Genomic DNA, 54,694 nt, shown 5'->3' with positions numbered 1-54,694 from the left:
GGTCTGGTCCTCGACCAGCACCAGCACCAGCCGGGAGCCCAGCGGGGCGACCCGGGCCGAGACCGCGAGCGGTTCGGCGGCGCGCGCCGCGCCCGGGCGGGGCAGCTCCAGTTCGAGCTGGCGGATCTCGCCGTCCCGGCGGGTGGAGCGGGCCAGCGCGAGCAGCTGGTCGACGGCGACCGCGCCGCCGCGCACCAGGCCCATCGCGTAGGCCGCCGAGCTGGCCTTGACCACGTCGTCGCTCTCGCCGAGCACGATCGCGCAGGACCGCAGCACGGAGAGCACGGTGTCGACCCCCGGCGGCAGCGGGGGTTCCTGCGCGGGGCCCAGGCCCTGGGCGCGGCCCTGGGTGCGGTTGGTTCCGCCGTACCTGCCCCTGGCCTGCTCGCGCTCGCTCCAACGGAAGGCGATCGAGGCCGTGAGGCCGACGCCGAGCCCGGCTATGGCGCAGGCAGCGGCGGCGGCCACGTTCACGTCCATGAAGCCAGCCTAAGCGCACGGTGCGAGCACTCCCCATGGGCCCGATCAAGGGATCGGCCGCGCGTTGCCGAGAATTCACCTTCAAGTAGCTGCCGGTTCACCGAACGGGTCGTGCGTGGTCGCCCGGACGGCCGAAAGTGGGCGCCGGAGCCCGTGTGGGAGGGGCGGTCCGGCCGGACGGCCGTCCGCCGCCCCGGGTGTGCGCGTACGATGCGCGCCACCAGCAGCGGCCATCCCCACGTCGTTCGGAGCGTCGTACCGGATGGCCGGTCGGCACCGCCACCGACACAGCTACTGAGGAGAGAACATGCGCGACGCGTACCACGAGGAACTCGACTCGATCGGCGACAGCCTGGTCGAGATGGCCCGGCTGGTCGGTTCGGCCCTCGGGCGGGCCACCACCGCGCTCCTCGATGCGGACCTGGCGCTGGCGGAGAGCGTGATCGCCGCCGACGAGAAGATCAACGAGCTGCACCACGAGCTGGAGAACCGGGCGATCGACCTGCTCGCCCGTCAGCAGCCGGTCGCCACCGACCTGCGCATCGTCGTCACCTCGCTGCGGATGAGCGCCGACCTGGAGCGCTGCGGCGACCTCGCCCAGCACGTCGCCAAGGTCGCCCGGCTGCGCTACCCCGAGTCGGCCGTCCCCGGCGACCTGCACGCGACCGTCCTGGAGCTGGGGCAGCTCGCGCAGCGGCTGGTCGCCAAGGCCGGCCTGGTGATCGCCACCAAGGACGTCGACAAGGCGCTGGAGCTGGAGCAGGACGACGACGCGATCGACGCGCTGCACCGCGAGCTGTTCGCGCACCTCATCGACGAGCGCTGGCACCACGGTATCGAGACCGCGGTGGACGTCACCCTGGTCGGCCGCTACTACGAGCGGTTCGCCGACCACGCGGTCTCGGTGGCCAAGCGCGTGGTGTACCTGGTGACCGGCGAGCACGTGGACGAGTTCGTCGCGGCCGCCGAGGCGGCGGCCGAGGTCGAGTGACCTCCGGGCGCGGTCCCGGGGAACCCGGGGTGCGGTAAACCCCCGGGCCGGGGTGGTGGGGAAGCACGGACGGCCGGACTCCCCACCACTGCGCGCCCGTTGACGCTCCCTCCGGTCTGCGGTTTCACTCGAATCCGTAGGCACCGAGGTGTGCCCGTCAGAAGGAGGGGTCAGCGCGATGAAGGCAAACCCGACCGGCCCGGCATCGGCTCCCGAGACCATCGAACCACCCGCCCCGAAGCTGCTGCCCGTCCTCGCGGCCGGCTGCGGCTGCGGCCCGGGCTGCGGCTGCGGCTGCCAGTCCGGCGCACCCTGCCAGTGCGGCGGGGTCGACGGCGGCTGCTGCGGCCGCTGAGGCGGTCGCCCGTCCCTCCCCCGGTGCCGCCGCGGAGCTCCGGGGTGCACGGCTGCCGTGGGAGACGGCCGTGCACCCCGGCCTCCTTCACCGCCGGGGCGCCGGCGGGGTCCGCTGCGTCAGAAGGTGACGTCGGCGCAGGAGTAGAAGGCGTTGCCGGTGTCCGCGACGTCCCAGACCGCGACGACCACGTGGTGACCGGTCCGGCCGGACGGCAGCGTCGCGGTGTGGCTGAGCGTGCTGGGCACCTGGGTGCCGTTGTAGGGGACGTTCAGGAACGGGGTCAGCTCCAGATTGGCCCGGGTGACCGTCTGCGTGGCGCTGTAGCCGGGCTTGGTCAGGTAGTACCGGAAGCCGGACGTGGCGTGCCGGGCGGTGAACCGCCAGGTGAAGGTCAGCCGCTGGCCCGCCGAGACGGCGGTCGCCGGCCAGGCGCCGCCACGCGGGTCGTCCAGCTCGGCGAACCGGCTGTTGCCCCCGGCACAGATGGTGCCGTCGGCCGGCCCCGAGGCCGGGAAGCCCTTCGGGCCCTCGACGCTCTGCGGTTCCCAGCGGATGTCTCCGCAGCCGGTCACCGTGCCCGCGCCGCAGAGCGCGGCCCGGCTGGGCGGAGTGGTGATGTAGCCGTGTGACTGCGCCGGCAGGGCGACCGCGACCGGCACCGCGAGGGCGGCGATCACGGCTCCGACGACATGACGTGTGCGCATGGTGCTCCTCCGTGGGGGTGGATGGAGAGTGCGCCGGGCGCGGACACGCGCGCGTGGGGGATGGCATGCCTGCGCCGGGTCGGTGCTCACACGGTAGGAGCCGCCACCGGCACCGTCAATGGTCTGAACCACTTTTACGGCCCTGCGAACTCGCCCCACCTGCAAGCGAGTTGCACCCGACAGGCACCGGCCCGCGGACGGCCCGGGAATGGCGAGCCCGGGAATGACAACGGCCCCTCGCCGGCGCCGGGGGCGCGGGTGAGGGGCCGTAGCGGCAAGCGGCTTACTTCTTGCCCTGGTTCTTGACGGCCTCGATCGCGGCGGCGGCGGCTTCGGCGTCGAGGTAGCGGCCGCCCTTGGTGAGCGGCTTGAAGTCGGCGTCCAGCTCGTAGACCAGCGGGATGCCGGTCGGGATGTTGAGGCCGGCGATGTCGGCGTCGGAGATGCCGTCGAGGTGCTTGACCAGCGCGCGCAGGCTGTTGCCGTGCGCGGTCACCAGGACGGTCCGGCCCGCGGCGAGGTCCGGGACGATGGCGTCGTACCAGTACGGCAGCATCCGCTCGACGACGTCCTTGAGGCACTCGGTGCGCGGACGCAGCTCGCTCGGGATCTCCGCGTAGCGGGCGTCACCGGCCTGCGAGTACTCGGCGTCGTCGGCCAGCACCGGCGGCGGGGTGTCGTACGAGCGGCGCCAGAGCTGGAACTGCTCCTCGCCGAACTCGGCCAGGGTCTGGGCCTTGTCCTTGCCCTGGAGCGCGCCGTAGTGCCGCTCGTTCAGGCGCCAGCTGCGGCTGACCGGGATCCAGTGGCGGTCGGCCTTGTCCAGGGCGATCTGCGAGGTGCGGATGGCACGGCGCAGCAGCGAGGTGTGCAGCACGTCCGGGAGGAAGCCCTCGGCGGCGAGCAGCTCGCCACCGCGCGCGGCCTCCTTCTCGCCCTTCTCGTTGAGGTCGACGTCGACCCAACCGGTGAACAGGTTCTTCTGGTTCCACTGGCTCTCGCCGTGGCGGAGCAGGATGAGTCGGTACGTCGTGTCAGCCATGGCCCCCAGCTTAGTGGAGCCCGGAAAACCCCTGGCCGGGACCTCACCGCTGCGAGTAAGGTGTGCACCGCGCCAGAGACTCTTACCCTCCCGCTGAGCGGTCCTGCCCGTACGGCTCAGCGGACGTCAGCCTGCCCGGGAGCCCCCACATGCCCGACTCCGCCCTGTCCGCCCGCGCCTCCAGAGCCGTCGCCGAGGCGGTGACCGGGCTGCCGCGCCAGTTCTGGTGGCTCTGGACCAGCACGCTCATCAACAAGCTGGGCGGGTTCGTCGTCACCTTCCTGGCACTCTACTTGACCACCGAACGGGGCTACTCGGCCTCGTACGCGGGCCTGGTCGCCGCGCTGTTCGGCCTGGGCTCGGCGTTCGCCTCGGTCGTCGCCGGTGTGCTGGCGGACCGGATCGGCCGGCGGCCGACCCTGGTCGCCGCCCAGCTCGGGACCGCCCTGTTCACCGCGCTGCTCGGCTTCACCGACGGGCAGGTGGCCATCGCGGTGGTCGCCTTCCTGGTCGGCTTCTGCAACAACGCGACCCGGCCGGCCACCTCGGCGATCATCGCGGACATCGTGCCCGCCGAGGACCGGGTCCGCGCCTTCGCGCTCAACTACTGGGCGATCAACATCGGCTTCGGCCTCTCCGCGGCGGTCGCCGGCCTGATCGCCACCCACGGCTACCTCACGCTCTTCCTGCTGGACGCGCTCTCCACGGTGGTCTGCGCGGTGGTCATCTTCGTGCGGATCCCCGAGACCAGGCCCGAGGCGTCGAGGACGCCCGCGGCGGCCGCGGGCGGAGCGCCGGGGCGGCCGGCGATCGGACTCGCCGAGGTGTTCCAGGACGGCCGCTTCATGGCGGTGGTGGTGCTCAACCTGCTGCTCGCCCTGGTCGCCCAGCAGGGCTCCACCACGCTGGCCGTGGACATGGGCCGGGCCGGCATCACCTCCACCCAGTACGGCCTGGTGATCGGGCTCAACGGCCTGCTGATCGTGGTGCTGCAGATCCCGCTCACCCGCTGGATGGAGGGCCGGGACCGCACCGCCCTGCTGGTCGCCAGCGCGCTGTTCATCGGCTGGGGCTTCGGGCTGACCGCGCTGGCCGGCTCCTCCGCCTGGTTCTACGCCTTCACCGTCGCGGTCTGGACGCTCGGCGAGATCCTCAACGCGCCGACCATGATGGGCCTGGTCGCCGAACTGTCGCCGGCCGAGGCGCGCGGCCGCTACCAGGGCGTGTACTCGCTCTCCTGGTCGCTCGCCTCGTTCCTCGGCCCGGCGGCGGGCGGGGTGCTGCTGGAGCGGGCCGGCAGCGGGGTGATGTGGGGGGCGTGCGCGGTGCTCGGCACGGTGGCCGCCGGCGGGTACGTGCTGCTCGGGCGGCGGCCGGGGGCGGCGCTGGCGAAGTCCGCGGTGGTGGCGGAGGCGGCCCCGGTCCCGGTCGCGGGCACGGCAGAGGTCCCCGGCACGGCAGAGGTCCCCGGCACGGTTCCGGGCCCGGTTCCGGGCGCCGCGAAGGTCCCCGGCCCGGCGCCGGCCGGTGAGCCGGAGCGGGCCGCGGCGGGCGGCTGACGCCCCGGCCGGCCCCTACTCGGCGGGCGGCGCCTCGGCCGGGGCGGCGAGGTGGGCGAAGGCGGCCAGGTTGCGGGTGGACTCCCCGCGCTTGGTGCGCCACTCCCACTCCCGCCGGATCGCCGTGGCGAAGCCCAGCTCCAGCAGCGTGTTGAACGGCTCGTCGGCGTTCTCCAGCACCGTGCCCAGCAGCCGGTCCACGCTCTGCGGGGTCAGCGCCTCCAGGGGGAGCCGGCCCGCCAGGTAGACGTCCCCCAGCGGGTCGACCGCGTACGCCACGCCGTAGAGCCGGGTGTTGCGCTCCAGCAGCCACCGGTAGACGGCCTCGTGGTTCTCGTCCGGGCGGCGGACCACGAAGGCGTTCACCGAGAGGGTGTGGTCGCCGACCCGCAGGGCGCAGGTGGTGCTCAGCTTCCGGGTGCCGGGGAGCGTCGCCACCAGGGTGTACGGGTCGGTGGGGGCCGGCTCCCAGGCCACCCCCGCCTCGTCCAGGGCGGTGCGCAGGAGGGTCAGGGCCTCGTCCTTGGTGCGGATTGCCATGGGGGTGACGTTACTCGGCGGTACGTCCGCGCGCAGCAGCGCGCACCGGGCGCGGCCGCCGCGCGGTTCAGGCCCGCCGCTGGCGCGCCCCGGCGAGCCGGCCGATCGACCGGACCAGGCTGCCGGCGTACACCTCGGCGGTGGTCGCGGCGGCGGTGTCCCAGCCGAAGCCGGCCGCGTGCCGCGCCGCCGCCTCGCCGCGCCGGGCCACCAGCTCCGGGTCGGTGACGTACGGCTCCAGCGCGTGCGACCAGTCCACCGGGTCGTGGCCGCCCACCAGGGTGCCCGTCTCGCCGTCCCGGACGGCGACCGGCAGGCCGCCCACCGCCGCCGCCACCACCGGTGTGCCGCAGGCCTGGGCCTCCAGCGCGACCAGCCCGAACGACTCGCTGTACGAGGGCATCACCAGCGCCGTCGCGGCCCGGTACCACTCGGCGAGCAGCGCCTGGCCCACCGGCGGGTGGAACCGCACCACGTCGCCGATGCCCAGCTGGGCGGCCAGCTTGTGCAGGCTCTCCGGCCGCGCCAGCCCGGTGCCGGACGGACCGCCGACCACCGGCACCACCAGCCGTTCGCGCAGCTCCGGGCGCCGCTCCAGCAGGACGGCGACCGCGCGCAGCAGCACGTCCGGCGCCTTCAGCGGCTGGATGCGGCCGGCGAAGAGCAGCACCGCGGCGTCGGCGGGCAGCCCGAGCCCGGCCCGGGCGGCCCGGCGGGCCTCCACGGCGCCCGGGGCCGCCGGGCGGAACACGTCCAGGTTGACGCCCGGGTGGACGACGGCCAGCTGGTCCGGGCGCGCCGCGTAGAACCGGGCCAGCTCGGCGGCCTCCTCGGTGGTGTTGGCGATCAGCCGGTCGGCCGCCTCCACCACCTGGGTCTCGCCGATCACCCGGGCCGGCGGCTCGGGGGTGTCGCCCTCGGCCAGCGCCGCGTTCTTCACCTTGGCCATGGTGTGCATGGTGTGCACCAGCGGCACGCCCCAGCGCTGGGCGGCCAGCCAGCCGACCTGGCCGGAGAGCCAGTAGTGCGAGTGCACCAGGTCGTAGTGGCCGGGGCGGTGGCCGGCCTCGGTGCGCAGCACGCCGTGGGTGAAGGCGCACAGCTGGGCCGGCAGGTCCTCCTTCAGCAGGCCCTCGTACGGGCCCGCCGTGACGTGCCGGACCAGCACGCCGGGGGCCAGCTCCACGGTGGGCGCGTCGTCCGAGCAGATGGCCCGGGTGAACACCTCGACCTCGATGTTGAGCTCGGCCAGGCGCTTGGCCAGCTCCACGATGTAGACGTTCATGCCGCCCGCGTCGCCCGTCCCCGGCTGGTGCAGCGGGGAGGTGTGGACGCTGAGCATGGCTATCCGGCGCGGGCGGCGGCGGGCGCCGCCCTGGACGAGCGACTGGAGCCGGCCGCGCGCGGGCGTGGCCGGCTGGGCACGGCGTACCGAACGGACGGGGTGCTGGATCACCTGGCTGGAGCCTCCTCGTGTACTGCCCGCCTCGGCAGCCCTGTCTGCCTGCTGCCTGCTGTTCTGCCTGCTGTCCGGTGTGTGCGCTGCCGCACAGCCGCGGCGCCCGGTGCGGTACGCCGGCCTGCTGCCCCGTCCGGGCACACATCACCATCAGTCTGCCAACCACGCGGTCCTCGACCGGCATTCCCGGGTCGCGGCATGAGATCGGCCACGCCGGGGCGGGAGCGGACCGCGCCCGGGCCGCGCCGCCGGCCGCCGCCGGCGGGCCCGTACCCTGTGGGGCATGGCCGCCTCCTCCCCCGACACCGTGAGCGCGCCCGCCCGCGGACGGGCCGGGCGGCCGGTGGGCACCGTCACCCGCGGCACCACCAACACCAACCGGCTGCGCCGGATGGACCGCTGGATCGCCCACGCGCTCGGGCCCGCGCTGCGCTCCGCCGGGCACCCGCCGGTCGCCGTCGACCTCGGCTACGGCGCGGCGCCGTGGACGGCCGTCGAGCTGTCCGGGCGGCTGCGGGCGGTGCGGCCGGACGTCCGGGTGGTCGGGATCGAGATCGAACCGGCCCGGGTCGCCGCGGCGCTGCCGTACGCGGTGCCGCCGCTGCTGACCTTCCGGCGCGGCGGTTTCGAGGTGCCGCTGGACGGCGGTGCGCCCGCCCAGCTGATCCGGGCCGCCAACGTGCTGCGGCAGTACGACGAATCGGCGGTGGCCGGGGTCTGGGAGCGGCTGTGCGACCGGCTGGCGCCGGACGGGCTGCTGGTCGAGGGCACCTGCGACGAGATCGGCCGGCGGCACGTCTGGGTGGCGCTCGGCCCGGAGGGGCCGCGGACGGTGACCTTCGCGGCCCGGCTGGGCGGCCTCGACCGGCCGTCCGACCTGGCCGAACGGCTGCCGAAGGCGCTGATCCACCACAACGTGCCGGGGCGGCCGGTGCACGCCTTCCTGCGCGACTTCGACCGCGCCTGGGCGGCGGCCGCGCCGTACGGGGCGTTCGGCGCCCGGCAGCGCTGGGTGGCCGCCTGCACCGCGCTGGCCGGGGCGTGGCCGCTGGTGGACGCGCGCGGGCGGTGGCGGCAGGGCGAGGTCACCCTGCCGTGGACGGCCCTGGCTCCCTGAGCGGTCCGGCGCGACCGGTTCCGCCGCCCGGCCGGGCACGGTGACCGAGTCCACGGTTTCACTCGAACGAGTTATCGAATATCTCTGGCGTGTTGACGCCTCGTCACGCCACCATGGGACCCGGCCGGGCCCTCACTCCCGCCCCGTCAGCCCCAGCTCCCGTCCGACCTCCTCGAACACCCCGTGCATCTCCGGCCCGAACAACACGAACCGCACCTCCTCCGGCCCGCTCCCCGGCTCCGCCGTCACCGCCGCCACGGTGCCGAGCGCGATCCTGGCCGCGTCCGCCGGCGGCCACCCGTAGATCCCGGCCGACACGGCGGGGAAGGCCACCGTGCGCGCACCCAGCTCCGCCGCCACCCGGAGCGACGTGCGGTAGCAGGAGGCCAGCGACTCCGCCCGCTCCTCGTACTCGTCCGCCCGGTAGACCGGCCCCACGGTGTGCACCACCCAGCGGGCCGGCAGGTCGCCGGCCGTGGTCGCCACCGCCTGCCCGGTGGGCAGCCCCCGCCCGTACCGCGAGGCCCGCAGCCCGCGGCACTCGTCCAGGATCCGCGGCCCGCCCCGGCGGTGGATCGCACCGTCCACCCCACCGCCGCCCAGCAGGGAGGAATTCGCCGCGTTCACGATGACGTCCACCTGCTGTGCCGTGATGTCACCCTCGACCAGGGTGATCCGCGTCGACATCGCACAACCCCTTCCCTCGCCCGGCCCGGCACCCGCCGGAACCGGCCTCGACCCGTACCCACGCCATCCATCCAACACACCGCCACCGGCGTGGCGATAGCCACACCGGTGCCGGTCGGTCAGAGAAATCCCCGGAGATCACGTTATGGTCGCGAGAAGTTCCCCGGCGCAGGGTGCCACGCGGGCACTGCGGACGGACGCCGACCGTTACGCATGCGGGGAAAGGGAGGATCAGCCGATGCCCGCAACGGGAGACGGGCGGGCACCTGGTGCCGCGGACCCGCCGGACGCCCGGAACGGCGCCCGCCCCGGACCCGCCCTCGAACAGTCCGAGCACGAACGGCCCGCCCCCGACCGCTCCCCCGCGCCGCCCCGGCAGCCCGCCGGCCCGGCCACGGCGCCCGCGCCGATACCCCACCCCCGGTCGGACGCCGCACCCGCGCTCCCGGCCGCCCCCGCGCCCGCCGTCCGTGAGCCCGCCGCCGGCGCCCCGCTCAAGCTGCTGGTGATCGAGGACGACGCCACCGACGCCCAGCTGCTCAAGGCCGCGGTGGCCGACAGCGGCGCCCCGATCGAGATCCACTGGACCCGCGGCCTCGACCAGGCCTTCACCCTGCTCAACCCCGCTCCGCCCGGTTCCCGGCGCGGCCGCTCCCGCACCCCCGAACCCACCCGCGGCGACTTCAGCTGCGTGCTGCTCGACCTCGCCGCGTCCGCCGACCTGCCGCACCCCTCGGACTCCTCGGACGGCCTGGAGGGCCTGCACGAACTGCTCCGCCGGGCCCCGCACACCGCCGTCGTGGTGCTCACCGACGCCGCCGGAGCCGAACTCGGCGCGGCCGCCGTGGCCGCCGGCGCCCAGGACTTCCTGGTCAAGGACGAGACGGACGGCCCCCTGCTGGCCCGCGCCCTGCGCTACGCCGTCGAGCGCAAGCGCGCCGACGAGTCGCAGCGCCGGCTCGTCGAGGCCGAGCTGCGCGGCCAGGAGAACGCCCGGCTGCAGCGCCACCTGCTGCCCACCCCGCTGCTCGACGGCGCCAACCTCTCCTTCACCCGCCGCTACCGCCCCGGCCGACGACGCGCCCTGCTCGGCGGCGACTTCTACGACGCCGTGCGCACCGAGGACGGCACCGTCCACGTGGTGATCGGCGACGTCTGCGGCCACGGCCCCGACGAGGCCGCGCTCGGCGTGGCACTGCGGATAGCGTGGCGGACCCTGGTCTTCGCCGGCCTCACCGGCGAGACCCTGCTGACCACGCTGCAGCACGTGCTGGAACACGAACGGCGCAGCGACGAGATCTTCGCGACGCTCTGCATGCTGAGCATCGAGCCGGCCGACGCCGAGGCCCCGGAGGCCGCCGAACAGGCCCGGCTCCACCTCGCCGGCCACCCGCCACCGCTGCTGCTCGGCGAGGACCACAGCCCGATCGGCCTGCCCGCCGACCACGCCGGCCCCGCACTCGGCCTGCTCCCCTGCGACGACGGGCAGGCCGTCTGGCCGGCCCACCGGTTCGAGCTGCGCCCCGGCTGGCGGCTGCTGCTCTACACCGACGGGCTGATCGAGGGCCGGATCGGCGCCGGCTCCCGCCGGCTCGGCCAGGACGGCCTGGCCGACCTCATCGGCGACCACCAGTCCGCCGGGCTCACCCGGGGCCGGCTGGTCGACAGCGCGATCGCCGAGGTCGAGGAGCTGAACGGCGGCGCCCTGACGGACGACGTCGCGGTGCTGCTGCTGGAGCGCAACCCGGCGCAGTTGCTGCTGGGCTGAGACGCCCGCGCGGGCCCGGACGCGACCGGCTCCGCGCGCGAACGAGCCCCGGTGTCCGGGCGGGTGGGCCCGCCGGACGCCGGGGCTCGCCCGTCCCGCCGTCACCAGGGCCCGTACGGCCCCATGTTGCGCTGGTCGCCCCGGCCGCCGCCCCGGTTGGTGAGCGCCCGGATCGCCGGGCGGACGTCGACCACGTAGACGATCGCGGCGACCAGGCCCGCCAGGGTGAGGAAACTGGTCATGAAGTTCGCGCCGAACAGCAGGTCCAGCCCGAACGCGATGCCGAGGACCGCGAGCCAGAAGCCCTTGGTCTTCTTGTCGGCGGCCCGGTAGGCGTCCTCCGGACGGGTGGCGGCGTCGATCAGCGCGAACAGCTTGTAGCCCAGGATGGCGACGGCCAGCCACCAGAACGGATTCAGGTAGTCCAGGAACAGAATCTGGGCCACTCCGCCCATCACGGCCTCCTCGTCTCGCTGCGGCACCCCGTCCGTCCATCCTGGCACGGCGGGGCGTCCGCCCAGGGGTCAACGACCCGGCGGCGCAGAATGCGCCCGGGCTCCTCGGGCGCTACTGCGCGTTCTTGCGGGACCGGCCGCGCCCGGCGGCGGGCGCCTCCTCGTCGAGCAGTTCGCCCTCGACGAGCTCGCCCCCGTCCGCCTCCGCGTCGATCCGCTCGGCGATCGCCTCCTCCGGGCCGGCCCCGTCGCCGCGCCCGCGCTCGACCGCGACCTTGCCGCGCTCGGCCAGTCCGTCGTAGGTCTCCTTGGCCTTCACCGCAAGCTCGACGGCACGGCCGACCTGCTGGAGCGCGAAGGTCTGCGCCTTCTCCTGCAGGACCTTGAGGTCGGCCGGCAGCGCGCCGACCGTGTCGGTGACCTTGGTCTGCGCCTCGGCGAGCCGGGCCTGGGCCTCGGCCAGCCGGGCGGTCGCCTTCTCCTGGGCGCCCTTGCGGTCGGCCGCGAGTGCCTCGACCCGGCCCGGCACCTCCCGCAGCTTCCGGTAGGCGAGGTCCCCGGCGCCGGCGAGGGCGTACAGCGGGGTGGGGTCGGTCAGGGTCTTCTTGATGTCGTCCGTGATCGGCACGGCCGGTCCTCCCGTGGTGTCTAGGGTGCCTTGCCCTCGTGCTCGTCCGCGCTCCCGCCCCCGCCCTCGTGCGCGCCGGACGGTCTCCCGGCGGCGTTCTCCTTGAGGAAGGCGTCGTAGACCGCGAGCAGCGCCTGCTTCTGCTGCTCGTTGATCAGTGGGTCGGCCAGGATCGAGGCCCGCAGTTCCAGGCCCTCACCACGCCGCTCCTCCAGGATCCCGGCCTGGACGTAGAGCGTCTCCGCCGAGATCCGCAGCGCCTTGGCGATCTGCTGCAGGATCTCCGCGCTCGGCTTGCGCAACCCTCGCTCGATCTGGCTGAGGTAGGGGTTGGACACGCCGGCGGCCTCCGCCAACTGCCGCAGCGAGTACTGCGCGTTGCGCCGCTGTTCGCGGATGTACTCGCCCAGCGAGCCGACGTTCAGGGAGGCCATGCGACCACCCTGCCCCAGTCCGCTTGCTTCTGCAAGCGCGGCGCTAGCATCAGCAAACACCCCCGCCCGGCCCGGGCCGGCCCGACCCGGGCCGGGCTCGCCGGGTCAGGCTCGCCGGGTCAGGCCGGGAGGCGGACCGGCATCAGGACGGAGAACGTGCCGGGCCGGCCGGGGGTGCGGATGGCGAGGGGGGCGATCGGGCCGCCGAGTTCGAGGACGAGCCGGCCGTCGGGCGCGGCCGGGAGGGCCTCCAGCAGGAAGTCCCGGTTGACCGCCACCCGGAGGGCGTCCGGGCCCGGAACCCCGGCCCCGGCATCCGCGCCGCCGCCGGTGCCGGTGCCGCCGTCCGTGCCGCCGTTCGCGGCGGGGGCGGCGACGGTGAGGCGGCCGGCCTCGTCGACGGTCAGGACGGCGACCTCGCAGTCGGTGCCGTCCGGGCCGGACGGAAGGCTGCGGGTCGGGGCGGAGGCGACCGCCGCGCGCAGGTCGGCGGCGGCCAGCCCGACCCGGCGGACGGGATCCAGCCGGATCAGCGCGCGGTAGTCGGGGTAGTCGTGGTCGAGGGCGGCGCCCTCGATCCGGTGGCCGTCCACCTCGATCCGCACCGCCCCGCCGCCGAGCGCCAGCTCGACCGCGCCGGCGCCGGCGCCGAGCAGCGCGCGGAGGGCGTCGGCCAGGGCGGCCGGCACGATCGCGGCCACCGGGACGCCGTCCGCGGGGGCCTCGGCCGCCGGGGCGCCGGCGGGAATCCCGACGGGGACCTCGGCGAGGGCCATCCGGTAACGGTCGGTGGCGACCAGCCGCAACAGGCCGCCGTCCAGGTCGAACAGCACGCCGGAGAGGACCGGCAGTCCGGGGTCGCCGCCGACGGCGAAGCGGACCGCGTCCAGGGCTTCGGCCAGGGCGCGGGCGGGGACGGTGAAGCGGTGCTCGGCGGGGGTGGTGGTCATCGGGTTCTCCCTCTGGTCGATCAGCCGACGGATCAGGGAGAGCTCCCGGCGGGCGTCGGCGAGGCCGCCCTCCAGCCGGCGCAGGTGCGCGTCGAGCACCTGGTGGGCCGCGCCGCTGCCGGCGGCCGCGCCGAGCACGGCCCGGATGCCGGCGAGCGGCAGGCCGACCCGGCGCAGCCGGGCGAGCAGCCGGGCGTCGGCGAGCTGGCCGGGCGCGTACCAGCGGTAGCCGGTGCGCGGGTCGACCCGGGCGGGGGCGAGCACGTCGGCGCCGTCGTAGAAGCGCAGGGCGCTCACGCTCAGGCCGCTGTCGCGGGCCAGCTCTCCGATGCTGCGCAGGTCGCTCTCCATGACCAGGACTCTGGGGCCTCGACCGGGTCGAGGGTCAAGCCGGACGGCCGGACCGGTCGCGACCCTGCCGCCGGGGGCCCTCGAACTCGGTGGTTGAACTTTGAACGAAGTCGGGCTACAGTGGAGCCAACAAGTTGAAGCCTAAACAAATGGCTTCGAACCCGAGGAGGAGCCATGGGCCTTTTCAACCGCACCAAGAACGCCACCGTCACCGCGGCCCCCGCCGCCGTCACCGTCACCGAGGGCCCGGACCTCGCGCACCTCTCCGGTGACTGGACCATCGACGCCACCCACAGCGAGATCGGCTTCTCCGTCCGCCACGCGATGGTCACCAACGTCAAGGGCCGCTTCACCGAGTACGACGGCAAGCTGCACCTGGACGGCACCACGCCGGCCAACTCCAGCGCCGAGCTGACCATCAAGGTCGGCAGCATCGACACCAACCAGTCCCAGCGCGACGAGCACCTGCGCACCAGCGACTTCTTCGCCGCCGAGACCTTCCCCGAGATCAGCTTCCGCAGCACCTCCGCCGAGCGCGTGCGCGACGACTCCTACCGGATGACCGGCAACCTGACCATCAAGGACATCACCCGCCCGATCGTCCTGGACCTGGAGTACACGGGTGCCGCCGTCGACGCCTACGGCGTGGACCGGGTCGGCTTCGAGGGCAAGGCCGTCCTGGACCGCACCGACTGGGGCCTGACCTACAACGCGGCGCTGGAGACCGGCGGCGTGCTGATCGGCGAGAAGGTGAAGCTCACCTTCGACATCTCCGCCGTGAAGGCGGCCTGACCCGGCCGACCTCCGCACCGGGCCCTGCGGGCCCGCCCCGACCGCGGACGCGCAGCCCGCTCCCCCAGCACCTGCGCGTCCGCACCCGGCCCCACCCCTGCCGACCCCCGAGCGGCAGGGGTGGAGCCGTCTCCGGATCGAACAACCGTCCGGCGCCGGGTGATTCCTGCTCGGAACAGGTTCGTACACCGCCGTCGCCGGGGCGGCCGCGCCCGGACGGCGGAGCGCTCAGGACGCCAGCAGCGCGGCGTCCGGGGCCGGCAGCCAACTGCCCGCCGGCCGCCGCAACCAGTCCTCGCGCGCGCCGAGTTCGGCGGCCGCGGAGAGCAGCGCGGCCAGCCCGGGATGCCGCAGGTCCGGGCGGTGCACCAGGCTCACCAGGCTGAGCGGCACCGGATCGGCCAACGGCACGTTCACCGCGCCCGGCAGCACCGGTCCGCCGACCGTGGTCAGCATCGGGTCCCCGTGCCGGGCGAGGTAGCGGGCCGTCTCCTCCACCCCCACCGGCGGGACGCGCGGCACCGCCGGAGTCAGACCGTGCTCGCGCAGCAGCCGCAGCCCGAGGTCGGCCCACTCGGTGGTGGCCGGGTTGCCCGCGCAGACGTCCACCGGATGACCGGCCAGATCGGCCGGCCGCAGGAACGGCCGGGCGGCGAGCGGATGACCGGCCGCCATCATCACCGACATCCGCTCCAACCGGACCGGACGCTGGGCGAGTTGGGCCCGCACCCCGGCCGCCAGACCGGAGAAGCGGCCGAACGAGACGTCCAGCCGGTGGGCGAGCAGTTCATCGGCGGCGGCCGCCAGACCGCCGAGGAAGCGGGCCAGCAGTTCGCCCTCCGGCCAGGCGGCGCGGACCCGTTGGAGCAGCCGGTCCCCGGTGAGGTCCGGTCCGGTGACGTCACTGTTGAGGTCCAGCAGCAGCGGACGGTGCGCGGCGCCGGCCACAATCTCGTCGTGCAGCGCCAGCAGCCGGCGCGCCTTCGGCAGCAACCCGTGACCGGCCGAGGTGAGTTGGACGCTGCGGGTGGTGCGGGTGAACAGCGCGTCGCCGAGCAGCCGCTCCAGCGTCCGGACGTCCCGGCTGAGCGCCTGCTGGGCCACGTGCAGCCGCTCGGCGGCCCGCCCGAAGTGCAGCGTCTCGGCGGTCGCGACGAAACCGCGGAGCAGGCGGGGGTGCAGGTCACGGGGCATGGCGGCAGGCTAGCAACGCGGCCGGGCCGGGCGGTCCGGGTCTTCCCGGCCAGATCGACATCGTTCTGTTGTCAATGCGGCAGAACAGGTGTTGGACCGCGCACGGCCGGCGGCCCGAGGCTGGGGCCCTCCCCTCCCCCTCGTCCGCTGGAGTCCCGTGCTCACCCCGTACCGACGCCTGTTCACCCGGCCCGGCACCGCCGCCTTCACCCTGGCCGGGCTGCTCGGCCGGCTCTCGATGTCGATGACCGGCGTCTCGCTGGTGGTGCTGCTCGCCGAACGGCGCGGCTCCTACGCGCTGGCGGGCACCGTCGGCGCGGCGGGGCTGATCACCGGGGCGGTCGGCATGCCGGTGATCGGCCGGCTGGTCGACCGGTTCGGGCAGTCGAAGGTCACCGTCCCGGCGGCCCTCTCCAACGTGGTGCCGCTGTGCGCACTGCTGCTCTGCGTCCGCACCGGGGCGCCCGACTGGACGCTCTACGCCTGCTGGGCGGCTGGGGCGGCGGCGCCGAACCTCGGCGGCATGGCCCGGGCCCGCTGGGCGCACCTGCTGCGCGACGAGCCGGACGCGCTGCACCTCGCCACCTCCTTCGAACAGGTGCTGGACGAACTCTGCTTCATGGCCGGGCCGGTGCTCGGCATGGTGCTGTGCACCACGGTCGCGCCGGAGGCCGGGCTGCTCGCCGCCGGCGGGCTCGGCGCGTCCGGCGCGCTGCTCTTCGCGGCCCAGCGCCGCACCGAGCCGCCGCTCGCCGCCCGCCCGGCCGGCGGACGGCACGGCTCGCCGCTGCGGGTACCGGTCCTGCGGGTGCTGACCCTGACCTTCCTCAGCACCGGCATGGTCTTCGGTGCGCTGGACCTCACCACCGTCGCCTACGCGGACGCGCTGGGGCACCGGCCGGTCGCGGGCGGACTGCTGGCCCTGGTGGCGGCCGGGTCCTGCGCGGCCGGACTGGTCTTCGGCACGCTGCGGCCGAGCGGACCGGCGGGCACGCGCTTCCTGCGGGGCGTCGCGGCGATGGCGGGCTTGCTGCTCCTGCCGCTGGCCGCCGGGCTGGGCGGCGCGGGGCTCGCGCTGCTCGGGGTGGCGCTGTTCACGGCCGGGGCGGGGACCGCGCCGACCATGGTCACCGGCATGACGCTGCTGCAGGACCTGCTGCCGCGGCGGCAGTTGAACGAGGGCATGGCCGTCGCGGTGTCCGGCATCCTGGTCGGCATCTCGGGCGGCTCGGCGCTGGCCGGCGCCCTCGCCGAGCACGCGGGGCCCGGCACGGGCTACTGGATCCCGGCGGGGGCGGCGGCGCTCGCCCTGCTGATCGCCCTCGCGGGCCGCCGCCACCTGGCCGCCCCGGCCGCCGACGCCGTCCCGGCCGAGAACCCCGAACGCCTTGTCGGTGGGGCGCGCTAGCGTTCGGGGCATGGCGGAGGCGAGCACCATCACGTACGTCCGGGGCGATGCCACGGCGCCCCTGGGCAAGGGCGTGAAGGTGATCGCGCACGTCTGCAACGACCTCGGGGGGTGGGGGAAGGGGTTCGTCCTCGCGCTCTCGAACCGCTGGCGCGAGCCGGAGGCGGCGTACCGGCGGTGGCACCGGGAGCGGGCGTCGAACGACTTCAGGCTCGGCGCCGTACAGCTGGTGCGGGTCGGGGAGCACCTCTGGGTGGCCAATCTGGTCGGCCAGCGGGGCATCCGCACGGGCCGCTCCTCCGGACCGCCGGTGCGCTACGGGGCGATCGACACCGCGCTGGCGACGCTGGGCGGGCAGGCGCTCGGCCTGGGCGCGTCCGTGCACATGCCGCGGATCGGGTGCGGGCTGGCGGGCGGGCGCTGGGAGTCGGTGGAGCCGCTGGTGAGGGCCCGGCTGGCCGAGCGGGGGGTGCCGGTGACGGTCTACGACCAGTGACGGGCGAGGTCGGAGGCCGGCCAGGTGTACTCGTACTCCGGCAGCAGGTGGCCGCCGGGGAACTCGCCCTCGCGCACGTCGGTGCGGCAGGCGCCCTCGCGCTCGTAGAAGGCGACCGCCCGGGTGTTGGCCTGGAGCACCTCCAGGTAGAGGTCGGTCCCGGGGTGGCGGCGGGCCGTGTGGGTGCGGGCGGCGTCCAGGAGCTCGCGGCCGATGCCGCCGCCGGTCAGCCCGGGGCGGACGTGCAGGTTGTCGAGCAGGATCCGGCCGTCCCAGTGCGGCACGAGGTAGGCGAAGCCGACGACCTCACCGTCCCGTTCGGCGATCAGCAGCTCGGGGGTCGTCTCCGGGCCGCCGTAGTCGGCGGTCAGCCGCAGCTCCCAGATCTCGCGCCGCTCGGCGGCCAGCCCGTCGCCGAGGGCCTCGTCGGGGACGAGACCGGTGTACGCGGTGCGCCAGCTGTCGGCGTGCAGTTCGGCGACGGCGCCGGCGTCCCGGGCGGAGCCCTGCCGGATCACGGTGATCATGCGTCCAGCATCCCACCCAGCCTTGAACACGTTCAAGTCATGACCTACAGTCAGCTCATGACTTTGAACACGTTCGAAACCATCGGGGGGCCGGCGGCGGCACCGGGTGCGGAGGGGGCATCCGGTGCCGCAGGCGCCGACACCGGCTGGGACTGACCCCGTCGGGCTAGGCTCGGGGCCGTGGACGACCTGGCAGCGACGAACGGCACGAGCACGGCGAAGGGCAGCAGCGGCGCGGACGGAGGGGCCGGGGGCTCCGCCGAGGTGCGCGGCAGCCGCGCGCAGCCCAAGACCGACAAGAGCGAGCAGACCCGGGCCCTGATCCTGGAGACCGCGATGCGGCTCTTCCAGGAACGCGGCTACGAGAAGACCACCATGCGCGCCATCGCCACCGAGGCCGGCGTCTCGGTCGGGAACGCCTACTACTACTTCTCGGCCAAGGAATTCCTGATCCAGGGCTTCTACGACCGCATGACCTACGACCACGCGGCGGACGCCAGGCGCCGCATGGCGCACACCCGGGACTTCACCGAGCGCCTGGAGATCGCCCTGGCCTCCTGGCTCGACACGGCCGCGCCGTACCACGAGTTCTCGGCGCAGTTCTTCCGCACCGCCGCCGACCCGAACAGCTCGCTGAGCCCGTTCTCCAACGAGTCCCACCCGGCCCGGGCGACGGCGGTCGAGCTGTTCCGCGAGGTGCTGCAGGGCTCCGAACTGGCGCCGAAGCTGGACGCCGAGCTGGTCGAGCTGCTGCCCGACGTGCTCTGGCTGTACCTCATGATCGTGGTGCTCTACTGGGTCTTCGACCGCACCGAGGACACCGAGCGGACCCGGGAGTTCGTGCGGCGGTCCACGCCCATGGCGGCCCGGGTGATCAACCTCTCCCGCTACCGGGTGTTCCGGCCGATCGTCCGCGACGCCAAGGGCCTCATCCAGGACTTCATCCTGCCCACCATCGGGAAGAACGCCGTGAAGTAACGGACACCCCCGGCCACGGGGGCCGGGGGTGAGGGACGGTCAGAAGCCGTCGATGTTCCAGGACAGCAGCGGTGTGCGCAGCAGCAGGTCCGCGGCGGCGACCGCGCCCGGGCGCAGCTCGGTGACCAGGCCGGCCACCGCGAGCCGCGGCAGCGTCTCGCCGGCCAGGTAGAGCGCGCCGAGCGCCGAGGCGTCCAGCGCCAGATCGGCCTCGTCGGTGGTCCGCACGCAGCGGCCGGTGCCGTCGGCGGCGGTCTCCAGCGCCCAGCGGCCGGCGGCGTAGCCGTCCCGGTCCTCGACCTCCAGCACCACGCGGCCGGGCGCGCCGTAGGTCCGGGCGTTGAAGGCGGCCTCGACGTCCAGCACCCGCAGCCACATGAAGTCGGCGTTCTCGGCGTGCGGGGTGGCGGCGCGCGGCTCCTTCAGCAGCATCGGCAGCGGGTCGTCCGGGCCGACGTTCTCCACCGTGATCCTGCGCACCCAGTCGACCGAGAAGAGGTAGCGCCACAGCTCGGTGGCGGTCGCCCGGTCGAGCGCGAAGAAGTCGAGGACGGTGAGCGTGCAGTTCGGGTAGGAGCCGTCCCAGGTGTCGTCGACCTTGTAGACGGCCTGGCCGGTGGGGGTGCCCTCGGCGTCCCGGTGGATGACGGCGAAGGGCTCCTTCCAGTCGAAGCCGGGGACCTCGATCTCGCCGGTGTGGCGCGCCCAGGTCAGCTCGTCGCGGTCGATCGCGCCGGGCTGGGTGACCCGCCAGCGGTCGAACAGCTCGGGACCCACCTTGCGCAGCTCCGCCATGCTCACCAGGTCGATCCGCCCGCCGGGCACGGTGGGCAGGCCGTCCCGCAGACCGCCGGCGCGGAGCAGGTCGATGTTCCAGCCGTGACCGCGGGTGGCGGGCCCGAAGCCGTAACGGCCGTAGATGTTGTACTCGGCGGCGACCAGGATGGCGACGGCGGCGCCGCGCTCCCGGGCGGCCGCGAGGTCCCCGGTCATCATCCGGCGCAGCAGGCCGCGCCGCCGGTGGGTGGCGGTCACGGTGACCGCGGTGATCGCGTCGGCCTTGACCACCGCGCCGCCGGGGACGGTCAGTTCGGCGTCGAAGCTGCGGAAGGTGGCGACGATCCGGTCGTCGTCGAACGCCCCGATCATCCGGCCCGGCTCCCACTGGCGGCGGCGGAACTCCGTCGCCCGGCCGACGTGCGAGCGCAGGAAGCCGACGGCGAGCGCCCGGTCCCACTCCTCGACCTCGTCCTCGCCGACCGCCCGGATCTCGATCCCGTCGACGTCGTTGCCCTGGTCCTTCAATCGGCCGCTGCCCGGATCACGGGGGCCGCCGTTCGTCTCGTTGCCCATTCGCTCACCGTACGGCGGGATTTCGGCGAGGGCACCCGATTTATTCCGGGGGCGGCGGGCGGCCCCGCGGCCGCGTTGTCCGCCCTCGGTGAAGACGGTTCCGGACCGGCCCGGGCGGCACTAGCGTCCGGTCCATGACGACGGTCACCACACGCACGATCGCCTATCCGGCCGACGGACTGACGATGCTGGGGCACCTCGCACTGCCCGCCGGCACCGGCCGCCGGCCCGCTGTCCTGCTCGGTCCCGAGGGGCCGGGACTCGACGACGTCCAGCGCCGACGCGCCGACGCCCTCGCCGAACTGGGGTACGTGGTCTTCGCCTTCGACCTGCACGGCGGGCGCTGGATCGCCGATCCGCAGGAGATGCTGGCGCGGGTGATGCCCATGCTCGCCGACCCCGACCGGCTGCGGGCACTCGGCCGTGCGGCCCTCGACGTGCTGCGCGACGAACCGCGCACCGATCCCGGCCGGATCGCCGCCATCGGCTATGGCACCGGCGGCGCGATCGCGCTGGAACTCGGCCGCGCCGGCGAGGACCTGCGGGCGATCGGGACGGTCAACGGCCTGGTCACGGGCCGGCCGGGCGAGACGGCGCGCATCCGCTGCCCGGTGTGGGCCGGGGTCGGGTCGGAGGATCCGATCATGGCGCCCGCCCAACGCGACGCGTTCGCCGCCGAGATGCAGGCCGCGGGCGTCGACTGGCGCCTGGTGGTCTACGGCGGGGCCGAGCACGCCTTCCACCACCCGCCGGTCGACCACGCCGTGCGGCCCGGCGTCGCCCACCACCCCCGGCAGGCGGAACGGGCCTGGCGCGACGTCCTCGGCCTGCTCGCCGAGTGCCTGCCGGTGCCGTGACGCGGCGAGCGGGCACCCGGCCCGGATCAGGGCCGGGGCCGCACGGGTCGGGGCAGCACGGGCCGGGGCAGCACGGGCCGGGTCAGGGGCGGGCGTAGAAGTCCGGGGTGCCCATGATCCAGAGGCTGGCCTGCTTGACCGGCACACCGGCCCGGGGGGCCTCGATCATCTGGTCGTCGCCGATGTAGAGGCCGACGTGGTGGATGTCCGCAGCGCGGCCGGTGGTGCTCCAGAAGACCAGGTCACCGGGGCGGAGCTGGCGGTAGGTGACCGGGGTGGACTGGGCGTACTGGTCGGCGGCGAAGTGGTTGAGGCGCTTGCCGCCCTGACGCCACGCCATCATGGTGAGCCCGGAGCAGTCGTAGCCGCCCGGGCCCTCGCCGCCCCAGACGTAGGGCAGGCCGATCGTGGCGCGGGCGAAGGCGATGGCCGCCGCCGCGCCGTCGGCCGACCAGGGGCGCGGCGGCGGGGGTGCGGCGGTGGAGGCGGCGGGCGGGGTGTTCTTCGCGGCTTCGGCGGCCTCGGCGGCGGCCTTCTCGGCGGCCTCGGCAGCGGCCTTCTCGGTCGCGGCCTTCTCGGCGGCCCGGGCCTCGGCCTCGCGGGCGGCCCGTTCCGCCGCGGCCTGCTCGGCGGCCGCCCGCTCCGCCGCCTCGCGCTCGGCCGCCGCCTTCTCGGCCGCCGCGCGGGCGGCGGCCTCGGCCTCCCGGGCGGCGATCGCCTCCAGGGCCTCGCGCCGCTGCCGTTCCAGCTCGACGGTGGTGTGACGGGCGGCGGCGAGGTCCGCGAGCAGCTGCTCGCGCCGCAGCCCGGTGGCCGCCACCAGGTTCTGCTGCTCCGCCAGCCGGGCCTCGGCGCGGCCCCGGGCGGCGCCGACCGCGGCGGCGGCGCGTTCGGCGGCCCCGGTCGCGGCGCGCGCGGCGGCGGCGGCCCGGGCCGCCCCGGCGGCCGTGGAGACCGCCGCGTCGAGGATCTGCCGGGTGCGGTCGCTGGCGACCCCGACCACCGTGGCCCGGTCCCCGGCCTCGCGCGGGCCGCGCGCGCCGAGCAGGGCGTTGATCGCGGAGAGTTCGGCGGTGGTGCCCTGCCGGTACGTCTCGGCGGCCAGCTCGGCGGCCTCCTCGGCGGCCTCGGCCCGCTCGGCCTCGGCGGCGGCCGACCGGCCGGCGGCGGCGGACTCCTCCGCGCGGGCCCGGGAGAGGGCCAGTTGGGCGCCGTTGTAGGCCTCGACGGCCTGTTCGGCGGTCCGGGCGGCGCGGTCGGCCTCGGCCTTGGCGGCGGTGAGCCCGGCCTCGATGGCGGCGACCGTACCGGCCCGGAGGTCGGCCTCGGCCCGGGCCCGGTCGATCTCCTCGGCGGAGGGGAAGGCCTGCTCCCCCGGCGCCGCCGCGGCCGACGGCTCGGCGGGGGCGGACGGCGGGCCCGGCTCGCCCGGGGCGGCCGACGCGGCGGGGAGCAGTCCGAGCAGGGCGGTGAGGGACAACAGGAGGGTCGGCAGGAGCCTGCGCGCCACGATTCATCCCTTCGAACGGTCACGAGGGGGTGGAGCGGCCGCGCACGCGCGCACCGCCGCAGGACCGAGGGGTGGCGACGGGACCGGCGGGGTGCCCGGCGCCGCCGGCGACCCGGCGAACCATCCCATTCCGCGACAGGGCAGTCACTGTCCGCCATGGTCTCAAGCCGGGCCGCTTTCCCCCTTCAGGCCCGCGCCGCCGACCGGGTGACCGTCGGACGGTCCGGCCGGAGCCCGGCTCCGGACGCCCGGTTCAGCGGCTCATCCTGCGGGTGTGCGTCCGCAGCCGGCGTCGCCGGCCCGGGCGGGGCTCCTGTCCGGACGGGGCGATCGCGTACGTCCGGCTGCGGCCGGCCCGCACCGCCCGCCGCCGCTGCCCGGAGCGGTCGTGCCGCCCCGCCCGGTCACCCGGTGCGCCGTACGCCGGTGCGCCGGAGGTCCCGGCGCCGCGGTGACCGCCGGAGGGGTGCTCCGCGCCGCCCGCCGCCGAGCGGCGGTCGGCCAGCCGGGCGGAGCGCCGGGCCAGCGCCCGGGCGGTGTGCGCGTCCAGGTGGGCGGTGGCCCGGGCGGCCATCTGCTCGGCCACCCGGTGGGCGGCCGGGTGGTGGGCCGGCACCTTGTCCGGCGCCCCGGCGATCAGGTCGAAGAGCCAGGTCCGGGCCCGGTCCGCGCGCCGGTGCAGCAGGCGCTCGCGCCGCAGCGCCCGGGCCCGCAGGCGCGGGCTCGACGCGTAGCGCCAGCGCGCCCAGGGGCTGCTCGGGCGGGCCAGCCGGACCGCGCCGATCCAGGAGAGACCGGGCACCATGATGCCGAGCAGTCCGGTCCACACCTTGCCCTTGAGCAGGGTGACGACCATCGCCAGCGCGTTCACCGAGATCACCGTCACCAGCCCCCACCTGGTCTCCCCGGTGGGCTCGGCGCCGAGCGGGACGTAGCCGACGAGCAGCAGGCCGGTGAAGAGGATGCCGAAGATCACCGCGTCCACCGACTTGCGGCCCTGCTCGCTCCAGTAGACGTCGTCCAGGTGCAGGATCAGCGCGAACTCGTCCAGCACCAGGCCGCAGCCGATGCCGAAGAGCAGCCCGAAGAGGTCGATCCACGGATGCCCGCCGTAGGTCGCGAACACCCCGATGCCGCCGGCCAGCAGGAAGCCGAGGCCGAAGACCATGTGGTGGATGTGCAGCCCGCCGGGCGTCACGTTGCCCGGCCACCAGCGCACCTGGGCCCTGATCATCCGCACGCTGAACCGGATGAACACGAACGAGGTGATGAACCCGACCAGCAGCAGGAACAGCGGTTGCTTGTGCGCGGCGACGATGTGGTCGCGGTAGCCGTCCAGCAGTGTGGTCATGGGTCTTACCTTCGTTCCTGGTGCTGCGTGCGGCCTGCCGCGACATGGCCCGGGGGCCAACGGCCGGCGTCAGAAGCCGCGGGTGCGCTTGGCCGCCCGGCGCGGGATCACCGGGGCGAGCGACGGCCGCTCGACCCCGACCGGGAGCTTCATGAAGAGCCGGGCGATCTCCCCGCCCAGGTTCACGCCGATGGCCAGCGCCATGGCGATCGCGGCGGCCCTGGTGATCTGGACCAGACCCCCGCTGGGGTGGCCCTGGGCGAACGAGAGCATGCCGAGGTAGAGCGCCGAACCGGGCATCAGCGGGCCGATCGCGGCGGTGACGTACGGCAGCGCGGACCCGTTGCGGTAGCGCGCCATCAGCTGGCCGAAGAGGCCGACCAGGCCGGCCGCCACCCCGGTCGCCACGATCGGCGAGACCCCGGCGTTGTAGGCCAGCACACCGTAGCTGGCCCAGCCGATGCCGCTGTTCAGGGTGACCAGGGCGAGCGAGCGGCGGTCGGTCTGGAGCAGCATCGCGAAGGCGAGGGTCAGCACCATGGCGGCGACCATCTGCACCGGCGGGTAGCTGATCCCGACCAGCGACTCGTCCGGTTTGAGCTTCGCCTGGAAGCCGACGCCCAGGTAGAGGATCAGCATCACGCCGATGACGATGCCCGCCACCAGGTAGATCACCTCCAGCAGGCGGGCCGCGGCGGTGATGTAGAAGCCGGTCAGACCGTCCTGGACGGCGGCGACCAGGGCGCGCCCGGGCAGCAGCGCGAACAGTCCGCCGGTGATCACCACGGAACCGCGCAGGCCCAGGTCGTTGAAGGAGAGCACGATGCCGGAGGCGGCGGCCGGCATCGCGGCCAGCACGAACTGGTAGAACTCCGGAAGCCCGCGACGGGCGATCAGCGAGGCCAGCCGGTCGCCGAGCACGGCGGCGACGAAGGCGCTGAGGAAGACCAGCCAGGCCTTGTCGTCGATCCGCCCGCCGACCAGGAAGGTCGCCGCGCCGGCCAGCAGGCCGGTGTTCAGCGCGAGCAGCCAGGCCGCGTACGGGTGCCGGTTGCGGCGGATCACCGCGAGCCGGCGGTAGGCGTCGTTGACGCTGACCTGCTCGGCGGTGATGTCCGCGACCAGCTCGTACACCGCGTTCAGCCGGGTGTAGTCGGAGGTGCGGCGGCGCACCACGCGGTCGGCGGTGATCGGCGGCTCGACCAGCGAGGGCTGGTGCGAGATGCCGATCAGGGTGAAGGTGACCTGCGGTTCGCAGCGGTCCAGCCGGTAGGCGTGCGCGATGCCGAGCATCGCCGCCTCGACGTCCTCGGCGGCCTCGCCGCTGGCCAGCAGCAGTTCGCCGATGCGCAGGGTGAGGTCGAGGATGCGCGGGACGTTGCGGGCGGCCGCGGCGGAGGGGTGCATCTCGCGGGCGGTCCGCTCGAAGGCCGGGCGCTCGGACATCGGGGTGCGCAGCAGGGTGCGCATCCGGTCCGGCCAGGGCGCCTCGCCGGGGGCGCCCTGGCTGAGGGCGCCGAGCGGGATGCCGCTCGGCGGGGTGTAGCCGGCCGCCCGCCACTCCTCGGGGGTGAGGGTGTCCTCGGCCACGGAGCGGCGGCGGCGGGCCGGGGCGGGCGGTTCCTCGGCGGCGGCCCGCGGACCGGCGTCCCGGGGGCCCGCGTCCTGCGGGCCCGCGTCCTGCGGGCCCCTCGGCGACGGCTGCCCGGCGGCGGCCGTCGGCTCGGGTTCGGGCTCGGGTTCGGGTTCGGGGGCCAGCAGGCCCTTGGTCTCGGGGACGGGCAGGGCGAGCGGGATCTCCACGGTCTGCTCGGTGACCGGGGCGGGGTGCCCGAGCAGCCCCTCGGTGGGCGGCGCCTCGGAGGGGTGGACCGGCCGCGCGGCGGCGGCCGGGCGGGCCTGCCGCTGCGGGCGGCCGCCCCGGCCGCCCCTGGCCCTCTTGCCGCCGCCCGGCCGGCCCCGCTTCGGCACTTCCGCTCCTTGCCACCCCTGGCGGTGCCGGTCCCCCGGGCCGCCGATCGATCTCCGCCTACACCTTGCCTGATCGAACTGCGGGACGCACATGTACGCGGCGGCGGGCCGGGACGCTCCCGGACGCCTACCCGGCGCGGTGGCGGCCGCCGCGCCCGGCCGCGGGGGCCCCGGCAGGCCCGGTCCGGGCGGCGGCGGCCGGGGCGGCCCGGCCGGAGCGGCGGGCGCGGAGCAGTTCGACGGCCACCGGGATCACCGAGACCAGCACGATGCCGACCAGGATCGCCTCGATGTTGTCCCGGACGAACGGGATCTGCCCGAGGAAGTAGCCGAGCACCGTGACACCGGCGCCCCACAGCACGCCGCCGATCACATTGAAGAGGACGAAGACGCGGTAGTTCATCCCGCTCACACCCGCGACGATCGGGGTGAAGGTGCGGACGATCGGCACGAAGCGGGCCAGCACGATCGCCTTCGGGCCGTGCCGGTCGAAGAAGGCCGCCGCCTTCTCCACGTTCTCCTGCTTGAACAGCCGGGAGTCGGGGCGCCGGAACAGGCTCGGGCCGACCTTCCGCCCGAACAGGTAGCCGACCTGGTCGCCGGCCACCGCCGCGAGCACGATCAGCGCGCAGATCAGCCAGAGCGGCTGGTGCAGGTAGGTGCCGTCGGCCACCAGCAGACCGGTGGTGAAGAGCAGCGAGTCACCGGGGAGGAAGAAGCCGATCAGCAGTCCGGACTCGGCGAAGACGATGGCCAGGATGCCGAACGGCCCGAAGGTGGAGATCAGGTGGGTCGGATCGAGCCAGGACGGGCCGAAGGCGAGGCTGGTCACGGTGCGGACTCCTGAGGGCCTGAAGGAAGGTCGACTCTTGGCAATGAAACAGTAAAGCATTCACCAAGAGAGCATCGGATGCCCCTGGGCCCGGGAAGAAGTCGGACCATCATCCGGATCCCACCATCGGGGGAATCCGCACCCGTGCGGTGGAGTTCCTCCGCGGCCCCGGTGAATCCTGGGCGGGCGACGCCGGACGACGGGCTGCGGAGCGGCCGTTCCGGCAGCCGCCACCCCTTCGCCTTCCATCCTCGGGGAGACCACCGTGTCCCGTATCCGCACAGCCGCCGCCGTCACCGCCCTCGGGGCCCTCCTGTTCGCGGGCGCCGGCACCGCCCACGCCGAGGACGGCGCGGGCAGCCAGTCCGCCGCGAGCACGGTGAGCAACACCGGCTCCGGCAACGTCCTCGGCAATGTCGCCGGCAACGCGGTCGGCACCCAGCAGACCGCCACCGGCTCCGGCGCGGGCAACCAGTCCAACACCCTCGCCACGGCCGGCAACACCGGCAGCGTCAGCGTGCTGCAGGACAACGGCAGGCTCCCCGCCCCGGTCGCCCCGGTCGCCCCGCCGGCCGGCGGCTGATCCTCCTCCGCCGAGCGCGCCCGGCCGGGGCGGACCGGAGCCGGCCCGGGTCATCGGCCCGGATCAGCCGGTCACGCCGGGCGACGTCCACGGACGCGGCCAGGGCCGCCGCCGGCACCCGCTCCGGCCGCCCGCCCGGGTCGGCGGTGATCACGCCGCCGCCCTCGTGCCAGAGCCGCTCCCGGCCACGCACCAGGGTCGCCGCCGGCCACTGCGCCTTGCTGTCGAGGTGCCGGTAGACGCTGGCCCCGGAGATCCCCACGGCAGCGCCGAGGCGGTCGGTGCCGGCGTTGTCGAAGCCGTGCCGGTGGAACAGCCGCACGGCCGCGGCCAGCAGTTCCTCCCGGCACGGCGGCCGACCGGGCGGGGCGGCGGGGTCGGGCGCGGCGCCGGCGGGGCGGCCGATAGGCAGGAGAGCCCGGCCCCCGCCGAAAGCGCCGACCGGCAGAGCAACTCGGCGTCCCCGGCGGCGAGTCCGGGCCGCTCGGCGCCCAGCAGGGCCGCCATCCGGCCGACGTCGGCCCACAGTTGACGGCGCAGGGCCGCCCGACGGCCCGGCGGAGCGGACCGCGGAGCGCGCCGCGCCCGCCAGCGCGTCCTGCCCCACCCGGACGGTGCGGTCCAGCAGTTCGAGCTCGCCCCGGAAGTGCCGGTAGAGCGCGGGCGCGGTGATGCCGACACCGGCGGCGACCTCCGCCGTCGGGACCCGGTGGTGACCGTCGCGGTGGAAGCGGCCGGCGGCCACGGCCAGGATCTGCGCCCGCCGGACCCCTGCGGGCGGCCGTCGCACCGCCCTGACACCCGCCCCCGCTCGAAGCCGCTCCGGCGACGGCCCGCGGCAGGCCGGCAGCCGTTCATCCGGGCCCGGCCGGGCCTGCCACCAGGCCGTTCACAGCAAGCGGACACCGCTCCCGGAGCCCCGGTCCCACCCTGGACAGCCGAAGCTACCCGGGATTAACTTGTGGGGCGATCAGCGGGTCCACCGGGCCCCCGCGCCGGCTCCATCGAACGTGGCACCACCGAACGTCAGGCACCGTCGAAGGGAGGCGCCGCCGTGCGCCGCACCGTGTTCACCGAGGACCACGAGGCCTTCCGGGAGACCATCCGGGACTTCATCGCCAACGAGGTCGTCCCCGTCTACGAGAGCTGGGAGGCCGAGGGCCACCCGCCGCGGGACTTCTACCGTCAGCTCGGTGCGCTCGGCGTCTTCGGCATCGAGGTGCCCGAGGAGTACGGCGGCGCGGGCGAGACCGGCTTCAAGTACCAGGCCGTGGTCGCCGAGGAGACGGCGCGGGCCGGGGTCAGCTTCGGCTCCTCCGGGGTGCACACCGGCCTGGTGCTGCCCTACCTGCTGGAGTACGCGACCGAGGAGCAGAAGCGCCGCTGGCTGCCCGGCTTCGTCTCCGGCGACCTGATGACCGCGATCGCGATGACCGAGCCGGGCGCCGGCTCCGACCTCGCCGGCATCTCCACCACCGCGCGGCTCTCGGAGGACGGCACCCACTACGTCCTCAACGGCGCCAAGACGTTCATCACCGGCGGGGTCCTCGCCGATCTGGTCCTGGTGGTCTGCCGCACCTCGCCGCACGACCCGCAGGACCGCCGGGCCGGTCTCTCCATCCTCTGCGTGGACACCACCTCCCCCGGCTACAGCGTCGGCCGCAAGCTGCAGAAGATCGGCCTGCGCACCTCGGACACCGCCGAGCTGTCCTTCTCGGACGTCAAGGTGCCGGTGGAGAACCTGCTCGGCGAGGAGGGGAGGGCGTTCACCTACCTGACCCACAACCTGGTGCAGGAACGGCTGGCGATCGCGGTCAGCGCGTACGCGGCCTCCGCGGCGGCGGTGCGCTTCGCGGTGCAGTACGTCAAGGAACGCAAGGTGTTCGGCAAGACGGTCGCCGAGTTCCAGAACACCAAGTTCACGCTCGCCGACTGCGAGGCCCAGGTGATGGCGCAGCAGTCGATGGTCGACCGCGCGCTGGAGCTGTACCAGGACGGCGCGCTGACGGTGGCCGACGCGGCGGCGGCGAAGCTGTTCTGCACCGAGTCGGCGTCCGGCGTGATCGACAAATGCCTTCAGCTGCACGGCGGTTACGGCTACATCCTGGAGTACCCGATCGCCCGGCTCTACACCGACAACCGGGTGTTCCGGATCTACGGCGGCACCAGCGAGGTCATGCGCAGCATCGTCGCCAAATCGCTCGGGCTCTAGGCCCTCAGCCGCACGGCCCCTCGGCCGCGCGGCCGTTCACCCGTCCGGCGGAGTCGCTCGTCCGGCGGACCCGGCCGGGTGCACGGGACGGCCGCCGCGGTCAGTTGGGCGAGTGGTGCTCGGTGCGCCAGGCGTCCCAGCCGGCCGACGACGCCACCTTGGCCTCGTGCAGGGCCCGCTGGGCCAGGGCGGCGGGCGGGGTCTCCAGCCGCCGGACCCACTTGCGGCCGGCCGTGGCCAGCGCCGCGCACACCATCACCGCGCCCGCCGTCCCGAACAGCGCGCCGATGCCCGTCAGCACCGCGCCGCCGGCCAGCAGCGAGCGGTTGACCTGGAACCCGCTGAGAAAACGCTCGTTGGTCGCCATGCCTCCACGATGGAGGCAACCGGCCGCCGCCGCACGCCGAGCGCACCCGCGCGGTGCGGCCCGGCGCGCCTCGGCGTGCGGGCACGGGGCGCGTCCGGGACGCTGGGCCGCAGGAGCGCCCGCGCAGCAGGACGGCACCCGGACGGCAGGAGGACGCGCGATGGTCGATCTCGAACAGCTCGTCGCGGAACACGCGGCCCTGGCGGCCGAGAGCCCGCACGGGCGCAGCGCCCACCTGGTGCTGCACGACGGGGTGCTGCGGCAGACGGTGATCGCGCTGACGGCGGGCACCTCGCTCGACGAGCACAACGCCCCGGCCGCCGCCAGCGTCCAGGTGTTGCGCGGGCGCGTCTCGCTCACCATCGCCGGGCGGCGCGAGGAGCTCTCGGCCGGGCAGTTGCAGGCCGTCCCGCAGGAGCGGCACGGCCTGCTGGCCCACGTCGACTCGGTGGTGCTGCTGACGGCCGTCACCGCCTGAGCCGGGGCCGGCCGGGCCGGGCGAGGGCCGCCGCTCAGGCCGCCGGGCCGTGCCAGCCCGCCGGGCCGTGCCAGTCCGGCGCGGGCTCCGGCTCCGGCTGCGACCCATGATCCGATTCCGGCTCGGGCTTCGGCTTCGGCTTCAGCACCGAGCCGCCGACCAGCTCCAGTCCGCGCAACAGATCCCGCCCGCCCGGCGCCATCTCGGGCGCGGCCAACCACTGCCCGGCGAGGCCCACCAGCAGTGCCTGGTAGAAGGCGCCGCGGGCCAGCTCCTCCTCGGTGTCCGGCACCTCGGGGAGCCCCTGGAACACGGCCGCCAGCCCGAGCCGCCCGTCCTTCTGGACCCCGGCCAACGCCTCCCGCAGCTCCGGCGCCCGTTCCACCTGCACCATCGCCTCGAACTGCGAGGCCCACAGACCCCGGTGCTCGGCGATGGTCTCGCGCACGCCGTCCCAGACCGCGACGAACCGCTCCTCCGGGTCGTCGGACGCCTCGTTGGCCCGCGCCACCACGGCCGCCACCATCAGGCCCCATTCCCCCGTCGCCTCGATCAGCGCCGCGTTGAGCAAGGCCTCCTTGGAACCGAAGTGGTAGCCGATGGCCGCCAGGCTGACGCCCGAGGCGGTGGCGATGTCCCGGGCGGTGGTGCGCCCGTAGCCCTTCTCGATCAAACAGCGCTTGGCGCCGGCCATGAGGTCCTCGCGATTTCCCATGCCGGCATGCTACGCCGGATCGGGACAAACGTCTTGCACGCATGTCTCGCACGAGCGATTCAGACGTACGTACTAGACAAGCGTCTGACACGCCCGTACGGTCTTCCCCATGACCGCAACCACCGGCCGCGCAGGCCGCCGCGCATGGATCGGCCTCGCCGTCCTTCTGCTCCCGACCCTCGTCCTGGCCATGGACATGGGCGTGCTCTTCTTCGCCGTCCCCTACATCTCCACCACGCTGGCGCCCAGCGGCACCGAGCAGCTGTGGATCATGGACATGTACTCGTTCCTGCTGGCCGGGCTGCTGATCACCATGGGCGCGCTGGGCGACCGGATCGGCCGCCGCCGGCTGCTGATGATCGGCGCCGCCGGCTTCGCCGGGGCCTCGCTGCTCGCCGCCGCCGCGGACACCGCGGGCCAGCTGATCGCCGCCCGCGCCCTGCTCGGTGTCGCCGGGGCCACCGTGATGCCCTCGACCCTCGCGCTGATCCGCACCATGTTCCACGACCCCAAGCAGCGCCAGATCGCCCTCGGCGCCTGGGGCGGCATCCTGACCACCGGCGCCACCCTCGGGCCGGTCGCGGGCGGCCTGCTGCTCGACCACTTCTGGTGGGGCTCGGCCTTCCTGCTCGCCGTCCCGGTGATGGCCCTGGTCCTGCTCACCGCCCCGGTGCTGCTCCCCGAGTACCGCTCCCCGCAGCACGGCAGCTTCGACCTGCCCGGCGCCGTCCTCTCCCTGGCCGCCGTCCTGCCGCTGGTCTACGGCGTCAAGACGCTCGCGGTGGACGGCTGGGACCCGCTCGCCGCGCTCGCCGTCCCGGCCGGCCTGCTCCTCGGTGGCGCGTTCTACTGGCGGCAGCGCACCGCCGCCAACCCGCTGCTCGACCTCGCCCTGTTCCGGATCCGCGCCTTCAGCGGCGCGATCAGCGTCAACACGGTGGCGATGTTCGCGATGATGGGCTTCACCCTCTTCACCTCGCAGTACCTGCAGCTGGTCAAGGGCATGAGCCCGCTCACCGCCTCGCTCTGGTCGCTCGTCCCCAGCGTGGGCGTGGGCGCCGCGGTCGGCCTCGGCGCGGCGCTCGCCGGGAAGGTCCGCCCGGCGGTGATGATGGCCGGAGGCTTCCTGATCGGCGCGGCCGGCTTCGCAATGATGACCCGGGTCGGCGCGGACTCCCCGCTGGCGTTCATCCTCACCGCGGCGGGCGTGCTGGCCGCCGGCACCGTCGGCACCATGACCCTCACCGCCGAGATGGTCGTCTCCGCCGCCCCCGTCGAGCGGGCCGGCGCCGCCTCCGCCACCTCCGAGACCGCCGTCGAGCTCGGCAGCTCCCTCGGCATCGCGCTGCTCGGCGCGGCCGGCGCCGCCGTCTACCGCTCCCGCCTGGACGGCACCCTCCCGGCCGGCCTGGACGGCGAGGCCGCCCGCACCGCGCAGGACACCCTCGGCGGCGCGGTCACCGTCGCCGCCCGGCTGCCCCGCCGGCTCGGCACCGATCTGCTCGCCACCGCCCGCACCGCGTTCACCGACGGGCTGCACGTCGCCGCCGTCGTCGGCCTCGTCCTCGCGGCCTGCGCGGCCCTCCTCGCCTACCGCCTCATGCGCCACCTCCCCGCCGCCGTCCCCGCCCCCGAGCCGGCCGCCGCCTGACCCACCGCCGATCCCCCGCGAGCGCGTCATCGCAGCCCCCGCCCACCCCGGGCGGGGGCTGCCGCGTTCCCGCCCGGGTCCGCACCGACGACCTGCCGGCTGCGCCGAAGGGGGCCGCGTGCCAGGCTGCCTGGATGAGCAACGAGGTGAACCACGGGCGGGTGCGCGGGAGTTATGACGCGGTGGCGGAGGAGTACCGGGAGCGGGTCGGGGGCGAGCTGGGGTTCAAGGTGATGGACCGGGCCCTGTTGGGGGTGGTGGTCGAGGGGGCCGCCGGGGGCACGGTGGCGGATCTGGGGTGCGGGCCGGGGCATGTGGCGGGGTGGCTGGCCGGACAGGGGGTCCGCGCGGTCGGGGTGGACCTCTCGCCCGCGATGGTGGCGGTCGCCCGGCGGGACCACCCCGGGGCGGAGTTCCGGGTCGGGGACCTCCTGGGGCTGCCGGCCCGGGACGGCGAGTTCGCGGCCGCGGTGGCGCTCTACTCGGTGATCCACCTGGAGCCGGAGGAGCTGCGGCCGGCCTTCGAGGGGATCCGGCGGGTACTGCGGCCGGGCGGCGTGCTGCTGGTGGCGTTCCACCTCGGCACCGAGGTCCGGCGGCTGGACGAGTGGTGGGGCCACCGGGTGGACCTGGACTTCCACTTCCTGGAGGAGCGGACGGTGGCCGGACTGCTCGCCTCGGCCGGGTTCACCGTGACGGCCCGGCTGGAGCGGGGCCCGTACCCGCAGGAGGCGCAGACCCGCCGCGGCTACCTGTACGCGCACCGGGACTGACCGCCGGGAGCGACCGGGGGACCGCGGACGGGGGACGGAACCGGCCAAAAGGCGGGCACGGCCCCGGCCCGGGAAGCGTGCTCCCCGGTCGCGCGTTCCCCGGCCGGACCGGGCGGCACCGGTGTGCGGCGGCCGGCGGGGACCGGTCGCGCCCGGCCCGACCTCGGCGGATGACGGCGCCCCGGGCGGGCCGTGGGGCACCGCGCGCCGTCCGCCCCCGCAACATCTGGTTTTTGACCAGCGTTTCCCGGCCGGTGTATACGTTCGCCGCCACGGCCAGGCATACTGGCCAGGACGGGCGCTTTGCCCACCTGTGACGTATGACACTAGACGAGAAGGGACCGGTGGCCAGGGATGCTGCGTAACGGTCTGGAGCCCTGGCACGTGCTCGTGGTGCTGGCTGTCGTGATCCTGCTGTTCGGGTCGAAGAAGCTGCCGGAGATGGCCCGCGGCCTCGGCAAGTCGATGCGCATCCTCAAGGCGGAGACGAAGGCGATGCGCGAGGACGACACGCCCGCCGCCGACGCCGCCCAGGGCACCGCCCAGAACACCACCGCCCCGAGCACCGCTGCCCCGAGCACCGCCGCCCCGGCGCAGCCGGCTGCCGAGCAGCCCCGCCAGGCCGTGAACCCGACCACGGTGACCAAGGCCACCGAGCAGCCGCGGTCCACCACCACCGCCTGAGACCCGGCGGCCCGAATCCGGCCGGAGCCCCCGCCCCGTGGCGGGGGCTCCGTCGTGTCCGGCTGTTCGGCCGTCCCGCCACCGGATTCGACTGGCCGTCCGTGGTGATCCGTTGTCTCCTGGTGTGCACCACCGGAGGAACGGAGTCCAGGCATGGCGAGCGAGGAGGCGCCCGGCGCCCGGCCCGACGAACTCGCCGAGCTGCGCGCCCGTCCCGCCGCCGGCCCGGCCGGGGCGCGCCGACCGCGATGAGCACCCAGCAGCCCCCGCCCCGCCCCCCGTCCCGGGACACTCCCGATCCACGGGCCTGGGGCCTGCTGCTCGGCTCCTTCACCCTGCTGATGCTCGGCTACTTCACCCTTCCGCTGCGCGTCCTGGGCGAGGACCGCCCGGGCCTGAGCTGGGTGCTCTTCGGGGTGGTGCTGACCGGCCTGACCGGGCTGCTGGTGGCCCGGATCGTCGACACCTTCCGCGGCACGGGCCGTCACCCCGGAGTCTGGCTGGCCTTCCTGATCTGCCTCTCGCTGACCGTCTTCGCCGGCACCTACTACGTCCTGGCCGACCGCCCGGGCGAGTTCGTCGGGCTGGAGACCCGGCTCGACTCGCTGTACTTCACGGTCGTCACGATGGCGACCATCGGCTACGGGGACATCACCCCGGCCGGACAAGGGCCGCGGCTGGTGGTGCTGCTGCAGATCGCCTACAACTTCGTCTTCCTGGCGGCGGCGGCCGGCGCGCTGGGCCGGACCATCCGCAGCGGCATGGAGACCCGCGCCGCCCACCGGGAGGAGCACCCCCGCGAGCACCGCCGCGGCCACGGGCACCGCAGGGGCGGCGCTCCCTAGGAGCGGCCGGCGTCGATCACGCAGAAGCGGTTCCCGTCCGGGTCCTCGACGACCACGAAGTCCGGGTCCTCCGGGTAGAGGTCCCAGTCCACCCGGCGGGCGCCGAGGGCGACCAGCCGCTCCACCTCGGCCGCCTGGTCCGCCGCGTCCGCCGCGTAGAGGTCCAGGTGGACGCGCGGGTGGCGTTGCGGCGGGGTGGTGCTGCGGCCGAGCGCCACCTGGACGCCGGGCGCGCCGTCCGCCGGGACGAGCACCACCCAGCGGTCCTCGACCAGACCGTCGCGGGGGACGTAGCCGAGGGCCTCGCCCCAGAACGCCGCCGCGCGGCGGACGTCCGCCACCCCGAGCACCACCGAACCGATTCTCAGCACGCCGCCGATTCTGCCGGACGGGCGGGCGGGCCGCCCGTCCGACAGCCGGGTGAGCGGTCAGGCGGGGACCAGTCCGGGCTCCCCGGCCACCACGGCCCAGGAGGCGGAGGTCCGCACCGGCGACTCGCGGACGTCGACGCGGTCGACCGTGCGGGCGTCGGTCAGCCACCGCTCCCGGTCCACGTCCAGCCGCAGGTAGCCGCGGCGCAGGCCATCGAAGTAGCGCACGTGCGGGTTGAGCGAGGGGTTGAACGCCTTGAGCGCCGCGTCGAACGCGGCCGGGAACTCCGAACTGACGCTGGTGGCCGTGAACTCGACGGCGACCGGGGCGGCGGCGAGGTCGTCGCGGTCGATCCGAAGGTCGCTGAACCAGGAGGAGTGGATGTCCCCGGCGAGCACCACCGGGTTGGCCACCGCGGCGTCCCGCAGGAAGCGCAACAGCCGGGTGCGGGCGGGGTCGTAGCCGTCCCACTGGTCGAGGTTGGCGAGCGGCGGCAGCGGGTGGGCCGGGTCCAGGATGTTGGGGACGCGGATCTGACTCGCCATCACCTGCTGGGCGATGACGTTCCAGCGGGCCCGGGAGCCGCTCAGACCGCGGCGCAGCCACTCCTCCTGCTCGGCGCCGGTCAGGGTGCCGGAGGTGTTCCCGAGGCCGTCCCCGACGGGGCCGAAGTCCTGGCTGTGGCCGCCGGGCTGGTCGGTGCGGTACTGGCGGGTGTCGAGCACGTTGAGCCGCAGCAGGTCACCGAAGTCGAAGCGGCGGTACAGCCGGTAGTCGGGGGAGCCGTTGCGGTAGGGGTTCCGCAGCGGCATGTGCTCGTAGTACGCCTGGTAGGCGGCGGCGCGCTCGCGGGCCATGGCGGCGGGGTCCTGGTGGGCGGCGCCGGTGTCGTCGATCTCGTCGACCAGGCCGGCGTAGTTGTTCTCGACCTCGTGGTCGTCCCAGGTGACGATCCAGGGGAAGGCGGCGTGCGCGGCCTGCAGGGCCGGGTCGGTCTTGTACTGGGCGTGGCGGGCCCGGTAGTCGGCGAGGGTGACCAGTTGGTTGAGGCCCGGGGTCTGCGGGGTGGTGTGCAGCCGGTCCGGGAGGGCGCTGTTCGGGTCGGTCTCGTAGATGTAGTCGCCGAGGTGCACGACGGCGTCGAGGTCCTCGGCGGCCAGGGCGGTGTACGCGGGCCAGTAACCGTGCTGCCAGTCCTGGCAGTTGACCACGCCGAGGCGCAGCCGGCCGGGGCGGGCGCCGGCCGCGGGGGCGGTGCGGGTGCGGGCGGCCGGGCTGAGGTGGCGCCCGGCCCGGAAGCGGTACCAGTGGTCGCGGCCGGGCTGGAGTCCGCGCACGTCGACGTGGACACTGTGCGCGCGCCCGGCCTCGGCGGCGGCGACGCCGCGCCGGACGACCCGGCGGAAGTCCGGGTCCGTCGCGACCTCCCAGGAGACGGGCACGGTGCGGGTGCCCATCGAGGCGGCGTCGAACGGGTCGGCGACCAGCCTGGTCCACAGGACCACGGCGTCGGGCAGCGGGTCGCCGCTGGCCACGCCGAGGAGGAAGGGGTCGCGGCGGACCGGTTCCGCGTGCGCCGTACGGAGGTTGAGCGCCTGGGCGCCCGCCGCGACGGCCGCGCCGACCAGCAGGCCGCGGCGGCTGAGCGCGGCGGTCCGGGGGCGCGACGGGCCGGACGGCGGGGGTGTCGGGGACGCGGACGAGGCGGACGGCGAGGACGGCGAGGACGCGGCGGACGGCGGCACGGGAGACCTCCTGCGGCTGCTGAAGCTGGGGGACACCAAGGCCGACATTCCATCAGAGCGGCGTACGGTCCACCATGAACAGCAGGCGACACCCTTCCCCTCCCCCCCCCGTTCACCGCCCGGGAGTCACCGGCCGCGCCGGAGCAGCGACATCAGGAGCAGGAAGACGGCCGACAGCACGGCCGCCACCCGCAGCACGCCCGGCGCGGCCTCCCAGACCGCCTGGTTGGCCTGCTCGCCCGGGCCCATCGCGGTGCCCCAGCGGCCCTGGGCGCGGCCCCAGAACCAGAGCGAGCTGCCGCTGATCGTCATCAGCGGGATCCCGAACACGGCCACCTTGCGGGTGAGGTCGGACAGTTGGCGGGAGAGGTAGCCGAGCGCCCAGCCGATCAGCATGGCGATGAGCTGTCCGGTGACGGCGCCGCCGATCAGTACGGCGGCGGAGAGCAGCAGCAGCGCCGAGGGACGGCGGCCGGACGCCGCGGTCCTGGCGGGTCCGCCCGCGGCGTCGGGCGCGCCGTCGGCGGGGGCGGGCCCGGCGCCCGGCGCCCCGCCCTTGTCCCTGCCCTTGCCCTTGCGCGCCCTGGTCCTCTTCGCCCGGCGCTTCCCCTCGGGGGCGGCGGGCGGTCCGGCCGGATCGGGCGCCGCCGGGTCGCCCGGCGCGGCGCCCTCGCCCGCGCCGGGGCCGGTCTCGTCCTCGGGGGCGGTCCGCTGCCCGGGGATCGGCCGGTTGGACGCGACCGGGCCGTCCCCGAAGTCGATGCTCACGTAGTCCCAGTCACCCGTGTGCACGGCGCGGTACGCCGGCGGCAGCGCCTCGGGGTCGGCGGGGGCGCCCTCGACCGGCTTCACGATCCACGGCGAGCCGTCGTCCCGCCCGGAGGCGGCGGACGGCGCAGCCTTCGAGGACGGCGCAGCCTTCGAGGACGGCGCGGCCTTCGGGGACGGCGCCGCCTTCGGGGGCCGCGCGGGCGGCGGCAGGAACGCGGCAGTCGCGCCGTCCGCCCCGCCACCCGGCGCGGACGGCGGCGCGGACGGCGGTCCGGCAGGGCGCGGCGGCACCGGGGGGCGCGGCGGTGCGGCGGGCGCCGGCTCCTGCGCGTACACGCTGTCGCCCTCGCCACCCCCGCCCCGTCCCCCGGTCCCCTGAACACCCGGCGGCTCGCTCCAGGGCCCCTGCTTGCGCCACCACTCGCCGTCCGCCATCCCGCACACCCCGCCTTGCCCGTACCGAACCGGACCCGCCGCGCGCCCGGACGCGGCGTCGTCCCCGCCGACCGTGACGCTACCCACCCGCCGCCCCGCCACGCGAGCCGCAACGCCCCGGACGGCCACCGCCGCACCGGCCGTCGCGTCGACGCCGGGACCCTCCCGGCCCGCCGCCGCCCGACTAACCTAGGTCGAATGACCACACCGCAGGGCCCCCAACGCCAGGCCAAGTCCGCCGCCGGCCCCCGCACCCTCGCCGAGGAACTGCGCGCCCGGCCCGACGACGACCTCGCCGCCCTGCTCCGGTCCCGCCCCGACCTGCTCAACCCCGTGCCCGGCGACCTCACCCAGCTCACCGCCCGGCTCTCCTCCCGCGCCTCCGCCCTGCGCGCGCTGGAGCGGCTGGACCGCTTCACCCTGCAGACCGCCGAGGCGCTCGCCGCCCTGCCCGACGGCGCCACGCCCGCCGCCGTGCGCACCCTGCTGGCCGGGCCGGCCAAGGTCAAGCCGCACCCCGGCGCCACCCCGCTGAGCGCCGCCGACCGGTCCGCCGTCGCGGCCGCGCTCCCCCGCGCCCTGGCCACCCTGCGTGACCGCGCGCTGCTCTGGGGCCCGGACAACGGCCTGCGCCTGGTCATCGCGGTCCGCGAGGCGCTCGCCCCGACCGCCGCCAACCCCGGCCGCACCGGCCTCGGGCCGACCTTCGCCGAGGCCACCAGCGGAATGTCCCCGGCCCGCCTGCAGCAGCTGCTCGCCTCCGCCGGACAGCCCGCGACGCCCGACCCGGTCACCGCGGTCGCCGCGTTCACCGCGCTGCTCTCCGACCGCGCCCGCTGCGCGGACCTGCTCGCCACCGCCCCCGAACCCGCCCTGCGGCTGCTCGACCGGCTGGTCTGGGGGCCGCCCACCGGCACCGTCCCGGACGCCACCCGCCCGGTCACCGCCGAGGACGCGCAGAGCCCGGTCGAGTGGCTGCTGGCCCGCGGCCTGCTGCTGCCCAGCAGCCCGGGCAGCGTGGTGCTGCCCCGCGAACTCGCCCTCCACCTGCGCGGCGGACGCGCGCACCGCACCGTGGAACCGCTGCCGCCGGAGCCGGTGCCCGCCGCCGCGCCGCGCGACGCCCGGGTGGTGGACGCCGCCGCCGCCGGTCAGGCGCACACCGCCGTGCGGACCGTCGAGGAGCTGCTCGACCTCTGGGGCCTCACCCCGCCGCCCACCCTGCGCGCCGGCGGCCTCGGTGTGCGCGACCTCAAGCGCACCGCCCAGGCCCTGGAGAGCACCGAGCCGGTCGCCGCCTTCTGGCTCGAACTCGCCTACACCGCGGGCCTGCTGGCCCCGGACGGCGAGGTCGACGAGCACTGGGCGCCGACCCCCGGCTACGACGAGTGGCTGCGGCTGGACACCGCCGAGCGGTGGACCGTGCTCGCCCGCGCCTGGCTCGCCGCCACCCGCGTCCCGGCCCTCGCCGGCGCCCCCGACGGCAAGGGCAAGCCGCGGGCCGTGCTCGGCCCGGAGCTGGACCGCACCCTCGCCCCGTCCGTCCGCCGCGCCACCCTCGCCCTGCTCGCCGAACTCCCGCCCGGCACCGCGGCCACCGCCGGGGAACTGCTGCCCACGCTGCGCTGGCAGCGTCCGCTGCGCGGCGGACCGGCCGCCCCCGACGGCGGCGACCTGCGCGACCAGCTGGTGGCCTGGACCCTCGCCGAGGCCGAACTCCTCGGCGTCACGGGCCGCGGCGCGCTCGCCGCCCCCGCCCGGGCCCTGCTCACCGCCGAGCACGACCCGGCCGCCGTGCTCGCCCCGCTGCTGCCGCAGCCGCTCGACCACGTCATCCTGCAGCCGGACCTCACCGCGATCGCCCCCGGCCCGCTGCTCACCCCGCTCGCCCAGGCGCTCGCGCTCTGCGCCGACATCGAGTCCAAGGGCGGCGCGACCGTCTACCGGTTCACCCCCGGCTCGGTACGCCGCGCCCTCGACGCCGGCCGCACCGCCGCCGACCTGCGGGCCTTCCTGACGCAGCACTCCCGCACGCCCGTCCCGCAGCCGCTCGGCTACCTGATCGACGACGTCGCCCGGCGGCACGGCCTGCTGCGGGTCGGCGCCGCCTCGTCCTACCTGCGCTGCGACGACCCGTCCCTGCTGAACGAGATCCTGGCCGACCGCCGTTCCGCCGACCTGCGGCTGCGGCTGCTCGCCCCCACCGTGCTGGCCGCCCAGGCCGCGCCCGACGTCCTGCTCGCGGGCCTGCGCGCCATGGGGTACGCGCCGGCCGCCGAGTCCGCCGAGGGCGACGTGCTGATCACCCGCCCGGACAGCCACCGCACCCCGCCGCGCGCGGCCCCGGTGCCCGTCCCGGACGGCCCGCCCGCACCGGACGACACCCTGCTCGCCGCCGCGGTCAAGGCGATCCGGGCCGGCGACCGGGCCGCCACCGCCGTCCGCCGCGAGCCCACCGTCCCGGCCGGGCGTCAACTCCCGCGCACGGCCGCCGCCGAGACCCTGGCCGCGCTGCAGACGGCGGTCCTGCTCGGCGAGCGGATGTGGATCGGCTACCTCAACGCGGAGGGCCTGGCCAGCCAGCGGATCATCGACCCGGTCAAGGTCGAGGGCGGCTACGTCACCGCCTTCGACCACCACGACGGCGAACTGCGCACCTTCGCGCTGCACCGGATCACCGGCGTCGCCGAACTGGACGAGTAGCCCGCGCCGGACAGCGGGCGACGGGCAGCGGGCTCAGTGCCCCTGCTGCGCGGCCGCCTGCTCCGCCTGCTTCTCCTTGAGCGCCTTGTCCGCCATGGCGGCGAGGTCGCCCTGCCCCATCGGCATCACGGAGGTCGCCCCGGTCAGGTCGGCGAGCAGGAACGCGGGCGAGGCCAGCAGGCCGCCCGGCCCCTCCCCGACGCCGGCGATCGCGTACGCGGAGCCGGCCGAGGAGGCGGTGGCGGCGACGGCCGTGCCGGCGAGGGCGAGAGCGGTGAGGACGCGCTTCGACTTGTTCATGCCCTGCCCAACGAGCCACCCCGCCGCCGGTCACCCCCCGCCACCCCTTCCGCACCGCCCGCACCGGCCGTCGAAAGGAGTCGTCACCGGCCTTCCCGCCCCCCTTCCACCCTGCGGCGGTCCCGCCCACCCGCCCGGATGCGCGACACTGGAGGGTCGGCGTCCCGACGGACCCGACAGACCTGTCAGCCAGTGGAGGGCACCCCCGCGTGAACGACGGACCGCTCATCGTCCAGAGCGACAAGACTCTTCTCCTGGAGATCGACCACCCCGGGGCCTCCGACTGCCGCCGGGCCATCGCGCCGTTCGCGGAGCTGGAGCGGGCGCCCGAGCACGTGCACACGTACCGGGTGACGCCGCTCGGGCTGTGGAACGCGCGGGCCGCGGGCCACGACGCCGAGCAGGTCGTGGACGCCCTGGTGACGTACTCGCGCTACCCGGTGCCGCACGCGCTGCTGGTCGACGTGGCCGACACGATGGCCCGGTACGGGCGGCTGCGGCTGGTCAAGCACCCGACCCACGGGCTGGTGCTCACCACCACCGACCGCCCGGTGCTGGAGGAGATGCTGCGGTCCAAGAAGGTCGCCCCGCTGGTCGGCGCCCGGATCGACCCGGACACCGTGGTGGTGCACCCCTCCGAGCGCGGCCAGATCAAGCAGGTGCTGCTGAAACTCGGCTGGCCCGCCGAGGACTTCGCCGGCTACGTGGACGGCGAGGCGCACCCGATCGACCTGGAGGAGGACGGCTGGAGCCTGCGCCCCTACCAGGCGCAGGCCGTGGAGGGCTTCTGGCACGGCGGCTCGGGCGTCGTCGTGCTGCCCTGCGGCGCCGGCAAGACGCTGGTGGGCGCGGCGGCGATGGCGCACGCCAAGTCGACCACGCTGATCCTGGTCACCAACACCGTCTCGGCCCGCCAGTGGAAGCACGAGCTGGTCCGGCGGACCTCGCTCACCGAGGACGAGATCGGCGAGTACAGCGGCACCCGGAAGGAGATCCGCCCGGTCACCATCGCCACTTACCAGGTGATGACCACCAAGCGGAAGGGCGTCTACGCCCACCTGGAGCTGTTCGACGCCCGCAACTGGGGCCTGGTCGTCTACGACGAGGTGCACCTGCTGCCGGCCCCGGTGTTCAAGTTCACCGCGGACCTCCAGGCCCGCCGCCGGCTCGGCCTGACCGCCACCCTGGTGCGCGAGGACGGCCGCGAGGGCGACGTGTTCAGCCTGATCGGCCCCAAGCGCTTCGACGCCCCGTGGAAGGAGATCGAGGCGCAGGGCTACATCGCGCCCGCCGACTGCTGCGAGGTGCGGGTCACCCTCACCGACTCCGAGCGGCTCGCCTACGCGACCGCGGAGCCCGAGGAGCGCTACCGCTTCTGCGCGACCACGGCCACCAAGCGCCGGGTGGTGGAGGCCCTGGTCAAGAAGCACGAGAAGGACCAGACGCTGATCATCGGCCAGTACATCGACCAGCTGGACGAGCTCGGCGAGGCCCTGGACGCCCCGGTGATCAAGGGCGAGACCAGCAACGCCCAGCGCGAGAAGCTGTTCGACGCCTTCCGCAACAAGGAGATCGGCGTCCTGGTGGTCTCCAAGGTCGCCAACTTCTCCATCGACCTGCCGGAGGCGACCGTCGCCATCCAGGTCTCCGGAACCTTCGGCTCCCGGCAGGAGGAGGCCCAGCGCCTGGGCCGGGTGCTGCGCCCCAAGGCGGACGGGCACGCCGCCCACTTCTACTCGGTGGTCGCCCGTGACACCGTCGACCAGGACTTCGCCGCCCACCGCCAGCGCTTCCTCGCCGAGCAGGGCTACGCCTACCGGATCATCGACGCGGACGACGTCCTGTAGCCGCGCGGGCGGAAGTGGACCGGAGGGGCGGACGGGGGTGGATCGGAGAGGCGGACGCGGCTAGGATCGTCCGTCTGCCCCCTCCCGAACCGTGGTACCTGCTGAAGTCGCGCAGGCAGCCGGGGGAGGTACCGGCCGTTCGGCAACCGGCCGGTATCCACCGTGAGCTCCTACGATCCGCTGCGCCCGCGTCCGGGGCAGCCGGGAAGGTTCGCTGTGCCCGCCACCTCCACCACCGACCCCCTGCAGCGCGAACGCGACCACCTGGCCGCGTCCAGGGAGGCGCTGCGCGCGATGCGCGAGGACGTCGAGTCCCTGGACATCCGCGACGTCACCGGCACCTGGGTCACCGCCCTCGTGCTGCAGAACCAGATCGAGGCCAGGATCGCCGCCCTGGCCGACCTCTCGCACACCCCGCTGTTCTTCGGCCGGCTCGACTACCTGCACACGATCAGCGAGGACCTGAGCGAGGGATCGGGCGGGGAGAGCTTCTACATCGGGCGCCGCCACGTGCACGACGCGAACGGCGACCCGATGGTGATCGACTGGCGCGCGCCGGTCTCCCAGCCGTTCTACCGGGCCAGCCGCACCGAGCCGCTGGACGTCGAGCGCCGCCGCCGCTTCGGCTACACCGGCGGCGAGCTCACCGCGTACGAGGACGAGCACCTCTGCGACCCCGCCGAGGGCGAGACCACCTCCGCCCTGCTCGCGGCGGAGATCGAGAAGCCGCGCGTCGGCCCGATGCGCGACATCGTGGCGACCATCCAGCCGGAGCAGGACGAGATCGTCCGTGCCGACATCTCCGGCACCCTCTGCGTGCAGGGCGCCCCCGGCACCGGGAAGACCGCCGTCGGCCTGCACCGCGTGGCGTACCTGCTCTACGCGCACCGCGAGCGGCTGGCCCGCACCGGGACGCTCGTGATCGGCCCGAACAACGCCTTCCTCTCCTACATCGAGCAGGTGCTGCCCGCGCTGGGCGAGCTGGACGTCGCGCAGGCCACCGTGCAGCAGCTGGTCGGGCACGTCGAGGTGCGCGGCGAGGACACCCCCGAGGCGGCCCGGCTGAAGGGCGACGCCCGGATGGCCGAGGTGCTGCGCCGGGCGGTGCGCTCCGGCATCGCGCTGCCCGCCGAACCGTGCGTGGTGGTCCGCGGCTCCCGCCGCTGGCGCGTCGCGGTGCACGAACTGGTCGCGATCATCGAGGAGCTGAAGGGCCGTGACATCCGCTACGGGGCGGCCGCGGAGGCGCTGCCGCAGCGGATCGCGCACGCCGTGCTGCTGAAGATGGAGCAGAGCGGCGAGGCCCCGGACGACCGGGTGCAGGACGCGGTGGCCCGCAACCCCGCGGTGAAGGCGGTGGTCAGGGCGTGCTGGCCGGCGGTCGACCCGGCCAAGCTGGTGCTGCGGCTGCTCTCCGAGCCGGAGTTCCTGGCCGCCTGCGCGCAGGGCGTGCTGAGCGCCGAGGAGCAGGCGGCCGTGCTGTGGCCCAAGCGGGGCCGCTCGGTGAAGACCGCCCGCTGGACGGCCGCCGACGCCGTGCTCGTCGACGAGGCGACGGACCTGGTGCGGCGCACCCCCTCGCTGGGACACGTGGTGCTGGACGAGGCGCAGGACCTCTCGCCGATGCAGTACCGCGCGGTCGGCCGCCGCTGCACCACCGGCTCGGCGACCGTGCTGGGCGACCTCGCCCAGGGCACCACCCCCTGGGCGACGGCGAGTTGGCCGGAGGCGCTGCACCACCTGGGCAAGCCGGCCGCCCACATCGAGGAGCTGACCAAGGGCTTCCGGGTGCCGGAGGAGGTCATCGCGTACGCCTCCCGGCTGCTGCCGTCGATCGCCCCGGGCCTGAGCCCGGCCAGTTCGGTGCGTGAGGCACCGGGGTCGCTGACGGTCCGCCGGGTCACCGAGGAGGAGCGGACCGGGGCCGTGGTCGAGGCGTGCCGGCGGGCGCTGGAGCGGGAGGGGTCGACCGGTCTGATCGCGGCCGACGCGCGCGTCCCGCTGCTCGCGCAGGCGCTGACCGAGGCCGGGCTCGCGCACCTCGCGCCCGGGACCGAGACCAGTGCCGAGGCCCGTCTGACGCTCGTCCCGGCGTCACTGGCCAAGGGTCTGGAGTACGACTACGTGGTGCTGGACGAGCCGGCCGCGGTGGTCGCGGGCGAGCCGGACGAGCGGACCGGGCTGCGGCGGCTGTACGTGGCGCTGACGCGTGCGGTCTCCGGCCTGGAGGTGCTGCACGCCGAGCCGCTGCCGGAGCAGCTGCGCTGACCGCGCGGGGCCGGAGCGTCACCACGACGGTCCGGCCCCGGTGCCCCGACGGCGGGCAGCCGGCTCAGCCGTCGATCATCGCCCGCCACTCGGCGACCTTGGCGGCGTCGACCGGCGACCGCCAGCCGTCCGCCCGGACGGCCCCGCCGACGTGGAAGGCGTCGAACCCGGCCGCCCGCAGCCCCGGCAGGTGCTCGGCCCGCAGGCCGCCGCCGATCAGGATCCGCTGGGTGTAGCCGGGCTCGCCGGCCCAGGCGAGCTCGGCCAGCAGGACGTCCCGGCCGGCGTCCACGCCGCCGGCCGCGCCGGAGGTGAGGAAGGTGTCCAGCCCGGGCAGCGCGCCGACGGCCGCGCGGACGGCGGCCCGGTCGGCGCTGTGGTCGATCGCCCGGTGGAAGGTCCAGCGGCAGCCGGCCACCGCCTCGGCGACGGCCTCGGTGGCGGCGAGGTCGACACCGCCCCCGGCGTCGAGGAAGCCGAAGACGAACTCGTCGGCGCCCTCGGCCCGGAGCGCGGCGGCGCGGGCGCGCAGCTCGTCCAGGTCGCCGGGGGCGAAGCCGTCCCGGATGCGGAGCATGACGCGCAGCGGCAGCTCGACGGCGGCGCGGATCCTGGCGAAGTCCCCGACCGACGGGGTGAGCCCGTCGGCGGCCATGTCGGTGACCAGTTCGAGCCGGTCGGCGCCGCCCGACTCGGCGGCCTGGGCGTCCTGGGGCGTCAGCGCGATGACTTCGAAAATTGGTCTAGACATATGAGACAGCCTGCCACATCGGCCCTTCCCCGGCGAGCCCCGTGCGGCCACTTGGCCGGACAACACCCGCCCCCCGGAAAGCACGGAGCGGCCGGACGCCAGGGGCCCCCGCCCCCGTCGTCCGGCCGCTCCGCGGGGCGGCGAGGCCCCGGTCGTCCCCGCTCAGGCGAGGCTCCGGACACCTCCCGCACCCGCGCCCGTCCGCTGCCCGGCCCCGGCCCGGCGCAGCATCCATCCGGTCGCCACCAGCCCGACCACCACCGCGACCGTCAGCGGGGCCATCCGCCACATGCCGCCGACCGACTGCCAGGTCCGGAAGGCGTTGAAGCCGAAGGTCATCGGCAGCGCCGCGAGGCCGATCGCCGCCGGCGCCAGCCGCCCGCGCGCCGCGAAGAGCAGCGCGGCCGCCGGAACCACCAGCAGCGCCACCGCCGCGTCCCGGTCCAGCAGGCCGAAGGAGCTGTAGAAGCCCTCCGCGGCCAGGATCAGCCCGCCGCCGGCCGCGGCGGCCAGCACCGCGATCCGGCCGCGCGCGCCCGGCCGCTCCCCCACCAGCTCCTGCGGGGCGCAGGCGAACACCAGGCCGGCCAGCAGCAGCGGGGTCGACTCCCCGGAGCCCAGGAGGAACCCCCAGAGGGAGGGCCCGTCCTGCACGGCCGCGAGCAGCACGCCCAGCGCGCCGACACCGGCCACGCCGAACGCCGCGTACCGGGCCTCCCGCCGGCGGCCGGCCAGGACGGCCGCGACCAGCAGCAGCGGCAGCAGCGCCTGCCCGAAGAACCACACGAAGGCCGGCACCCGGCCGATCCGGTCCGGCAGCGCCCACATCGGGACCCAGGCCGGGTTCACCACCTGGTCGACCGTGTAGGCCGCGCACAGACCGGCGACCGCACCCGCGACCAGCGGCGCGGCCAGCGCGAACAGCTGCCCGACGACGGAGGAGGCGGTCAGACCGGTGCGCATCCGCAGGCCGTACGCGCCCAGGTCGAACACCTCGCGGGCGGTGGCCAGCCGGCCGGACCCGGCGGTGCTGTCGGCGAAGACCGCGGACAGCTCGTCACCGCGCTCGCGGCGGTAGCGGGCCGGGTAGAGCCGCAGCGCGGCGCGGAACGCCACCGGATCCGGCAGCACGCCCGGGAAGCCGTGCGTCGTGGTCATGCGAACACCCCCATGGAGTCGGTGAATCCGAGGCCCGCGGCGCCGCCGACGGCCTTCCCGACGGCCGGGCGGGCGGCGGGCCGAACGGCGGCGAGCCGGCGTTCCGCCTCCTGCGCGACGGAACGCAGCCGCTCCGCCTCGACGGCCAGCGCGCCCCGCCCGTCCTCGGTGAGGGCGTAGGTGCGCCTGGCCCGGCCGTCCACCACCTCTTCGGCGGCGACCTCGATCAGGCCCTGCTGGAGCAGCCGGTCGAGCGCGCCGTACAGGGTGCCGGTGCGCATCTTGACGCGGCCGCCGGAGATCGCGCCGATCTCCTGGATGAGCGCGTAGCCGTGCCGGGGGGCATCGGCGAGTGCGGTCAGCAGGAGCAGTGTCGGCTCTTGCATCGCCCGTTCAGTCATGTAGCTACATATACCTTTCATCGACATATCACGTCCAGTGGAATCCTGCTCCGCCCCCGCCCCGGCCCAGCACAATGGCGCCATGGCCGCTGCCGACGCCCCCGCAGACCTGCTCGCCGCCTGGACCGCCCTGCTCCACCGCTGCGGCGCGCACACCGACCCCGGACCGGCCGGCCGGGAGCTGCTGCGCCGCTGGTCCGAACCGCAGCGCCGGTACCACACCACCGACCACCTGCGGGCGGTGCTGGGCCACGTCGACGCCTTCGCCGGGCACGCCGGCGACCCGGACGCCGTCCGGCTGGCCGCCTGGTTCCACGACGCCGTCTACCGCCCGGACCGCTCCGAGAACGAGGAGCGCAGCGCCGCCCTCGCCGTCCTGGCGCTCACCGGGCTGGGGCTGCCGGCGGCCCGGGTGGAGGAGGTCGCCCGGCTGGTCCGGCTCACCGTCACCCACCACCCCGCGCCGGGCGACCGCGACGGCGAGGTGCTGTGCGACGCCGACCTCGCCGTGCTCGGCGGCCCGCCGCAGGACTACGCGGCGTACGCGGCGGCCGTCCGGGAGGAGTACGCCTTCGTGCCCGCGCCGGACTTCCGCGCCGGGCGGGCGGCCGTGCTCCGGCAGCTGCTCGCGCTCCCCGCGCTCTACCGCACGCCCACCGCGCACGCCCGCTTCGATGCCGCCGCCCGGGCCAACCTCGCCGCCGAACTCACCCGTCTGGAGACCACCGGCTGAGCGCACCCACCCGGCCGGCGGCCTCCGGGCCGCCCGGCGTCACCCCGCCCGGCGTCACCCCGTCCGGCGCGCCAGCGGCAACCGCGAGCGGGTGAACGCGGCCGCGCCCAGCCCCGCCACCACCGGCAGCACCACCGTGATCATCACCAGCAGCCCCCACGGCGCGGTGAACGGGGCCGCCGGCTCGCCGATCCGCCCGCCGGCGTGCGAGCGCAGCAGCGCCGCCGCGGGCACGAACCCGCTGGCCGTGCCGATCACCGCCCCGAGCCCCGTGATCAACGTGCTCTGCAGACCGGCCTGCACCCGGTGGATCCGCGGCGGCGCGCCGACCGCGGCGAGCGTGGCCCGGTCGGCCAGGGAGTCGGCGGCGGCGAGACCGGTGGCCACGGCCGCCGCGCCCAGCACCACCACCACGGCGAACCCGGCGAGCGCGAGGCTGATCACGTCGTCCTTCGGCTGGAAGCCGCGCTCGACGTGCAGCATCGCCCGCGGGACGACCTGGGCCACGTCGGCCTCCACCCGCTGCTGCACCTTGGCGGTGGGCGGGTGCGCGGGCCGCCACACCGAGCCGATCGACTCGGTGGCGAGACCGGCCCCGCGCACCGCCTCGGGGCTCATCAGCAGCCCCCCGTACCGGGCGGCGTCCGGGTTGTCGACCAGGAGCGCGTCAACCGCGATCTCCTTGGTGCCCGGCTGCGGCGCCTCCCCGGGCCGGACCGGGCCGCCGCCGGCCGCGCCCATCATGGTGAGCACCGCCCGGCCGTCGTGCAGCCGGGCGCGGTCGAAGACGATCGCCTTTCCGGCGGCCAGGGCCTCCTCGACGGCCCGGTCGTTCACCCCGAACAGGTTGTGCAGCACCGTCGCGTCGCCGGCCAGCGCGCGGCTCCCGGGGCCGCCGTCGTCGAACCGGCCGCCCGCGCCCTTGGCCCGCACCGCGCTGGAGCAGCCCTCGCAGAAGACGTACAGCATGCTGTGGACGTCGGCGCGCACGCCCGCGTCCGGCAGGTCCCGCTCGACGGCGGCGCGCAGCCGCGGCAGCTGCGGGTCGTCCGGCTTCATCGGCGCCTCGACCACGACGGCCCCCATCGGGGCGGCTGGCCGGTAGGCGGCCCGGTCCTGGGCCTCGGTGCCGGTGGTGTAGACGCCGACGGCGACGGCTCCGGCGACGGCGGCCATCACCGCCGCCACGGCGGGCGCGGTGCGGCCGCGGTGGCGGGCCGAGTCGCGCAGGGCCAACCGGGGGCCGAGCGGCAGCCGGGCGGCGAGCCGGCCGGACAGCGCGATCAGCAGCGGGGTGAGGAGCAGGAAGCCGATCTCGGCAGTGACCGCCCCGGCGAGCACGGTGAGCGCCTTGCGGGTGAGCCCCTGGAACACCGGCAGGCCGGTGGCGTCCTGGCCGCCGGCGCCGTAGAGCGCCAGGCCCGCACCCGCGACGACCAGGACCACACCCAGCAGCGGGAGCCTGCGGCTCGGCGCGCCGATGCTGTCCCGGCCGGTGAGGCCGGCCACCACGTCACGGCGCGCGGCCTGGACGGCGGGCACCACGGCGGCCAGCAGCGCGGTGACCACGCCCACGGCCGCGATGGCCAGCAGGTCGAGCGGTGCGATCGCGAAGTGTCCGAAGCGGCTGCCGCCGGCCTCCTCCGCCCGGCTCCGCAGCACGGCGACCAGGCCGACGCCCGCCACCAGGCCGGCGGCCGCCCCGACGGTTCCGAGCACCAGCCCGGAGCCGAGCACGACCGCGCGGACATGGCTCCGCTCGCCGCCGGCGGCGCCGATCAGGGCGAGCTGCCGGCGCGCGCGCCGGGCGCCCACCGCGAAGGCCGGGCCGGCCAGCAGGGCGACCTCCAGCAGCGCCATCCCGGCCACCGTGGCCAGCACCACGACCCGCTTGTCCGCGTCCGGGAGCCTGAACAGACCGGGGTCGTAGGTGACGGCCGACGCGGGCGGCGGGTCGAGCGCCACGGCGCGCGAGGTCACCGTGAAGCCGTACCGGTTGAGCTTCCGGACGGCGGGCCAGTCCAGGGCGGCGCCGCCGGGCATCCGCACCAGCCAGCGCTCCGGCCGGGCCTCGTCCGCCCCGGCCGCGGTCAGCCCGGACGGGCCGCCCGCGGCGGAGGGGCCCGCCGCGGCCAGCGGGGCGGTCAGCTCGCCGGGCCGGGCCACCAGCTCGACCTTGCCGAGGTCCCCGGGGTACTCGACCACAGCCGTCAGCCGGAACGGCGTCGTGTCGAGGCCCCTGACCGTGGTGGAGTCACCGATCCGCAGTCCGGCCTCGGCGAGGAAGGCGCGGGTGACGGCCGCCTCGTACGGCGCGCTCGGCGCCCTCCCCTCGACCAGGTCGAGCCGGCCCCGCCAGATCCGGTCGGTCAGGTCCGCCTCGGAGGTCGAGGTGGTGAACAGGCCCTCCCGGGTGGAGGTGCTGACCGCCGGCCCGGGGGTGGCCGGCAGCAGCAGCGCGCCCGCGGGCAGCAGCCCGGCGACCAGGCCGCCGGGGGACGCCGCCGCGGCGGCGGCGGCCACCGAGGCGGGATCGGTCCGGTCCTCCTGCAGCACCTGCACGCCGTCCTCGGCGAACGGTCCCTGGTCGACCGAGCGGCCCGGCCGGTGGGCGGTGATCAGGGCGTCCGCCCCGCCCATCAGCCGTTCGACCCGCTCGCCGGGGGTGAGCTGTCCACTGCGGTGGACGACGTCGGCGCCGGCGACACCGAGCACCGGGAGCGCGACCATGGCGGCCACCAGGGCGCTGCGGCCCTTGGCACGCAGGGCGTCGCGGCGGGCGATCCGCAGGGCGACGCGCAGGGCGGAGAGCTTCATCACCGGCCGCCGTTCCCGCCGGCGAGCAGCAGCTGCGCGGCCTGCCGTCCGCTGGTCTCCTGGACCACCAGACCGTCCCGCAGCACGACCACCCGGTCGGCCCAGACGGCGTGCCGGGCGTCGTGGGTGACCATCATGGCGGCGGCTCCCGCGTCGCAGCGCGCCCGCAGCACGCCGAGCACGGCCTCGCCGGTGGCCGAGTCGAGAGCCCCGGTGGGCTCGTCGGCCAGCACCAGCCGCCGCTCGCCGACCAGGGCGCGGGCGATCGCGACCCGCTGCTGCTGGCCGCCGGACAGCTGCTCGGGGAAGCGGTCGGCCAGCTCGCCGATGCCCAGCTCGTCCAGCGCGGCCCGGGCCTCGCGGCGGGCGGTCCGCCCGGAGACGCCGTCCAGCTCCCGGGGCAGCGCGATGTTCTCGGCGGCGGTCAGCGCCGGGACGAGGTTGTAGTCCTGGAAGACGTAGCCGACCGAGCGGCGCCGCACGGCGGCCAGGCCGGTGCGGCTCAGCGCGCCGAGTTCGACGCCCTCGACCAGCACCTGGCCGCGGCTGGGCCGGTCCAGGCCGCCGGCCAGCGTGAGCAGGGTGGACTTCCCGGAGCCGGAGGGCCCCATGACGGCGACGAACTCGCCGGGGCGGACGGCCAGGTCGACGCCGCGCAGCGCCTGCACCTCGGCCGCGCCCCCGCCGTGCACCCGGGTGACCGCCCGCAGTTCCAGGACGGGCCGGGTCGGATCTGACTGGGACATGGGTCTCCCCCTCGCTTGGCCGTGAAGGCTCAGACGGACTGTATAAGTCGGTAGACTACATATGCCGTCCATCGGTTCCACAACCCACGAAAAAACCGCCGCCGTGCCCGGGGGCACGACGGCGGCGAAGCCGGCGTCCAGCAGAAAGAGGGCCTAGGTGAGTTCCCCCACCGCCGCGACCACGGCGCCGCGCTTGCCGCAGACCCAGTGCGGATCCGGTCCCAGCTCCGGCTCCACGCCCAGCGCGTGCGGGTCCCCGTCCGCCGCGCAGTCCGCGCACAGCGGCCAGCGCCCGTGGCTCTCCAGCAGCGCGTCCTGGACGTCCTGGGCCACCAGGCCCAGCACGAACGCGGCGCCGTCCGGCCACTGCTCCAGCCACCAGCGCCGGTGCGTCACGGCCTTCTCCACCAGCGACACCACGGCGGCGTCGGCGGTGTCCCGCGCGGTCAGGTCGGCCAGGATCAGCGCCCGCGCGGAGTGCAGCGCCGTCTCGATGTCGTCTGTCGTAGCCATCCGTCCAGTGTCCCAAGAAGCTCCGGGAACGCCGCACGGGCGGCTCCCCGGAGGGAACCGCCCGTGCGAGCGAGAACAGCCGATCCGACCAGCGGATCAGAAGTCCATGTCACCGCCCGGCATGCCGCCGCCGGCGGCCGCGGCGGCCTTCTCCGGCTTGTCGGCGATGACGGCCTCGGTGGTGAGGAACAGCGCCGCGATGGAGGCGGCGTTCTGCAGCGCGGAGCGGGTGACCTTGGCCGGGTCGATGATGCCCTCGGCGACCAGGTCGACGTACTCGTTGGTGGCGGCGTTCAGGCCGTGACCGGCGGGGAGGTTGCGCACCTTCTCCACCACGACGCCGCCCTCAAGGCCGGCGTTGGTCGCGATCTGCTTGATCGGGGCCTCCAGCGCGACCTTGACGATGTTGGCACCGGTGGCCTCGTCGCCGTCCAGCTCCAGCTTCTCGAAGGCGACACCGGCCTGCAGCAGGGCGACGCCACCACCGGCGACGATGCCCTCCTCGACGGCGGCCTTCGCGTTGCGGACGGCGTCCTCGATGCGGTGCTTGCGCTCCTTGAGCTCCACCTCGGTGGCCGCGCCGGCCTTGATGACGGCCACGCCGCCGGCCAGCTTGGCGAGGCGCTCCTGGAGCTTCTCGCGGTCGTAGTCCGAGTCGCTGTTCTCGATCTCGGCGCGGATCTGGTTCACGCGGCCCGCGACCTGCTCGCTGTCGCCGCCGCCGTCGACGATGGTGGTCTCGTCCTTGGTGATGACCACCTTGCGGGCGGTGCCCAGCAGGTCGATGCCGGCGTTCTCCAGCTTCAGGCCGACCTCCTCGGAGATCACGGTGCCACCGGTGAGGATGGCGATGTCCTGGAGCATGGCCTTGCGGCGGTCGCCGAAGCCCGGGGCCTTGACGGCGACGGACTTGAAGGTGCCGCGGATCTTGTTCACGACCAGGGTCGACAGGGCCTCGCCCTCGACGTCCTCGGCGATGATGACGAGCGGCTTGCCGCTCTGCATGACCTTCTCCAGCAGCGGCAGGAGGTCCTTGACCGAGCCGATCTTGGAGTTGGCGATCAGGATGTACGGGTCCTCGAACGAGGTCTCCATACGCTCCAGGTCGGTGGCGAAGTAGGCCGAGATGTAGCCCTTGTCGAAGCGCATGCCCTCGGTGAGCTCCAGCTCCAGACCGAAGGTGTTGCTCTCCTCGACGGTGATGACGCCTTCCTTGCCGACCTTGTCCATCGCCTCGGCGATGAGCTCGCCGATCTGGGTGTCGGCGGCGGAGATGGAGGCGGTGGAGGCGATCTGCTCCTTGGTCTCCACGTCCTTGGCCTGGGCCAGGAGCTGGTCGGAGACGGCGGCGACGGCCTTCTCGATGCCGCGCTTCAGGGCCATCGGGTTGGCGCCGGCGGCGACGTTGCGCAGACCCTCGCGGACGAGCGCCTGGGCCAGCACGGTGGCGGTGGTGGTGCCGTCACCCGCGACGTCGTCGGTCTTCTTGGCGACCTCCTTGACGAGCTCCGCGCCGATCTTCTCGTACGGGTCCTCGAGCTCGATCTCCTTGGCGATGGAGACACCGTCGTTGGTGATGGTGGGGGCGCCCCACTTCTTCTCCAGCACGACGTTGCGACCCTTGGGGCCGAGCGTGACCTTCACTGCGTCGGCGAGCTGGTTCATGCCACGCTCAAGGCCGCGGCGAGCTTCCTCATCAAAGGCGATGATCTTGGCCATCTGAAGTGGTCCTCCGGGACACGGTCGACTGCTCGGACCAAGGGGTGCCCGCGACGGACGGCCCTGGTGTGCGGGGGTCCATTCCCCTACCGCTCCCGGGGGCCTCACCGACCCGGTCCGCTTGTCACTCTCAAGCTCAGAGTGCTAACGCCAATGATTAGCACTCTGGGTGGGCGAGTGCAAGCCCAAGGGGCAACCCCGCGAGCCGCGGCAGCAAGAACGGCGGGCCCGCGCGGCCGGGGGCGCGCGGGCCCCCCCGGGAGCCAGCGGCGCCCCACCCCCTGGGGCGCGCCCGACACCCGGGGGGCCGCAATG

52 protein-coding genes (1 of these 52 cut by a window edge) are annotated in these 54,694 nt (G+C 75.2%); 21 read left to right on the top strand and 31 right to left on the bottom strand.

The annotated features are described in order from the left end of the window. Positions 1-480: the 5' portion of a sensor histidine kinase gene (locus tag ACF1AK_RS14395; protein WP_391499119.1), read on the bottom strand. Its footprint begins 804 nt before the window's first position; only the first 480 of its 1,284 coding nucleotides appear in the window; it begins with the start codon at positions 478-480; its stop codon lies beyond the left edge, outside the window. A gap of 307 nt (positions 481-787) precedes the next feature. Between ACF1AK_RS14395 and phoU the strand changes: the two genes are divergently transcribed. Together phoU and ACF1AK_RS14385 are read left to right on the top strand one after the other, a co-directional pair. Next, complete coding sequence (gene phoU, locus ACF1AK_RS14390; RefSeq protein WP_391499118.1) at positions 788-1,471, top strand: phosphate signaling complex protein PhoU; 684 nt, start codon at positions 788-790, stop codon at positions 1,469-1,471. Between the two features lie 178 nt (positions 1,472-1,649). Beyond that, positions 1,650-1,826, top strand: coding sequence for a hypothetical protein (locus ACF1AK_RS14385; protein ID WP_391499117.1), 177 nt, complete (start codon positions 1,650-1,652; stop codon positions 1,824-1,826). A gap of 119 nt (positions 1,827-1,945) precedes the next feature. On the opposite strand, the gene ACF1AK_RS14380 is transcribed toward ACF1AK_RS14385, so the two are convergent. Both ACF1AK_RS14380 and ACF1AK_RS14375 read right to left on the bottom strand, forming a co-directional pair. Continuing rightward, positions 1,946-2,533, bottom strand: a complete 588-nt coding sequence (locus ACF1AK_RS14380) for a lytic polysaccharide monooxygenase (RefSeq protein WP_391499116.1) — start codon at positions 2,531-2,533, stop codon at positions 1,946-1,948. A 283-nt stretch (positions 2,534-2,816) separates the two neighbouring features. Then, positions 2,817-3,575 carry a phosphoglyceromutase gene (locus ACF1AK_RS14375; RefSeq protein WP_391499115.1) on the bottom strand — a complete coding sequence of 253 codons (759 nt, stop codon included), beginning with the start codon at positions 3,573-3,575 and terminating at the stop codon, positions 2,817-2,819. Positions 3,576-3,724: 149 nt separating this feature from the next. Here ACF1AK_RS14375 and ACF1AK_RS14370 point away from each other — a divergent pair, with 149 nt between their 5' ends. Then, complete coding sequence (locus ACF1AK_RS14370; RefSeq protein ID WP_391499114.1) at positions 3,725-5,134, top strand: MFS transporter; 1,410 nt, start codon at positions 3,725-3,727, stop codon at positions 5,132-5,134. Positions 5,135-5,149: 15 nt separating this feature from the next. Here ACF1AK_RS14370 and ACF1AK_RS14365 read toward each other — a convergent pair whose 3' ends face one another. After that, entirely contained in the window at positions 5,150-5,674 is a 525-nt protein-coding gene (locus ACF1AK_RS14365; protein WP_391499113.1) for a YbjN domain-containing protein, read from the bottom strand. A gap of 67 nt (positions 5,675-5,741) precedes the next feature. Then, complete coding sequence (mshA, locus tag ACF1AK_RS14360) at positions 5,742-7,127, bottom strand: D-inositol-3-phosphate glycosyltransferase (RefSeq protein WP_391499452.1); 1,386 nt, start codon at positions 7,125-7,127, stop codon at positions 5,742-5,744. Between the two features lie 289 nt (positions 7,128-7,416). On the opposite strand from mshA, the gene ACF1AK_RS14355 reads away from it, so the two are divergent. Beyond that, the gene (locus ACF1AK_RS14355; RefSeq protein WP_391499112.1) at positions 7,417-8,250 is read left to right on the top strand and encodes a class I SAM-dependent methyltransferase; all 834 of its coding nucleotides are present in this window, start codon (positions 7,417-7,419) and stop codon (positions 8,248-8,250) included. 132 nt (positions 8,251-8,382) lie between these two features. Here ACF1AK_RS14355 and ACF1AK_RS14350 read toward each other — a convergent pair whose 3' ends face one another. Further along, positions 8,383-8,937, bottom strand: coding sequence for an O-acetyl-ADP-ribose deacetylase (locus ACF1AK_RS14350; RefSeq protein WP_391499111.1), 555 nt, complete (start codon positions 8,935-8,937; stop codon positions 8,383-8,385). A 238-nt stretch (positions 8,938-9,175) separates the two neighbouring features. On the opposite strand from ACF1AK_RS14350, the gene ACF1AK_RS14345 reads away from it, so the two are divergent. Next, positions 9,176-10,705, top strand: coding sequence for a SpoIIE family protein phosphatase (locus tag ACF1AK_RS14345; protein WP_391499110.1), 1,530 nt, complete (start codon positions 9,176-9,178; stop codon positions 10,703-10,705). Positions 10,706-10,806: 101 nt separating this feature from the next. Here the strand turns inward: ACF1AK_RS14345 and ACF1AK_RS14340 are convergent, their stop codons facing one another. The 4 genes from ACF1AK_RS14340 to ACF1AK_RS14325 form a co-directional block, all read right to left on the bottom strand. Beyond that, on the bottom strand, positions 10,807-11,160 hold the full coding sequence (locus ACF1AK_RS14340) for a DUF2516 family protein (RefSeq protein WP_380229649.1): 354 nt from the start codon (positions 11,158-11,160) through the stop codon (positions 10,807-10,809). Positions 11,161-11,272: 112 nt separating this feature from the next. Beyond that, positions 11,273-11,788: a hypothetical protein gene (locus tag ACF1AK_RS14335; RefSeq protein WP_391499109.1), complete on the bottom strand. Its 516-nt coding sequence runs from the start codon at positions 11,786-11,788 to the stop codon at positions 11,273-11,275. A 20-nt stretch (positions 11,789-11,808) separates the two neighbouring features. After that, entirely contained in the window at positions 11,809-12,222 is a 414-nt protein-coding gene (locus ACF1AK_RS14330) for a helix-turn-helix domain-containing protein (protein ID WP_391499108.1), read from the bottom strand. A 119-nt stretch (positions 12,223-12,341) separates the two neighbouring features. Continuing rightward, complete coding sequence (locus tag ACF1AK_RS14325) at positions 12,342-13,523, bottom strand: MerR family transcriptional regulator (protein WP_391499107.1); 1,182 nt, start codon at positions 13,521-13,523, stop codon at positions 12,342-12,344. A gap of 174 nt (positions 13,524-13,697) precedes the next feature. On the opposite strand from ACF1AK_RS14325, the gene ACF1AK_RS14320 reads away from it, so the two are divergent. Then, on the top strand, positions 13,698-14,315 hold the full coding sequence (locus ACF1AK_RS14320) for a YceI family protein (RefSeq protein ID WP_391499106.1): 618 nt from the start codon (positions 13,698-13,700) through the stop codon (positions 14,313-14,315). Positions 14,316-14,543: 228 nt separating this feature from the next. On the opposite strand, the gene ACF1AK_RS14315 is transcribed toward ACF1AK_RS14320, so the two are convergent. Then, complete coding sequence (locus ACF1AK_RS14315; RefSeq protein ID WP_391499105.1) at positions 14,544-15,509, bottom strand: LysR family transcriptional regulator; 966 nt, start codon at positions 15,507-15,509, stop codon at positions 14,544-14,546. Positions 15,510-15,666: 157 nt separating this feature from the next. Between ACF1AK_RS14315 and ACF1AK_RS14310 the strand changes: the two genes are divergently transcribed. Both ACF1AK_RS14310 and ACF1AK_RS14305 read left to right on the top strand, forming a co-directional pair. Next, the gene (locus ACF1AK_RS14310; RefSeq protein WP_391499104.1) at positions 15,667-16,917 is read left to right on the top strand and encodes an MFS transporter; all 1,251 of its coding nucleotides are present in this window, start codon (positions 15,667-15,669) and stop codon (positions 16,915-16,917) included. A gap of 10 nt (positions 16,918-16,927) precedes the next feature. Next, complete coding sequence (locus ACF1AK_RS14305) at positions 16,928-17,413, top strand: macro domain-containing protein (protein ID WP_391499103.1); 486 nt, start codon at positions 16,928-16,930, stop codon at positions 17,411-17,413. On the opposite strand, the gene ACF1AK_RS14300 is transcribed toward ACF1AK_RS14305, so the two are convergent. Further along, the gene (locus tag ACF1AK_RS14300) at positions 17,401-17,940 is read right to left on the bottom strand and encodes a GNAT family N-acetyltransferase (protein ID WP_391499102.1); all 540 of its coding nucleotides are present in this window, start codon (positions 17,938-17,940) and stop codon (positions 17,401-17,403) included. The two genes, ACF1AK_RS14305 and ACF1AK_RS14300, sit on opposite strands and share 13 nt — an antisense overlap. Positions 17,941-18,120: 180 nt before the next feature. Between ACF1AK_RS14300 and ACF1AK_RS14295 the strand changes: the two genes are divergently transcribed. After that, the gene (locus tag ACF1AK_RS14295) at positions 18,121-18,918 is read left to right on the top strand and encodes a TetR family transcriptional regulator (protein WP_391499101.1); all 798 of its coding nucleotides are present in this window, start codon (positions 18,121-18,123) and stop codon (positions 18,916-18,918) included. Between the two features lie 39 nt (positions 18,919-18,957). Here the strand turns inward: ACF1AK_RS14295 and ACF1AK_RS14290 are convergent, their stop codons facing one another. Further along, positions 18,958-20,271, bottom strand: a complete 1,314-nt coding sequence (locus tag ACF1AK_RS14290; protein WP_391499100.1) for a GNAT family N-acetyltransferase — start codon at positions 20,269-20,271, stop codon at positions 18,958-18,960. Between the two features lie 134 nt (positions 20,272-20,405). On the opposite strand from ACF1AK_RS14290, the gene ACF1AK_RS14285 reads away from it, so the two are divergent. Further along, entirely contained in the window at positions 20,406-21,128 is a 723-nt protein-coding gene (locus tag ACF1AK_RS14285; RefSeq protein ID WP_391499099.1) for a dienelactone hydrolase family protein, read from the top strand. An 82-nt stretch (positions 21,129-21,210) separates the two neighbouring features. On the opposite strand, the gene ACF1AK_RS14280 is transcribed toward ACF1AK_RS14285, so the two are convergent. The 4 genes from ACF1AK_RS14280 to ACF1AK_RS14265 form a co-directional block, all read right to left on the bottom strand. Further along, positions 21,211-22,638, bottom strand: a complete 1,428-nt coding sequence (locus ACF1AK_RS14280) for a C40 family peptidase (protein WP_391499098.1) — start codon at positions 22,636-22,638, stop codon at positions 21,211-21,213. A gap of 253 nt (positions 22,639-22,891) precedes the next feature. Further along, positions 22,892-23,989 carry a hypothetical protein gene (locus tag ACF1AK_RS14275; RefSeq protein WP_391499097.1) on the bottom strand — a complete coding sequence of 366 codons (1,098 nt, stop codon included), beginning with the start codon at positions 23,987-23,989 and terminating at the stop codon, positions 22,892-22,894. Between the two features lie 69 nt (positions 23,990-24,058). Next, the gene (locus ACF1AK_RS14270) at positions 24,059-25,960 is read right to left on the bottom strand and encodes a threonine/serine exporter ThrE family protein (protein WP_391499096.1); all 1,902 of its coding nucleotides are present in this window, start codon (positions 25,958-25,960) and stop codon (positions 24,059-24,061) included. Between the two features lie 127 nt (positions 25,961-26,087). After that, positions 26,088-26,792, bottom strand: a complete 705-nt coding sequence (locus tag ACF1AK_RS14265; RefSeq protein ID WP_391499095.1) for a DedA family protein — start codon at positions 26,790-26,792, stop codon at positions 26,088-26,090. 265 nt (positions 26,793-27,057) lie between these two features. Here ACF1AK_RS14265 and ACF1AK_RS14260 point away from each other — a divergent pair, with 265 nt between their 5' ends. Beyond that, complete coding sequence (locus tag ACF1AK_RS14260; RefSeq protein ID WP_391499094.1) at positions 27,058-27,375, top strand: hypothetical protein; 318 nt, start codon at positions 27,058-27,060, stop codon at positions 27,373-27,375. On the opposite strand, the gene ACF1AK_RS14255 is transcribed toward ACF1AK_RS14260, so the two are convergent. Next, positions 27,305-28,120 carry a TetR family transcriptional regulator gene (locus ACF1AK_RS14255; RefSeq protein WP_391499093.1) on the bottom strand — a complete coding sequence of 272 codons (816 nt, stop codon included), beginning with the start codon at positions 28,118-28,120 and terminating at the stop codon, positions 27,305-27,307. The two genes, ACF1AK_RS14260 and ACF1AK_RS14255, sit on opposite strands and share 71 nt — an antisense overlap. Positions 28,121-28,429: 309 nt before the next feature. Here ACF1AK_RS14255 and ACF1AK_RS14250 point away from each other — a divergent pair, with 309 nt between their 5' ends. Further along, entirely contained in the window at positions 28,430-29,587 is a 1,158-nt protein-coding gene (locus ACF1AK_RS14250; protein WP_391499092.1) for an acyl-CoA dehydrogenase family protein, read from the top strand. A gap of 100 nt (positions 29,588-29,687) precedes the next feature. Here the strand turns inward: ACF1AK_RS14250 and ACF1AK_RS14245 are convergent, their stop codons facing one another. After that, positions 29,688-29,954 (bottom strand): hypothetical protein, encoded by a 267-nt coding sequence (locus ACF1AK_RS14245; protein WP_391499091.1) that lies wholly within the window; start codon positions 29,952-29,954, stop codon positions 29,688-29,690. A 160-nt stretch (positions 29,955-30,114) separates the two neighbouring features. On the opposite strand from ACF1AK_RS14245, the gene ACF1AK_RS14240 reads away from it, so the two are divergent. After that, positions 30,115-30,432, top strand: coding sequence for a cupin (locus tag ACF1AK_RS14240; RefSeq protein ID WP_391499090.1), 318 nt, complete (start codon positions 30,115-30,117; stop codon positions 30,430-30,432). 34 nt (positions 30,433-30,466) lie between these two features. On the opposite strand, the gene ACF1AK_RS14235 is transcribed toward ACF1AK_RS14240, so the two are convergent. After that, positions 30,467-31,147: a TetR/AcrR family transcriptional regulator gene (locus tag ACF1AK_RS14235; protein ID WP_391499089.1), complete on the bottom strand. Its 681-nt coding sequence runs from the start codon at positions 31,145-31,147 to the stop codon at positions 30,467-30,469. A 109-nt stretch (positions 31,148-31,256) separates the two neighbouring features. Here ACF1AK_RS14235 and ACF1AK_RS14230 point away from each other — a divergent pair, with 109 nt between their 5' ends. The 4 genes from ACF1AK_RS14230 (at position 31,257) to ACF1AK_RS14215 (ending at position 35,100) form a co-directional block, all read left to right on the top strand. Continuing rightward, positions 31,257-32,798 (top strand): MFS transporter, encoded by a 1,542-nt coding sequence (locus ACF1AK_RS14230; RefSeq protein WP_391499088.1) that lies wholly within the window; start codon positions 31,257-31,259, stop codon positions 32,796-32,798. A gap of 134 nt (positions 32,799-32,932) precedes the next feature. After that, positions 32,933-33,571 (top strand): class I SAM-dependent DNA methyltransferase, encoded by a 639-nt coding sequence (locus ACF1AK_RS14225; RefSeq protein WP_391499087.1) that lies wholly within the window; start codon positions 32,933-32,935, stop codon positions 33,569-33,571. Between the two features lie 354 nt (positions 33,572-33,925). Next, positions 33,926-34,255, top strand: a complete 330-nt coding sequence (gene tatA / locus ACF1AK_RS14220; protein ID WP_391499086.1) for a Sec-independent protein translocase subunit TatA — start codon at positions 33,926-33,928, stop codon at positions 34,253-34,255. Positions 34,256-34,503: 248 nt separating this feature from the next. Next, positions 34,504-35,100, top strand: coding sequence for a potassium channel family protein (locus ACF1AK_RS14215; RefSeq protein ID WP_391499085.1), 597 nt, complete (start codon positions 34,504-34,506; stop codon positions 35,098-35,100). On the opposite strand, the gene ACF1AK_RS14210 is transcribed toward ACF1AK_RS14215, so the two are convergent. The 3 genes from ACF1AK_RS14210 to ACF1AK_RS14200 form a co-directional block, all read right to left on the bottom strand. Then, positions 35,097-35,471: a VOC family protein gene (locus ACF1AK_RS14210; RefSeq protein WP_391499084.1), complete on the bottom strand. Its 375-nt coding sequence runs from the start codon at positions 35,469-35,471 to the stop codon at positions 35,097-35,099. The two genes, ACF1AK_RS14215 and ACF1AK_RS14210, sit on opposite strands and share 4 nt — an antisense overlap. Before the next feature lie 57 nt (positions 35,472-35,528). Continuing rightward, on the bottom strand, positions 35,529-37,217 hold the full coding sequence (locus ACF1AK_RS14205; RefSeq protein ID WP_391499083.1) for an alkaline phosphatase D family protein: 1,689 nt from the start codon (positions 37,215-37,217) through the stop codon (positions 35,529-35,531). 126 nt (positions 37,218-37,343) lie between these two features. Further along, the gene (locus tag ACF1AK_RS14200) at positions 37,344-38,423 is read right to left on the bottom strand and encodes a hypothetical protein (protein WP_391499082.1); all 1,080 of its coding nucleotides are present in this window, start codon (positions 38,421-38,423) and stop codon (positions 37,344-37,346) included. Positions 38,424-38,621: 198 nt separating this feature from the next. Between ACF1AK_RS14200 and ACF1AK_RS14195 the strand changes: the two genes are divergently transcribed. After that, a complete protein-coding gene (locus ACF1AK_RS14195; RefSeq protein ID WP_391499081.1) occupies positions 38,622-41,126 on the top strand; it encodes a helicase C-terminal domain-containing protein in 2,505 nt (834 codons plus the stop codon). 33 nt (positions 41,127-41,159) lie between these two features. On the opposite strand, the gene ACF1AK_RS14190 is transcribed toward ACF1AK_RS14195, so the two are convergent. Continuing rightward, positions 41,160-41,426 carry a hypothetical protein gene (locus tag ACF1AK_RS14190; protein ID WP_391499080.1) on the bottom strand — a complete coding sequence of 89 codons (267 nt, stop codon included), beginning with the start codon at positions 41,424-41,426 and terminating at the stop codon, positions 41,160-41,162. A 209-nt stretch (positions 41,427-41,635) separates the two neighbouring features. On the opposite strand from ACF1AK_RS14190, the gene ACF1AK_RS14185 reads away from it, so the two are divergent. Both ACF1AK_RS14185 and ACF1AK_RS14180 read left to right on the top strand, forming a co-directional pair. Continuing rightward, complete coding sequence (locus ACF1AK_RS14185) at positions 41,636-43,273, top strand: DNA repair helicase XPB (RefSeq protein WP_391499079.1); 1,638 nt, start codon at positions 41,636-41,638, stop codon at positions 43,271-43,273. A 216-nt stretch (positions 43,274-43,489) separates the two neighbouring features. Next, on the top strand, positions 43,490-45,541 hold the full coding sequence (locus tag ACF1AK_RS14180) for a HelD family protein (protein WP_391499078.1): 2,052 nt from the start codon (positions 43,490-43,492) through the stop codon (positions 45,539-45,541). A 64-nt stretch (positions 45,542-45,605) separates the two neighbouring features. Here ACF1AK_RS14180 and ACF1AK_RS14175 read toward each other — a convergent pair whose 3' ends face one another. The 3 genes from ACF1AK_RS14175 to ACF1AK_RS14165 form a co-directional block, all read right to left on the bottom strand. After that, positions 45,606-46,292: a copper homeostasis protein CutC gene (locus ACF1AK_RS14175; RefSeq protein WP_391499077.1), complete on the bottom strand. Its 687-nt coding sequence runs from the start codon at positions 46,290-46,292 to the stop codon at positions 45,606-45,608. 162 nt (positions 46,293-46,454) lie between these two features. Further along, positions 46,455-47,450 carry a hypothetical protein gene (locus ACF1AK_RS14170; RefSeq protein ID WP_391499076.1) on the bottom strand — a complete coding sequence of 332 codons (996 nt, stop codon included), beginning with the start codon at positions 47,448-47,450 and terminating at the stop codon, positions 46,455-46,457. Next, entirely contained in the window at positions 47,447-47,851 is a 405-nt protein-coding gene (locus tag ACF1AK_RS14165; protein ID WP_391499075.1) for a PadR family transcriptional regulator, read from the bottom strand. The genes ACF1AK_RS14170 and ACF1AK_RS14165 overlap by 4 nt, the downstream gene beginning before the upstream one ends. 82 nt (positions 47,852-47,933) lie before the next feature. On the opposite strand from ACF1AK_RS14165, the gene ACF1AK_RS14160 reads away from it, so the two are divergent. Beyond that, the gene (locus ACF1AK_RS14160) at positions 47,934-48,584 is read left to right on the top strand and encodes a hypothetical protein (protein ID WP_391499074.1); all 651 of its coding nucleotides are present in this window, start codon (positions 47,934-47,936) and stop codon (positions 48,582-48,584) included. A 54-nt stretch (positions 48,585-48,638) separates the two neighbouring features. On the opposite strand, the gene ACF1AK_RS14155 is transcribed toward ACF1AK_RS14160, so the two are convergent. The 4 genes from ACF1AK_RS14155 to groL form a co-directional block, all read right to left on the bottom strand. Beyond that, positions 48,639-51,401 carry an FtsX-like permease family protein gene (locus ACF1AK_RS14155; RefSeq protein ID WP_391499451.1) on the bottom strand — a complete coding sequence of 921 codons (2,763 nt, stop codon included), beginning with the start codon at positions 51,399-51,401 and terminating at the stop codon, positions 48,639-48,641. After that, a complete protein-coding gene (locus ACF1AK_RS14150; RefSeq protein ID WP_391499073.1) occupies positions 51,401-52,147 on the bottom strand; it encodes an ABC transporter ATP-binding protein in 747 nt (248 codons plus the stop codon). Before ACF1AK_RS14150 ends, ACF1AK_RS14155 begins: the two co-directional genes overlap by 1 nt. Before the next feature lie 153 nt (positions 52,148-52,300). Continuing rightward, positions 52,301-52,660: a hypothetical protein gene (locus ACF1AK_RS14145; protein ID WP_391499072.1), complete on the bottom strand. Its 360-nt coding sequence runs from the start codon at positions 52,658-52,660 to the stop codon at positions 52,301-52,303. A gap of 96 nt (positions 52,661-52,756) precedes the next feature. Then, complete coding sequence (groL, locus tag ACF1AK_RS14140) at positions 52,757-54,379, bottom strand: chaperonin GroEL (protein WP_391499071.1); 1,623 nt, start codon at positions 54,377-54,379, stop codon at positions 52,757-52,759. Positions 54,380-54,694: the final 315 nt, after the last annotated feature.

It is taken from the genome of Kitasatospora sp. NPDC015120, assembly GCF_043080305.1.
Taxonomy (GTDB): Bacteria; Actinomycetota; Actinomycetes; order Streptomycetales; family Streptomycetaceae; genus Kitasatospora.
This window is presented reverse-complemented; position numbering and strand designations above follow the sequence as displayed.

Coding starts and splice junctions, on each gene's coding strand:
- ACF1AK_RS14165 (WP_391499075.1), bottom strand. CDS start 47,851: ATGACTGAACGGGCGATGCAAGAGCCGACACTGCTCCTGCTGACCGCA.
- ACF1AK_RS14305 (WP_391499103.1), top strand. CDS start 16,928: ATGGCGGAGGCGAGCACCATCACGTACGTCCGGGGCGATGCCACGGCG.
- ACF1AK_RS14340 (WP_380229649.1), bottom strand. CDS start 11,160: ATGGGCGGAGTGGCCCAGATTCTGTTCCTGGACTACCTGAATCCGTTC.
- groL (WP_391499071.1), bottom strand. CDS start 54,379: ATGGCCAAGATCATCGCCTTTGATGAGGAAGCTCGCCGCGGCCTTGAG.
- ACF1AK_RS14365 (WP_391499113.1), bottom strand. CDS start 5,674: ATGGCAATCCGCACCAAGGACGAGGCCCTGACCCTCCTGCGCACCGCC.
- ACF1AK_RS14385 (WP_391499117.1), top strand. CDS start 1,650: ATGAAGGCAAACCCGACCGGCCCGGCATCGGCTCCCGAGACCATCGAA.
- ACF1AK_RS14245 (WP_391499091.1), bottom strand. CDS start 29,954: ATGGCGACCAACGAGCGTTTTCTCAGCGGGTTCCAGGTCAACCGCTCG.
- ACF1AK_RS14355 (WP_391499112.1), top strand. CDS start 7,417: ATGGCCGCCTCCTCCCCCGACACCGTGAGCGCGCCCGCCCGCGGACGG.
- ACF1AK_RS14175 (WP_391499077.1), bottom strand. CDS start 46,292: ATGTCTAGACCAATTTTCGAAGTCATCGCGCTGACGCCCCAGGACGCC.
- ACF1AK_RS14170 (WP_391499076.1), bottom strand. CDS start 47,450: ATGACCACGACGCACGGCTTCCCGGGCGTGCTGCCGGATCCGGTGGCG.
- ACF1AK_RS14380 (WP_391499116.1), bottom strand. CDS start 2,533: ATGCGCACACGTCATGTCGTCGGAGCCGTGATCGCCGCCCTCGCGGTG.
- ACF1AK_RS14155 (WP_391499451.1), bottom strand. CDS start 51,401: ATGAAGCTCTCCGCCCTGCGCGTCGCCCTGCGGATCGCCCGCCGCGAC.
- ACF1AK_RS14285 (WP_391499099.1), top strand. CDS start 20,406: ATGACGACGGTCACCACACGCACGATCGCCTATCCGGCCGACGGACTG.
- ACF1AK_RS14195 (WP_391499081.1), top strand. CDS start 38,622: ATGACCACACCGCAGGGCCCCCAACGCCAGGCCAAGTCCGCCGCCGGC.
- ACF1AK_RS14225 (WP_391499087.1), top strand. CDS start 32,933: ATGAGCAACGAGGTGAACCACGGGCGGGTGCGCGGGAGTTATGACGCG.
- ACF1AK_RS14240 (WP_391499090.1), top strand. CDS start 30,115: ATGGTCGATCTCGAACAGCTCGTCGCGGAACACGCGGCCCTGGCGGCC.
- ACF1AK_RS14230 (WP_391499088.1), top strand. CDS start 31,257: ATGACCGCAACCACCGGCCGCGCAGGCCGCCGCGCATGGATCGGCCTC.
- ACF1AK_RS14290 (WP_391499100.1), bottom strand. CDS start 20,271: ATGGGCAACGAGACGAACGGCGGCCCCCGTGATCCGGGCAGCGGCCGA.
- ACF1AK_RS14350 (WP_391499111.1), bottom strand. CDS start 8,937: ATGTCGACGCGGATCACCCTGGTCGAGGGTGACATCACGGCACAGCAG.
- ACF1AK_RS14370 (WP_391499114.1), top strand. CDS start 3,725: ATGCCCGACTCCGCCCTGTCCGCCCGCGCCTCCAGAGCCGTCGCCGAG.
- ACF1AK_RS14320 (WP_391499106.1), top strand. CDS start 13,698: ATGGGCCTTTTCAACCGCACCAAGAACGCCACCGTCACCGCGGCCCCC.
- ACF1AK_RS14145 (WP_391499072.1), bottom strand. CDS start 52,660: ATGGCTACGACAGACGACATCGAGACGGCGCTGCACTCCGCGCGGGCG.
- ACF1AK_RS14160 (WP_391499074.1), top strand. CDS start 47,934: ATGGCCGCTGCCGACGCCCCCGCAGACCTGCTCGCCGCCTGGACCGCC.
- ACF1AK_RS14325 (WP_391499107.1), bottom strand. CDS start 13,523: ATGGAGAGCGACCTGCGCAGCATCGGAGAGCTGGCCCGCGACAGCGGC.
- ACF1AK_RS14235 (WP_391499089.1), bottom strand. CDS start 31,147: ATGGGAAATCGCGAGGACCTCATGGCCGGCGCCAAGCGCTGTTTGATC.
- ACF1AK_RS14315 (WP_391499105.1), bottom strand. CDS start 15,509: ATGCCCCGTGACCTGCACCCCCGCCTGCTCCGCGGTTTCGTCGCGACC.
- ACF1AK_RS14215 (WP_391499085.1), top strand. CDS start 34,504: ATGAGCACCCAGCAGCCCCCGCCCCGCCCCCCGTCCCGGGACACTCCC.
- ACF1AK_RS14275 (WP_391499097.1), bottom strand. CDS start 23,989: ATGACCACACTGCTGGACGGCTACCGCGACCACATCGTCGCCGCGCAC.
- ACF1AK_RS14345 (WP_391499110.1), top strand. CDS start 9,176: ATGCCCGCAACGGGAGACGGGCGGGCACCTGGTGCCGCGGACCCGCCG.
- ACF1AK_RS14190 (WP_391499080.1), bottom strand. CDS start 41,426: ATGAACAAGTCGAAGCGCGTCCTCACCGCTCTCGCCCTCGCCGGCACG.
- ACF1AK_RS14150 (WP_391499073.1), bottom strand. CDS start 52,147: ATGTCCCAGTCAGATCCGACCCGGCCCGTCCTGGAACTGCGGGCGGTC.
- ACF1AK_RS14375 (WP_391499115.1), bottom strand. CDS start 3,575: ATGGCTGACACGACGTACCGACTCATCCTGCTCCGCCACGGCGAGAGC.
- ACF1AK_RS14200 (WP_391499082.1), bottom strand. CDS start 38,423: ATGGCGGACGGCGAGTGGTGGCGCAAGCAGGGGCCCTGGAGCGAGCCG.
- ACF1AK_RS14300 (WP_391499102.1), bottom strand. CDS start 17,940: ATGATCACCGTGATCCGGCAGGGCTCCGCCCGGGACGCCGGCGCCGTC.
- ACF1AK_RS14330 (WP_391499108.1), bottom strand. CDS start 12,222: ATGGCCTCCCTGAACGTCGGCTCGCTGGGCGAGTACATCCGCGAACAG.
- phoU (WP_391499118.1), top strand. CDS start 788: ATGCGCGACGCGTACCACGAGGAACTCGACTCGATCGGCGACAGCCTG.
- tatA (WP_391499086.1), top strand. CDS start 33,926: ATGCTGCGTAACGGTCTGGAGCCCTGGCACGTGCTCGTGGTGCTGGCT.